We start from the raw sequence: 54810 nt of genomic DNA, 5'->3' as shown, positions 1-54810 counted from the left end.
CGGGAAAGTTCTTGTTCCCTACAACCTAGCCGAGTCTGATTAGAAAAACACCAATGCAATATTAATTTTTAGTAATGTTTGTATTAAGCACAGAAATGTTTGCAACGTTGACGGATGATCGGAACTACGATTCTCTAGGGCAACATGGCTGATTTGGAGATCTACCGGATTATCGGCGCGAGCCTGGCGGCGCGACGAAAGAAGCTGCGCCTTAAGCAGGCGGAGGTGGCCGACATGATCGGACTGACGAGGGCGTCGCTGGCCAACATCGAGAGCGGGCGACAGAAGCTGATGCTTCATCAGGTCTATAGGCTGGCGAAGGCGCTGCAGGTCGACTCGATCATTGACCTCGTTCCGAGCAGCTTTTCGTTCGAGCAGGCGAGCGGTCCGCTGTTGATCGAAGGCAGCGACGTGAACGCCACGCAGCGGGCGCAGATTGAGAACTACGTGAGACGGACGGGCGGGGGCTGACAATGAACGAACTGGAAGAAGCGAGAGAGCAAGCGGGTGCTCTGGTCAAACGCCTCGGTCTGAAGGCTCCGCCCGTCCCGGTGGACAGGCTCGCGAAGGTCTTGGGCGTCCGCATCGAATACACACCTTTCGACGACGAATTGTCCGGCATGGCGTTCATCCGGGACGGCAAGCCGGTGATAGGCGTTAACTCGAACCACCATCCGAACCGCCAGCGCTTCACCATCGCGCACGAATTGGCCCACGTGGTGCTGCATCGCGCAAAGCTGGAGGCGACGGTGTTGATCGACAAGGGCAGGAATTTCATTCCGCGCGATTCCATTTCGGCGGAGGGCATCGATCCCCTCGAAAAGCAGGCCAATGCGTTCGCATCGGAGCTGCTGATGCCGGAACGGCTCGTGCGGCAGGTGCTGGCGGAGTCATCCCGCGACATCCAGGACGACGACTACCTGATCGGCATGGCCAATCGATTCCGCGTCAGTCTCGCCGCCCTGCAGTTCAGGCTCGGAAGATTGTAAGGCGATCGCGGTCGTGGCATTCGTCCTGTACGATCTCGAAACGTCGGGGTTGAACAAGCGCTTCGACCAGATACTTCAGTTCGCCGCCGTCAGGACCGACTCAGACCTCAACGAGACGCACCGGTTCGAGACGAAATCGCGTCTCTTGCCCCACGTCGTTCCGTCGCCGCAGGCATTGCTGGTCACCGGGCATACGCTGGCCGAAGCCAACAGCCCTTTCAGACAGTCGCACTATTCGATGGTGTGCGAGATCGCGAACGTGCTGGCTTCGTGGTGCCCTGCGACTTTTCTCGGTTACAATTCTATCCGCTTCGACGAGGAGTTTCTTCGGCAGGCGTTCTATCAATGCCTGCATCCGATTTTTTTGACCAACATGAACGGCAATGCTCGCGCCGACGTTCTCAACCTGATGCGCGCCGCGACGACCCTGCATCCCTCGGTCATGCACGCGGGACTGGAGCCGGACGGTCGTCCCACCCATCGGCTCGGTGCGATGGCCGCGGCAAACGGCGTCCCTTCACGCGCGCTCCATGACGCCGCCGCCGACGTCGACGCAATGCTCGGTCTATGCCGACTGGTGCGCGCCGGCGCGCCAGACCTCTGGTCGACGTTTCTCCGCTTCTCGGCCAAGGCAGCGGTCGTCGATTTCGTCCGGGACGAGGACGCTTTCGCCTACTTCGACTATTTCGGCCGCCCGCAGGTCATGCACTTCCTGACGAGGGTCGGAATTAGCCCGAACGACGGAAATGCCCACTACTGCCTCGACCTCGCATCCGACATTGACGCGTTGCGGAAGCTCAATGTCGGCGACCTATCCCAGCGCCTGACGCAGGAACCGCGTCCGATCCGTCGCCTGAAGGTCAACGCGTCGCCGCTGCTCTATCCGCTCTGGGACATCGAACCCGATCGGTTCGTGGATTTGACCGAAGACGAACTCGTACGGCGCGCGTCTTCGGTTCGCGCCGACCCTGAATTCATGGCGACTCTGACCAGCGCGGCCGCGTCGATCGAGCCGATCTATCCGCCGTCCGAACACGTCGAGCAACAGATCTATGGCGGAAAGTTCATCTCCGATGCTGATTCCGCGTTGTCCCGGCAATTCCACAGCTTGCCGTGGCAAGCTAGAGCGGAACTTGCGGACCGCTTCCAAGACAGTCGATTAAGACGGCTTGCACGTCGCCTGATCTTTTTCGAGAGTCCTCACGTCTTGGAGGAGCCTGAGCGCCACCTGATAGTCGATGATATAGCGGCGCGCCGTCGTGGCGAGGGACGATACACAGCGCCGCCTTGGACGACTATTCCTCAAGCTCTGTCCGAGCTTGAAGCCATGAACGGACAATTATCGGAGGCTCTCAAAATCGAATTCCGCTCTCTCTGACAGCGATAGGTTAATCATGGATCACGGCCGCGATTTCAAGTCGAACTCGGTGGAGGAAGCCGCGAGGGCCCTGCGCTTCGGATTGCGCTATATGAAGCCCAAAAAAACCCTTGGCTATAGGCTTTCAAATACGGGTTACGGCATGGCTATCCGTAGTAGCCGCTCTCTCCACTAGCGTTCCAGCCGAGGCGCAGACGGTTTCGGATGCTCTGTTTTGTGAGCCCTACGTAGATCGGCTTTCGGTCGATGGAGCCGATATAGAGCTTAGGCAGATCGTTCGTGGCGATCCCGGAAAATTTGTTGGTCCCTCTGGAGCAGAGCACGTTGGAACTCAGTCGACGTGAACGAAAGCTCATAAGTATCAGGCCCTTCAACTCTCACGTTTCCCCCTAATCGTTGTCCGGAAACCAGCCTTTATTTTTGTATTTGAGACCCAGGCTGGCGCGCACCCAATACTGCGTCATCCAGATGGTCCCAGCATCGAGTGTGCTTGTTGGGAGCCAGGCGAAGTATGGCCCAAGCCAGCGCGGGTTCGCCTTCTCGAATTGCTCCTTCAGGGAAAGCTGACTGTGTGGAATAAGCCCGGACTCGATGTTGCACCTGCGCTCTTTGTCGGCAGCCTCACGTTCCTTCCGGCCTGGGTCCTTTGCATCCCACCAAAGCTCGTTCTTCGATATTAGTGCGTCATGGCTCGAGTGCCATTCGCGCCAGACTGACTGACCGTTCTCGAAGACTTCGATGTTGTTGACTGGTGTGGGAAGATTAGTCAGCGCTTCACCGAGCAACCATTGCTTGGCGGTGGTAATGTTGTCGAATTCCCGCATCTCGACCGGCGGAGCCGGCAGATTCATGCCCTGAGGAATCACACCTGTGATTTTTGCCAGGAACACGCTTGCCTTTGTCTTTAGCACGGCGACTTGCGCCTGATGCAGCTGGGCAAATTCGGAATCATTATAAAATGGCATATCTACTAGCTGCTCAGGGCCTTGGAAAATGCCGAACTTGAGCTGTCTCCCACTGAGTAGGTGAGAAAGCAGCAGCCGCAGACCCTGCGGGGTGCGCGGTGACATTAGCGCGCCTTGGCCGTCCTCGACCGATGTGACGTTCACTCCCACAGGCGCGTGCCGGCCGCCGTCGAGGGGCGCAAGCGACAGGCCCAGATCGAGGCCGTCAACGACCCGAAACGGTGAAAACGTGAAAGCAAGGAAGGTGAGTGGTTCCGAAGTGCCGCGTTCTATCTTACAGACGAGATGAATTGTGGCGATATATCTTTTGGTCTTCGAATCTTGATAGTCAAACCGGCGTCGTAGCTCGCCGTTCTGAACGTCCCACGCGCTGTAATCGACACCTACCATGATGCCCTCCTGGGTTGCGTATGTTCGCACCGCGGATGCCTTCAAGGCAAGCATCTGCGAGACGCTACCTGTCCGGCTTAGGTAGAATCGGGGATGTGCCTGACCCACCGCTATGGTCGAGGGCTGTGCCCGCAGATGAGATTTCCGGGAAATACTTCAAGGATTAGGTATCCGATGCGGGGTCTTCCTTTGTGCCCCTTTCCACGATCTTTAGAGATCCATCCGGAAGGGGACGTTGGAGTGCCATGGCTTTCTCCCAGGGTGCACCGAGCCAAGCATTGACTTCCGCCGGTGTCGTCAAGATCACCGGCATCGCCTTCGGATGAAACGCGCCGACTTCGGCGTTGGGCGCCGTCGTCAGGAATGCGTAGAGGTCATTGGTCGTTTCGCCTTCCTTGACCTTCCTGACCGATGTCCAATTGGTCCAGATGCCGGCGAAGCATGCGAGGGGTCTGGTTTCGTCGAGCGCGAACCAGATGTCACCACCTTCGGCCTTGTTGAACTCGCTGAAGGAGTTGAACGGCACCACACAGCGATTCTCCGGACCCAGCCATCTAGTCCAGTGTTTGCTCTTCACATTGCGGATGTTGGTCGTGCCGCCGTCGGGCTCCATCCGCAACAGTTCCTTGAAGTCGACGGTCTTTCCCTTCGCTTGCAGTTTTTCGGCGCGCTTCTTCGTCGCATCCATCAGCGCCTTCGACGACGACGGCATGCCCCAACGCGCGGTGACGAGTTCGCGGCCGTCGGCGCCGGAGCGAATAATCGGCGCTTTGTAGTCTGGAAAGACGCCGGGCATCGGCGCCAAGTTACCGACGTACCGGTTCATGACGCGGAACAGCGCGCTGATCGCGGCCTGGTTGGTTGTAATCGAATAGAGATTGCACACGATCAGGTCTCCGTTACGGCCTGGCGGGAGCGCGATGCCAGTTGCAGAAGGTTAACTGACGGCCGACGGCCAGCATTAGTACATTTGCTGCAGCGGAGGCGGCTCGCCAAGTCGTGGACAAACGTTGTCGGCGGATGGCGGAGCGCCGCCAGGTCGACGTCTCGCCTGGTCTTGCATCGCGAGCATTCGATCTCGAGCCAAGCGTAAGCGGCGTTGATTGCCTGGTCGACGGTCGGCGATGGGTCAATCGGTCCACCGTCGGCCCACATCCTCTCGTTCCAGGATTCACAGAGTAGCTTGTCTGCCTGTCGTATGAGAGCCTCGCCCTTGGCACGGGCTTCGGCAGACTGTTCAATGAGAATCGTCGTCATCGCGCGGGCTCTCCCCAATTCCTTGGAGAGCGCCTTGCGGTCGCCGCCGCTGAGCGGCGTCGGGTGGTGCTTCGGTGCCATGGCAGCATCCAGTTCCGGCCGAGCCGGCGACTAGTCGAGCGCAGGCCAGCAGCCGTCTTCCTCATGCCGACCGGTCCGCTGCGTGCAGGTATTGTCCAAGAGCCGGCGCCCAACGTCTTTCCAGAGTGCCTCCCGGCCGTAGAGGCGGATGGCATCAACCTTCTGAATTTCGACGATCCGAGCACAGCGCCGGCATCCCAGCCTCAGAATGTGCTGAGGAATTTGGCTTAACGGTAGTGCCCCTCCGGAAAGGACTGACCGTGCCTCGGCGCGAGGGTCGTCTAGAAGGGCCTGCCAATACTCCGCGGGCAAATCAGCCTCAGGAGCCAATCCGGGCTTCTGCGGCGCGCTTCTGCCCGCGAGTGCTGCCATTTTCTCCATCTGTTTGGGTATCGGCATGCGCCAGCTCGCGGGTCGGTCCGTCATGCCGCCATAGAACATAACAAGAACATTGGAGTCGAGAGCCGGCGTGAAAAATATCTTCTTATGGGCCACATCTACTGTCGGAACCACGCTCCGCCGTTCGTCTTGAATCCGTCCGAACTGGAGTTCTGCGTACCATGGCCCCGAGAGCCAACTGGAAAGGCTTCTTGCGTCTGTCGCTCGTCACTTGTCCGGTGGCCCTCTACCCAGCGACGTCGGAGAGCGAAAAGATCTCCTTCAATCAACTCAATCGAGCGACCGGCCACCGGATCAAGTACCTGAAGGTCGATGCCGATACCGGTGACGAGGTCGCGAACGAGGACATCGTCAAGGGGTACGAGCTCGACAAAGGACAGTACATCGAGGTCACCAAGGAGGAGCTCGAGGAGCTGGCCCTGGAGTCGACCCGCACCATTGAGATCGATGAGTTCGTCGACAAGTCCGAGATCGACCCGCGCTACCTGATCCGACCGTACTATCTCACGCCGGACGGCAAGATCGGTCACGACGCCTTCGCAGTGATCCGCGAGACCATCCGCGAAATGGATAAGGTCGCGATTGGGCGGGTCGTGCTGACCAACCGCGAGCACATCATCGCTCTCGAACCTATGGACAAGGGGCTCGTCGGCACCCTGCTTCGCTATCCGTACGAGGTACGCAACGAGCAGGAGTATTTTGACGAGATCCAGAACGTCAAAGTCACCAAGGATATGCTCGATCTCGCAAGGCACATCGTCAACCAGAAGACAGGCACGTTCGCTCCCGAGAAATTCGAGGACCACTACGAAACCGCGCTGGTCGACCTGATCAACCAGAAGCGCGCGGGCAAGACCATTCGCCCGAAGGAGCGGCCCAAAGGCGAAAACGTGGTCGATCTGATGGAGGCGCTGCGGCAGAGCGTCGGTCGGGACGCTGCACCGGCCAAGACGGCAAAGCCCGTCAAGAAGCCGCGCAAAGTTTCGGCAGGTCAGAAAGAGATGCTGATGCCGATCGCCGGCAAGAAACAGGCGAAGGAAGCGGCGGCGAAGAAACCCGCGACGGGCCAGCGGCGAAAGTCGGCTTAGACGATGGATGTCCGGGGCGCCGGTGGCCCTGCAGAAAGAGCGCACAACTTCTCGATCGACTGTTGCGGCCCAACACGCGATAATCGGCGCTCGCTCGGACAGTTCGATGACATTCACGATCGGCATCATCTCGGATACGCACGGCCTGCTCAGGCCAGAGGCTCTTCGCGCGTTGGCCCATGTCGACCACATTATTCACGGCGGCGACATCGGCGATCCCAAGATCATCACCGCGCTGCGGAGAATAGGCCCCGTCACGGCGATCAGGGGGAACGTGGACACTGGCGAGTGGGCTACCGAATTTGCAGAAACCGAGTTCGTGCGGCTCGCTGGACAGCTGTTCTATGTTCTGCATGACCTCGGCGCTTTGCAAATCGACCCCGTAGCTAAGGGCATCGATGTCATCGTTTCCGGCCACTCCCACGTGCCCAAGATCAACACCGTAGATGGCTTGCTCTACTTGAATCCCGGCAGTGCCGGGCGCCCGCGCTTCAGGCTACCGATCACGCTCGCGAGCATTGAAGTCACCCCTGACGGACTGAAACCGACCATCCACGATCTTGAGGTCGAGTAGGCTTTAGCGGGGCGCAGAGCCTAGCGCTTAGAGCCTTCCCATGGGTGCTCGACCCGACGTATACTCATTAAGCGGCTGGCCACCTGATGTCCGCTCAAACCCCACCAGCAGCGGAAAAGCAGCAATCTTCCGAGGTCGGCCAGGGGCCCATCAGCAGACATCCGCGCCTTCGCCGGCTCTAGGTCTGCAGGCTGCTCCGGCGTTGAATTCACCTACGGTCGACCTCTTGCCGCTCGCAACGCGTGCGGGTCACCTCAGGTTTGACGCGCTGTTTGCCGTCATGCCGGTTCGCGCGGGCGCGACCACGGGGGTGAAATCCGGCGTTTGGTCGCTGCCGAGTCGTATGCCGCTATAGGCGACGAGCCCGTCGGTGGTGGCCACCGCGTCGCCACGGCGCAGCGAGCCGTCCAGCGCGAGATCAATTGGCGCTAGGCCGCCGGGATTGCGGCCGTTGCAGGTGCAGTCGGCGCGCAGCGCCTTCCGATAGGCAAAGGCGTTCTCGCTGTCCGCATAGCGTTCGCCAGTTGCGGCATAAGCACTATCGATGTTGGAGCCGAAGAAGACCTTGGTCGGGCTTGTCGGACAGAAGGCTTGGCACATCTGCGCCGGCGAGGCCGCGCCGCGCATCAGCGGAAAGTATTTGCCGTCGCAGCTGCGCACGCAGAAGGCAGGTCCCGCGCCTGCGACGACCGGCCGCGGCGTCGGCAATTGCGGATTATTGTCATTGCCGGAAGACGAGGTTTGCTGCTGCTTCCGGCCGCCACCGAAAAGAAAATCAAGCAGCCCCTCAGCCGAACTCATCTCCGGCGTCAGCGCGACGGGGCCAACGATGACGGCAGCAGCAAGCAGGCGGCGAAGCTTGCGCTGAAAGGACCACCGGGTACCTTGCTCCACCCTACGCAAAGGACCTCCCTGCAGCGCGGCGCGCTGCGCTTCCTCAACTCGTATCGTGTGTTAAGCTCGCTCTATGGCGGACAATGGGAAAGAAAAGGGCCAGCAGGAATTGAGCGCGCCACATTCTCCAACCGTCATTCTCGGACGCCGGTGCGTGTCGAGCAAGATTGAGACAGCAAACAGCTAGGGGTCAAAGGCGGGACGTTGCGTCCACTCACCATCCGTGTGAGCCTTCGCGGCATGGGCAGGCGCAAATATTTTGATTTACCGAAGTTTCGCTTGTGCCGTCGGGCAAAACAGTGGTTCATAGGGTGCTGGTCCAACGCGGAAGCCAGCCCATGTCGAATGAAGTCGAAACCTCTGAGCTATCGAAGATCGCCCGCTTGAATGGCGATTTTAGACTAAACTACGGCAAGCTGCTTGGCGCTTACCTATACCTGCGCTCAATCAGTGCCGCCCGCGGCCGCTCCTGGCTTTGGGGCGGCCTCGTTCCGCTTGCTTGTTCGACGGGGCTGACATGGTTGGCGCGGCATGGTTGGACGCCGCCAATCTGGCCTTGATCGCCTTAATCAAATCACTCATCTCCGGGCAGAGAACTCCGCGATGCCGGGCGAGGGAGCCGGATGAAAGCCAGACGTATCGGCCTGCCCGCAATTTGGGCGGCAACAGCACATAGTCCTCGACCACCTTGTTCGTTGCATCCAGCCTCATCACTGCGAGCAATCCAGAGGAAATTTGTCTGCGGTAGGCTTTCCACTGCGGCGCGTGATCCGGTCCGCGAGTGGCGAGTTGTCGTGCGATGAGAAATGAAACCAAGCGCGCGCCGCCAACATCAAGAGCTATGTTACCCTGAGCAAGCTCGGGCTCAAGACCAAGATCAGCTCTCAGCACTTCGGCGAGTTCGTTCGCGTGCCTCGTCTGCTCGTGGGCCCAGTGATCCCAGGTGTCCAACCAGTCGCAGTCTCGTGGCGATACGTATCCGATCAGCGAATAGGCCCCACGCAACGACCCAAAATGCTTGACGTAGGACGAGACGTGGTTGAGCCCGAGCGTCGTGTTGATGATGTTAGAGTTGAGTTTTCCTCGTCGGCGAAGCACGACGCGGAGACGCATCAGCATCTCGTCTTCCGAATCTCGACGCGCCGCTCGGCGAGCAGTTTTTGAGCGCGCGCGAAGATATCCGGATCAACGATGGGTTCAATCGCAGCGGCGCCGTGAACCCAGGCATGGGCAGGGTTTTTGACGAGTCTCTCGCCCAGGCGTCGCGAGGTTCGATTATAGACGGTCTTTCCGATGTAGTTTTCGTTGCCCAGGATTGTCGGGATCATCCCATCCGTCCACGGTCGGCCGTTATGATTGGCGATGTTGGCGTCGTTGAGCGCGCGCCGTATCTCGCTATACGATTGTCTTGCGTTGACGAATTGATCGAAGATACACCGAATTACGGCGGCCTCTTCGGCTGAGCCGTGCCGCAGTCGAACGCGATCTGATTGCAGAGCCTTGTACTGGCCCCTCTCGAGCTGTCCCTTCGGATGCTCGCCTTCATCGACCATCATCCGGCGTAGGCCGTAGCCGACGGGGGCACCAACGCGGTAACCGAGGCTTGCGATCCGACAATGTCCGGTGTGCACCTTGACCCCGAGTTCTCGACTCCATTCAGCTGCCATGCCTCGCTTCATGTACTTGGCCATGCCGGAAAGAAAGCTGCCATCGTTCTTGAAGATCTCGGCGCAATACACGACGCGAACGCCGTTCATCTTGCACAGGAACTCGTAGTAGGCGCTCTCGTCGGTGTCCTGGAAGCGTCCCCACCGGCTGACGTCGTAGACGAGGATCTGATCGAAGTCGGCCTGGCCCGATTGGACATCTTCGATAAGTTCGATAAGACCCGGCCGGCCTTTGATCCGCAGGCCGCTCCGGCCTTGATCCTCATAGGTCCGGACGACCGTGAGGCCGTTAGTTGCCGCATAAGCGGCAATCGCCGCGCGCTGGTTCTCGATCGAATAGCGCTGAAGCTCTCTCGACATCCGGACATATTGCGCGGCACGCTGCGTCCGCAGGCGCCTTGCCAGGTTCGTTCCCTTGCGCACGACCAATGCGTTGGCCATGACCCGCCCGCCTCAGAGCAGTACAGCGCTGGGAATTACACAGCTAAACTAGCAGCATTGCAAGCTATGGTGTACTCCAGCCTACCGACTTGCCGCCGCCACTGCGTCTTGTAAGTGCATCACGCATTTCTTCGTCAGGCGTCGTACGGCGAACGCGGACAGAGACCCTAAACACCAGATCGTCTTCTGAGAGTTTGTCCGTTTTGTTCCCTATCATATCCAATTCCACGATCGGCGCATAAGTACCCTGATTTCTCTCACCGTTGCGCAGCATCTCGAAAGAATGAAGCGCGCGAGGACGAGAGAAGAGCACAGTCGTGGACCAGGGTCCGCAGCCTCAGCGCAAATCGATCCTGCTCTGATCAAGCTTGTTGAAGCACTTGCAATTGCCGACGCAAGACGCGATCATCTCTTCGATAGCGAGCGCCTGATGAAGAATCATCTCGATGCCGCTGGCGACAATCGCATGAGCAGTGGTATTCGAGATGAAACCCGCAGCGATCTATGCTCGGTTCTCGACCGAGCTTCAAAACGAAAAATCGACTGAAGACCAGATTGCCCTTTGCCGCGCTTATGCGGTTCGTCATCAACTCGATGTCGTTGGTACCTTTGAGGACAAGGCGCGTTCTGGAGCCTCGGTATTCGGCCGCGATGGTTTGATGCAGCTTATGGACGCTGCGCGTCAGCATCGTTTCGCAGTTGTGGTCGTAGAGGCATTGGACCGACTCTCACGCGACATGGAGGATCTGGCCGGCATCCACAAACGGTTGTCTTTCCAGGGGATCGAGATCCAGGCCGTCCACGATGGTACTGCGGACTCAATTTTGATTGGGATCCGCGGCCTCGTCGGACAGATGCAGCGCGAGGACGGTGCGAAGAAGGTCCGCCGCGGCATGGCAGGCGTGATACGTGATGGCCGACATGCGGGAGGACGAGCCTACGGATATCGAGCCGTACCCGGCAAAGCCGGCGAGCTCGAAATCGTCGAAGATCAAGCTACGATCGTCCGACGGATTTTTGCGGCATACGCGTCGGGACGGGCTCCCCGGGAGATCGCGCAGGATCTCAATCGGCAAAATATACATCCACCACGAGGTCGGCGATGGAATGCTTCGACGATCAACGGCAACGCCAAGCGCGGGACGGGGCTCATCTTCAATGAGCTCTATGCTGGCCGTATTGTCTGGAACAAGGTCAGGATGGTGAAGGATCCCGATACAGGTAAACGATTGTCTCGCCCGAACCCTCGTGAGGAGTGGCAGAGCATAAATGTGCCCCGACTGCGGATCGTCGAACAATCTGTGTGGGAGCAGGCGCACGCTTTGAAGACCGAGAAGGGGCATTTGGCCAGTCACATGAAGCGACGGGCGCCGCATCTCTTGTCTGGTCTCCTTCGGTGCGGTTGTTGCGGATCTGGCATGTCAGTTCACGACCGCGACAAGACCGGAAAGACCAGGATTCGTTGCTCAGCTGTGCGCGAGAGTGGCAGTTGTTCGAATCGCAGGATCATGTACCTGCGCGACGTCGAAAAACTTGTGCTCAGCGGGATGGTCGAGGAGTTGAAAGACCCACGGCTGATCGAGACCTATGTTCGCACCTACAACAGTGAGCGAGACCGGCTTGCGGGGAACGCCTCTGCGGAGCGCCTGCGGCTAGAGGCCAAACGCGATCGGATCGAGGGCGAGCGTCAGCGCAACATTGATCTCGTGATCAAGTACGTGATTTCCGAGGAGGATGCTAAGCAACGGATAGCCGAGCTGAAGCAAGAGCGGTTGCGCGTCGAGGCGGAACTGGCTTCCCTCGAGGAGGCCCCTACTCCCATCTCACTCCATCCGGCAACGCTGGACCGCTACATCGAAACCGTCAATGGACTAGCCGACACGATGGCAAGCCATGCAAGCGCGGAAGACGATCGCGGCCCGCTGGTCGCCGACTTCAGGTCGCTTGTGCACAGCGTCATTGTCCACCCGAAAGGCCCTCGGGAAGGCTTCGAGATCGAGGTCAAGGGAAAGATGGCCGCATTGGTCGGCGGAGGGGTCTTTCCGGAGGCCCACCATAGTAGTGGGGGATACATGGTAGCGGGAGAGGGACTCGAACCCCCGACCCCAGGATTATGATTCCCGTGCTCTAACCAGCTGAGCTACCCCGCCACAGGGCCCGCGAACGGCTGCTATGGCCGATCTCGCGAACGCGCGGCATATAAAGAAGGGGGCGGGCGTAAGTCAATCCGCCTTCGCTAAAAGCTTCTGCCTTCGCCAAGGCTTCGGCGGGACAAGATGGCGAGAAACGGCCGATTTGGGCGCCGGATTTGCCCATTTGAAGACCGGACTCGTGGAAAATCCCCCTCACCCGGATCGCATCTCCGACGCGCTCCGGCCTCTCCCCGCAGGCGGGGAGAGGTGAAGGGCGCGAAGGCGTGAAATCGCTTATTTCGGCCGCACGTTGGGGTCGCCGCCGGGGCTGCCCGGGGGCGGGATCACCGGGGTGTTGCCGCCGGTTTCGGGGGCCGGGGCGTGCATCTCGGGGTCGACGCCCGCGGGCGGGCACAGCACGCCGTCGGACTTTGCCAATCTGTCGCCGAGCGGTTCCCGGGACTGGCCGGTGGTGGTGCCATCGGCCTGGCGGTTCGGGCGGTCCTGCGGGGCGCAATTGGCCGCATGTTGCGGGGATGGCGGCGCGGTCGCTTGCGGCGGCGTCGCCGGGGCGGGCGGCGCCTGCGCGATCGCGCTGCCGGAGGCGGCGATCAGCAGGCTGGCCAGGATGATGTTTGATGTCGTGCGCATGGGAGGGAAACGCGCAGGAAGCGCGGCCTGTTCCCGGTGGGAATGCGATGTGATCGGGCTATTCGCCGCGTTCTCGGTGCACCTCTCCCGCTTGCGGGGAAGGAAGCGCACTGCCGGCTTGGCAGGACGCCGGGCAAACCGCGATCAGGCTTTGTGGTAGCGGATCAGCGAAAAGTGCCCCATCGGCGGCATCGGCCTCCGCTCGGCCAGCGTGACGCCGCCGTGCCTGGCGGCCCAGCCCTCGAGGCGGGCCCACGGGAATTCCGGGCGCCAGCCGAGGCGGCGGGCGACGGGGGCGAAGGCGAGCTCGAACAGCTTGCGCGGGCCGGTCTCGGCGCCGATGTGGTTGACCAGGATCAGCTCGCCGCCGGGCTTGAGCACGCGCACGAACTCGTCGAGCGTGCCTTCGGGATCGGGCACGGCGGTGATGACATATTGCGCCACCACCGCGTCGAAGAAGTTTTCGGGGAAGGCGAGGTTTTTCGCATCCATCACCGAGAGCACTTCGACATTGGAGAGCCGAAGCGCACGCACGCGCGCCTGCGCCTTGCGCAGCATCGGCTCGGAGATGTCGACGCCGCAGATTTTCGTGGTGCGCGAATAGTCGGAGAGCGAAAGCCCGGTGCCGACGCCGACGTCGAGGATGCGGCCGCCGATGCGGTCCGCCTCTGCGATGGTCGACTGCCGTCCGGCGTCGAACACCTTGCCGAACACGAGATCATAGACCGGCGCCCAGCGGCCATAGGCCTTCTCGACCCCGGCCCGCGAGATGTCTGCTGCCATGCCCCTGCCCCGGTATTTTTTTAGCCGCGCACCGCTTCAGCGAGCGGCCTCGCTGCGTTGCTTGCGACCTTCGCGGCGGCGCTCTGAATAAAGCCGCCGCCGAGCACGCGCGCCTGCCCTGAGGGCGCGTCGTAGAACACGCAGGCCTGGCCGGGCGAGACGCCCTCCTCGCCGGCGACGAGCTCGACCTCGTAATGACCATCGCTGCCGCGCAGCCATGCCGGCTGGGGGCTGCGGGTCGAGCGCACGCGCACGAACAATTCGAGGCCGGCGCCGATGGCGCGGTCGATGTCGCCGCCGCCGATCCAGTTGACGTCGCGAAGTGCGATGCGGTGCATCTTCAGCGCATCGCGCGGGCCGACGACGACGCGGCGGGTGGCGGCCTCCAGCCGCACCACGAACAGCGGCGCGTGGGCGGCGATGCCGAGGCCGCGGCGCTGGCCGACGGTGAAATTGGCGATGCCGTTGTGCCGGCCGAGCACGCGTCCATCGAGATCGACGATATCGCCGGGGTCCATCGCGTTGGGGCGCAGCCGCGTGATGATGTCGGTGTAGCGGCCCGTCGGAACGAAGCAGATGTCCTGGCTGTCGTGCTTGTCGGCGACGGACAGGCCAAAGCGGCGCGCGAGCTCGCGCGTCTCGGGCTTGGTCATGTCGCCGAGCGGGAAGCGCAGGAAGTCGAGCTGTTCTTGCGTGGTCGCAAACAGGAAATAGCTCTGGTCGCGGTCGGCGTCGGCCGCGCAGACCAGCGCGCGCGAGCCGTCTTCGCGGCGGCGCGAGGCGACGTAATGGCCGGTGGCGAGCGCCTGCGCGCCGAGCTCGCGCGCGGTCTTCAGGAGGTCGCGGAATTTGACGCTGCGGTTGCACTCGATGCACGGCACCGGCGTCTCGCCGAGCGCGTAGCTGTCGGCGAAATTGTCGATGACGGACTCGCGGAAGCGATCCTCGTAGTCGAGCACGTAATGGGGAATGCCGAGTTTTGCCGCGACGTCGCGGGCGTCGTGGATATCCTGGCCGGCGCAGCAGGCGCCCTTGCGGTGGGTCGCCGCGCCATGGTCGTAGAGCTGCAGCGTGATGCCGACGACGTCGTAGCCTTCCGCCTTCAGAAGCGCAGCCGTCGTCGAGGAATCGACGCCGCCCGACATGGCGACAACGACCCTGGTGTCCTCAGGACGGCCTTCGAGATCCAGACTGTTGAGCATGGGCCTTAAGGGTTGTGACGGCGTGCGGCGATCCGCGATTTCATGCTTCTCGCGGGACGTCGGCGATCCCCGGGAACTATAGTTCCCGCAAGGCACGACTGCCCGGTCGAAAGCGGCTGAGAGTAACCTCTTTAATATAGGCGGCATTCCGGTGAAGCAATCACGGGGGCGGCCAGCTTAGGGCAATTCTTGCCGGGGAGGCAGAAATGGCGGGGTCGCAGCGGGCCCTGCGGCGACGGGCCTAAATCTTCAAGACATTGATTTTGCTACATAAATATACTTGGAAGGGCACTGGCCCGCTCCTTGCTCCCCTGACGCCGAAGATGTTTCCAAGGGGTCGCCTGTGGTCAGTCGTACGTCAGATGTCGTGGCCAGCGTGCAAGTGTCGAGCGCGCAGCAAAAGCCTGCGCGGTCGCAGAGCACCAGGGAGCCGTCCGCGAACGACTCCTTCGGGTCGCTGGTCGACAGCAACACCCAGGCGATCAACACCAATGCGGCCTCGCAGGCCCAGGATAGCGCGCCGCGGCGGAACGATTCGTCCTCCGCGGACAAGGGCCCGCGCGACACCTCCTCCACCGATCAATCCTCGCAGAGCAGGGCGAGCGACGACACCGACACCTCCGCGCCCACCAGGAACGACAAGACGAACGACAAGGCGAACGACACGACCACCGATGCGGCCAAGGACGCCGGCACGGTCAAGGACAAGTCCGAGGCGTCAGACGCCAAATCGGCTGATGCATCCGAGAAAACCAAGGACGACCAGACCGAGGGCACCGACACGCTCACCGCCGCAATCGATGCCGCGACAACGGCACCGGCCGACGCGGCGCAGGCCGTGCCCGATCCGAACGCGATCGTGGTTGCCGCGCCGGTCGTCCCGGCCGATCCCAACGCGGCGGCGAACCAGGCCGCCACCGCCTCGCCGCTGACAATCGCCGCCGCCGGCATCGCCGCCAGCGCTTCGACCGCGGCGCAGATCGCGGGCGCCAAGACCGACACCGCCACGCCCGCCGACAAGAGCGCCAAGACCGCCGGCGCCAAGGTCGATGCCGACACCACCGCGACGCTGGCCGATGCCGCGACCGGAGCAACCGACGCGGCCACGACCGACGCCAAGGCGACCGGCGGGCTGATCCCCGTCAACCAGGGCACGCCGAAGACCTCGTTCCAGGCCGCCGTCGCCACCGCGCAAGGACAGTCCGACGTCTCCAATATCGGCCAGGACGCCGGCGCGGCGAACCCCGCCCCGACGCAAGCGCCGGGCACCGCGACCGCCAATGCCGACGCGCATGCGCAAAGCGCCAAGCCGCAGGCAGATGGCGCAGCGACCGAAGCGAAGCCCGGCGCAGCGGACCGGACGCCCGACGCGATTCCGGCTGCACCCGCCGCCCAGGCCCATGCCAATGCGCACGCCGCCTTCAACACCGCCGACACCAGCGCGCAGGCCGCCTCCGCGATGCAGGCGCCGCTGACCAACACGACCTCGACCGCGTCCGCTTCGACCGCGACGCTGACCGCGACCGCGGCCAGCGCGACGGCGGTGCCGATCAACGGCGTGCCGATCGAGATCGCGGCCGCCATCCGCTCCGGCAAGTCCCGCTTCGACATCAGCCTCGACCCGGCCGAGCTCGGCCGCATCGACGTCCGCATCAATGTCGACCGCAACGGCAATGTCACCTCGCATCTCACGGTGGAGAAGCCGGAGACGCTGCAGATGCTGCGCCAGGACGCGCCGCAATTGCAGCGCGCGCTCGACGATGCCGGCCTCAAGTCCGGCAGCAACGGGCTGTCCTTCAGCCTGCGCGACCAGAATTCATCGGGCCAGAACTCCGGCCAGAACAACGACAATGGCGGCAATGCCCGCCGGCTGATCATCAGCGAGGACGACACTGTTGCCGCCGCACCCGTCGGGCGGGGCTATGGCCGCATGTACGGGCCGAGCAGCGGCGTCGACATCAGAGTGTAAAGGAGTATCCGACATGACCACTACGACTGGCGCTACCGCTCCTGCTGTCGTCTCCGGGACGACCGACCTGCCGAAATCCTCCTCGTCGAACTCGCTGAGCTCGACCACGGGATCGACGCTCGCCGGCAATTTCCAGACCTTCCTGACGCTGCTGACGACGCAGCTGCAGAACCAGAACCCGCTGGATCCGCTCGACACCAACCAGTTCACCCAGCAGCTGGTGCAGTTCGCCGGCGTCGAGCAGCAGCTCAAGACCAACGATGCGCTGTCGCAGCTCGTCACCCTGCAGCAGACCACGCAGGCGACCCAGGCGCTGGGCTTCGTCGGCAAGACCGCCCTGGTCGACGGCTCGACCGCGAGCATGACCAAGTCGACAGCCACCTGGCATCTCAACGTGCCGACCGACTCCACCGTCGACATCACCGTCGCCAATGCCAGCGGCCAGACCGTGTTCACCGGCAAATATACCGCCGCCGCCGGCACCGACATTCCCTTCACCTGGAACGGCATGGGCAATGACGGCACGCAATGGCCCGACGGCAAGTACACGATCACGGCGACGGGCAAGGACGTCGCCAACAACACTGTCGGCATCGCCGCCCAGGTGCAAGGCGTCGTGTCGTCGGTCGACCTGACCCAGTCGCCGCCCCTGCTCACCATCGACGGCGCCAGCTACACCCTGAGCCAGGTGAAGAGCATCATCGCCACCAGCAGCAATTAAGGTGCGCGCCGCGCGCCAAACGTCATCCCCGCGAACGCGGGGATCCATGGCCCCAGGGAGAAGTTTGGCGAAGACCAGGGGTTAGGAAGTCATTCTTGGTACTGCTGCCCGCGTCTCATCGATGAATCACGCGGTATGGGTCCCTGCTTTGGCAGGGACGACATTGAGGGCCTTGCGGCGACGCGCCCCGGCTCCATTCGTTAGTAAAGTATTTACGAAGACCCCCTCGACCGGCCCGGATTCCACCGTTCCGCCGGCCGACACGGCGCCGTTCCAGCCATTTTCAACGAGAATTGTATTGAAGCCTTAGGCTTAGCGGATTTTTAAGCCGCCGGGCGTAGGGTTACGGGCGTGAGTTCAGTGGTTGAGAGTTTGTGAGTACGCCATGACAGAACCCCATCGCCCGAGGGTAAAATACGTCATCGGGCCGGACGGCAGTCCGTTGACGATCGCGGATCTGCCTGCACCCGGCACCAAACGCTGGGTCATCCGCCGCAAGGCCGAAGTCGTCGCCGCCGTCCGTGGTGGACTTCTCTCGCTCGAGGAGGCCTGTAGCCGTTATACCCTGACGGTCGACGAATTCCTCTCCTGGCAGTTTTCCATCGACCAGCATGGTCTGGCGGGTCTTCGCACCACCCGCATCCAGCAATATCGCCAGTAGGCGATCCGGAAATCTGCGGCTTTTGACGAAAATCGGCCTCGCCCTGCGAGGCCGATTTTTTTCATATCCGCCCTTTGCGCGACTTTTGTCCGACCTCTTAACCTTCGTTAACCATATCGAAACCATCACCTAGGCAATAATTGCCCAGTCGGCCTTTCCGGTGAAAGCGGCCGAATCTGTTGGGGCGGTTGCTTGCAAGGTCTTGCGGACTTTTTGAAGAGTATCGGCGCCGCCCGGTTCGGGGCGATGATCGCGGTCACCGCCGCGCTCATCGGCTTTTTCGCGTTCGTCATCATGCGCGTCACCACGCCGCAGATGACGACGCTGTTCACCGACCTCAGCGTCGAGGATTCCTCCGGCATTATCAAGGACCTGGAGCGCCAGGGCATCCAGTTCGAGATCCGCAACGAGGGCAGCATCATCATGGTGCCCAAGGACAAGGTCACCCGCCTGCGGATGAAGCTCGCCGAGGGCGGCCTGCCCAAGGGCGGCGGCGTCGGCTACGAGGTGTTCGACAAGTCGGACGCGCTCGGCACCACCTCCTTCGTCCAGAACATCAATCACCTCCGCGCGCTGGAAGGCGAGCTCGCCCGCACCATCCGCGCCATCGACCGCATCCAGGCCGCCCGCGTCCATCTGGTGCTACCCGAGCGCCCGCTGTTTGCGCGCGAGGCGCCGGAGCCGTCGGCCTCGATCGTGGTCCGCGTCCGCGGCTCGCTGGAAGCCCAGCAGATCCGCGCCATCCGCCACCTCGTCGCTTCCGCCGTCAACGGGCTGAAGCCGCAGCGCGTCTCGATCGTCGACGAGGCCGGCCAGCTGCTTGCCGACGGCGCCGCCACCGATCCTGAGCAGGCGGTCGGCGACGAGCGCCGCATCTCCTTCGAGAAGCGGATGCGCAAGCAGGTCGAGGACATCGTCTCCTCTGTGGTCGGCTCGGGCCGCGCCCGCGTCCAGCTCTCCGCCGATTTCGACTTCAACAAGATCACCCAGACCTCGGACAAGTTCGACCCCGAGGGCCGCGTGCTGCGCTCGAGCCAGACCCGCGAAGAGCAGAGCATGACCGCCGACAACAACGGCCAGGTCACCGTCAACAACGAGCTGCCCGGCAACCAGCAGAACAACGGCGTCGCGGCCAAGGACCAGAGCAAGAAGTCCGAAGAGACCAACAATTACGAGATCTCCCGCACCACCAAGACCGAAGTGACCGAGGCCGGCCGGGTCAACCGCATCTCGGTCGCGGTGCTGGTCGACGGCATCTATTCCAAGAACGACAAGGGCGAGCTGGCTTACCAGGACCGTACCAAGGAGCAGCTCGACCGCATCGCCACGCTGGTGCGCTCGGCGATCGGCTTCGACCAAAAGCGCGGCGACCAGGTCGAGGTCGTCAATCTGCGCTTTGCGGATGCGCCCTCCACTGCCCCGATCGGCGAGCCCGGCGGCTTCCTCGGCATGCTCCAGTTCACCAAGGACGACGTCATGTACTTCGTCGAGCTCGGCGTGATGATGCTGCTCGGCCTGATCGTGCTGTTCCTGGTGATCCGCCCGCTGGTCAAGCGCATCCTGGCCTCCGACGAAGTCGCCGCCGCCATCTCCGGCGTTCTTGCCGGCCCGGCGGCCTCGGAAGAGAGCGCGCCGGCCGGCCAGGCACTGCTGCCGAGCGGTACCGCCAGCGCGATCGACGTCGCCACCATCCAGGGCCAGGTCCACGCCCAGTCCGTTCATCGCGTCGGCGAGCTCGCCGAGCGCAACCCCAACGAAACCGTCGCCATCATCCGCCAGTGGCTGACCGAACCAGCCAAGTGATCCCAGTCAAGTAATCCCAGCCAAGTAGTCCTAGCCAAGTAGTCCTAGCAAGTGAATCAAGAAGTGATCTGACATGGCCGCCAGTCTGCAAAACGCCAACTCGAACGACATCACCAGCGTGATCTCCACGCTCGGCCAGCGTGCCGGCAACCGCGCCGGCGCCCAGACCGAGGCGGTGACGGGACCCAAGCGCGCCGCGATCCTGATGCTCGCGCTGGGCGAGCAGTATGGCGGCAAGATCTGGTCGATGCTCGACGACGACGAAGTGCGCCAGCTTTCGCTGGAGATGTCGACGCTCGGCACCGTCGAGGTTGACACGGTCGAGGACATGTTGCTGGAATTCGTCTCGCGCATGTCGGCATCGGGCGCGCTGATGGGCAATTTCGACGCCACCGAACGGCTGCTGCAGCAATACCTGCCGCCGGAGCGCGTCAACGGCATCATGGACGAGATCCGCGGCCCCGCGGGGCGCAACATGTGGGAGAAGCTCTCCAACGTGCAGGAAGAGGTGCTCGCCAACTATCTCAAGAACGAATATCCGCAGACCATCGCGGTGGTGCTGTCGAAGCTGAAGCCGGAGCACGCCGCCCGCGTGCTCGGCATCTTCCCCGAGGAGCTTGCGCTCGACGTCGTCAATCGCATGCTGAAGATGGAAGCGGTGCAGAAGGAGGTGATCGAGAGCGTGGAGAAGACCCTGCGCACCGAATTCATGTCCAACCTGTCGCAGACCCGCCGCCGCGACGCCCACGAGGTGATGGCGGAAATCTTCAACAATTTCGACCGGCAGACCGAGACCCGCTTCATCACCTCGCTGGAAGAGGACAACCGCGAATCGGCCGAGCGCATCAAGGCGCTGATGTTCACCTTCGACGACCTCGTGAAGCTGGATTCCGGTTCGGCCCAGACGCTGATGCGCAACGTCGACAAGGACAAGCTCGGCGTCGCACTCAAGAGCGCCAACGAGGACGTCCGCAACTTCTTCTTCGGCAACATGTCATCGCGCGCGGCCAAGATGCTCCAGGACGACATGGCGGCAATGGGCCCGGTCCGGCTGCGCGACGTCGACGAGGCCCAGGCGCTGCTGGTCAACCTCGCCAAGGACCTCGCTGCCAAGGGCGAGATCATGCTGACCAAGAACCGCGCCGACGACGAGCTGGTGTATTGATGGCCGCTCCGGCAAAATTCCTGTTCGATACCGACTTCGCGGCGCCCGAGCGGACGACGCGCGAGAAGGCCGCGACCGCCGCGGAGATCGCCCAGAAGGTAGCGGAAGCCGAGGCGCGCGCCTATCAGGACGGCTTTGCCGCCGGCCAGCAGGAGGCCAAGGCCGAGAGCGACCGCCGCGTCGCGCTTGCCATGGAAGAGATCAATATCGGCATCCGCGGCATCGCATCCGGCATCGGCAACATCGAATCCAAGATGGAAACCGAGGCGGTCGACGTCGCGGTGGCGGTCGCGCGCAAGCTGTGCGCCGACCTGGTCGCCGCCGAGCCGCTCGGCGAGATCGTCGCACTGGTCAAGGACTGCTTCTCGCATCTGGTCGCGACGCCGCATCTGGTGGTCCGCATCAACGACGCGCTCTACGACAGCGCACGCGATAAGATCGAGCGGCTCGCCAAGCAAAGCGGCTTCGAAGGACGGCTGGTGATCCTGGCCGAGCCGGAGATTGCGACCGGCGACTGCCGGATCGAATGGGCCGATGGCGGCGTCGTGCTGGAGCGCGGCGCCATCGCGGCCAAGATCGACGAAATGGTTGGACGCTATGTCGCGTCCCGCAGGGGGAGCTAAGCCATGAGCGACACCGACGGACAGGTCCCGCTGCCCGATCTCAACGGCCCGATGCCGCCCACCGGCACGGACGTCGGCTACAACGAGGACGAATATGCGGCGCGCGCCGCCGCCGACCTCGAGGCGGTGTTCGACGTTCCCGTGCAGGTCTCGGCCGTGCTCGGCCGCTCGAAGATGGACGTCAGCGAGCTGTTGAAGCTCGGACCCGGCACCGTGCTCGAGCTCGACCGCCGCGTCGGCGAGGCCATCGACATCTACGTCAACAACAAGCTGGTCGCCCGCGGCGAAGTCGTCCTGGTCGAGGACAAGCTCGGCGTGACCATGACCGAAATCATCAAGACCGAACGCAGCTGATAGCGCGCGCGACCAGACGGACAGGAGACTGACATGCGGCTTCTCATCGTTGGCACATTGAAGGGCCAGCTCACCACCGCCACCAAGATCGCGATGGACAACGGCGCCACCGTGACCCATGCCGAGGACCACGAGCAGGCCATGCGCGTGCTGCGCGGCGGCAAGGGCGCCGACCTCCTGCTGGTCGACGTCGCCCTCGACATCCGCGACCTCGTGATGCGGCTCGAGGCCGAGCACATCCACGCCCCGATCGTCGCCTGCGGCATCACCAACGACGCCCGCGCCGCGGTCGCCGCGATCCACGCCGGCGCCAAGGAATACATCCCGCTGCCGCCGGAGCCGGAGCTGATCGCCGCGGTGCTGGCCGCGGTCGCCAACGATTCCCGCGAGCTGGTCTATCGCGACGAGGCGATGGCGAAGGTGATCAAGCTGGCGCAGCAGATCGCCGGCTCGGACGCTTCGGTGATGGTCACCGGCGAGTCCGGAACGGGCAAGGAAGTGCTGGCCCGCTACGTCCACACCCGCTCGGCCCGCGCCAAGCGCCCCTTCATCTCGATCAACTGCGCCGCGATCCCCGAGCATCTCCTGGAATCCGAGCTGTTCGGCCACGAAAAGGGCGCCTTCACCGGCGCGGTCGCGCGCCGCATCGGCAAGTTCGAGGAGGCAACCGGCGGCACGCTGCTGCTCGACGAAATCTCCGAGATGGACGTCCGCCTGCAATCCAAGCTCTTGCGCGCCATCCAGGAGCGCGTGATCGACCGCGTCGGCGGCACCAAGCCCGTGCCGGTCGACATCCGCATCATCGCGACCTCGAACCGCAACCTCGCGGAAGCGGTGCGTGAAGGCACGTTCCGCGAGGACCTCCTGTTCCGCCTCAACGTCGTAAACCTGAAGATCCCGCCGCTGCGCGAGCGCCCCGCCGACATTCTGGAGCTCGCCCAGCATTTCGTGAAGAAATATGCCGAGGCCAACGGCGTGCCGATGCGCCCGATTTCGGCGGAGGCGCGCCGCGTGCTCTCGGCCAACCGCTGGCAGGGCAACGTCCGCGAGCTCGAGAACACCATGCACCGCGCGGTGCTGATGGCGCAGGGCAACGAGATCGGCCCCGACGCCATCATCACCCCGGACGGCGACCGCCTCGACCTCGCCAAGACCGCGCCGGCCGTGGCGCACGCCACGATGGCCGCCGAGCAGGTGACGCGGGCGCTGGTCGGCCGCACGGTTGCGGATGTCGAGCGCGACCTGATCCTGGAGACGCTGAAGCATTGCCTCGGCAACCGGACCCATGCCGCCAACATCCTGGGCATCTCGATCCGCACGCTGCGCAACAAGCTCAACGAATATTCCGACGGCGGCATCCCGATCACCCCTGCGGGAACGCCGGGCGAGTATCCGCGGATGCCGATGATAGGGGCGTAGGGCGGCGCCCACTCTGGTTGAGATAATCGCGAATGCCCGGGCTGGTCCCGGGCATTCTTGTTTGTGCACCGAACCCACCGCGCTCCCGCTATCGTCCCTGCGTTCGCAGGGACGACGGCGGTGGACATGGCGGCATCGCATTCTCCGACTAGGTCGCGCCGGCGCAACGCCCTATAACCCGCATGAAAACCAACGCGGAGAACTCCATGTCTCAAGCTCAAATCACGGACTGGCTGGCATCGCAGCGGCAGGCGATGATCGATCTGCTGCGCGATGTCGTGAACATCGATTCCGGGTCCTATGACAAGGAAGGCGTCGATGCGGTCGGTGCGCGGTTCGAGCGGCATTTTGCCGAGCACGGCATTCCGTTCCGGCGCGAGGCCAATGCCAGCTTCGGCGACGCCATCCATGCCGACGTCTCAAAACCCGGCAGCAACGAGAAGCCAGTGCTGTTGATGGGCCATCGCGACACCGTGTTCGGCAAGGGCGAAGCTGAGCGGCGCCCGTTCACGATCAGGGACGGCCGCGCCTATGGGCCCGGCGTCGCCGACATGAAGTCCGGCGTCGTGATGAACATCTTCGTCGCCACCGCCTTCCACAAATTCGGCGGCAACCCGCATCCGATCAAGCTGCTGATCACCTCGGACGAGGAGATCGGCTCGCCCTCCTCCCGGCCCGTGATCGAGCGCGAAGGCCGCTCCGCCCGTGCCGTGTTCAATTCCGAGCCGGGCCGCCCCACCGGCAACGTCGTGACGGGGCGCAAGGGCGGCATCTTCATGCATCTCGGCATCACCGGCAAAGCCGCGCATTCCGGCGCCAATTTCGCCGCCGGCGTCAGCGCGATCGGCGAGCTCGCGCACAAGATCGTGCAGATTCACGCGCTGACCGATCTCGACAAGGGCATCACGCTCAATGTCGGCCTGGTCTCGGGTGGACAGTCCGTCAACACCACGGCGCCTTACGCCGAGGGCCAGATCGACCTGCGCTATGTCGATCCGGCCGATCGTGCCCGGGTGATGGACGCGATCCAGACCATCGTCGCGAAATCTTACGTGCCGGGCACGCGTGCGACGCTGACCATCAAGGGCGAGTTCGTGCCGGTGGTGCAGAGCGCGGATTCAAGGGCGCTGTTCGAAAACTATCAGGCCGCAGCAAGAGAGGTCGGCCTCACCACGCTGCAGGGCGAGTTCTCCGGAGGCTGCGCCGATTCCGGTTTCACCGCCGCGGTCGGTACGCCGACGATCTGCGGCCTGGGCCCGGTCGGCGGGCTCGCGCACACGCCGGAGGAATATCTCGATATCGACAGCATCGTGCCGCGCGCGCAGGCGCTGGCGCTGGCGATTTTGCGGGGGTGAAGGCAGGTGCCGTAGGGTGGGCAAAGGCGCACGTGCGCCGTGCCCACGATTTGCCTGCGCTGGATGGAAGTCGTGGGCACGCTACCCTACGGGACCGCGCGCGTTCGCCTACGAATAACTCGGCGCGTCCGGCTTGCGGAAGATGTGGATGGGATCGCCGGGGATGATCACGGGCTGGCCCGAGAACATCGCGTAGGCGTAGAGCGCGAGATAGGCAATCGCCAGCGCACCGATGGCATAGAACGCCCAGGTCGCGACGCGCTTCATCGATCCGCTCCATTGCCGTCCCGGCGGGAGGCTCAGGCGCTTCTAGAGCGATGACGGGGAAAAGGCCAGCTTTCCGGCCCCCCGGCCCGCGCGATCAAAGGCCGCGCCGGCCGTGCGCGGGAACGCTCACTTCCGCGAGCCTCGCGGCGTCCTCGTCCTGGTCGACCGCCACGTACTGGCCGTGCCAATAGGCAAGCGCCGCAGTCCGCGCCGAGCTCCTGATGTCCCTGACACGGCCGATGACGATGCCGTGCGAATGGCGTTCCACGATCTCCTCAACCTCGCAATCGAAGGCCGACAGCGCGCCGACGAGCAGCGGAACGCCCGAGACCGCCGTCACCCATTTGGCACCTTTGAAACGATCGGCGCCCTTCAGCCCGCCCTTGCCGGCAAAGCGTTCGGCGACATCGAGCTGGTCGGCATTGAGGATATTCACCCCGAAGGCGCTGTGCCGCCGGATCAAGGGGAAGGAGGAGGCATCGCGGTTGATGCTGACCAGCAGCGTCGGCGGCTCGACCGACAGCGAGGTGACCGAGGTCACCGTCATGCCGGTGACGTCCTTGCCCCGCCCGGCCGTGATGACGCTGACGCCACCGGTGAGATGGCGCATGGCGCCGCGGAAATCGGCGGACGAGACGGGGATTTCAGTCATGAGATCGCGGGGTACTACATTCATGGCATGGTCCCCGAGGTGGGGTTCCCTTGTATTTAGGTACGATCGTCCGCCGACAACAGGTGGCTCAGGATCGAGCCTTCCAGACCCGCAAGCTCGGCCGAGCCGCGCTGGCGCGGCCGGCCCGCGTGAACCACGACATCATGAGCGATGCGCCCTCTTCGATCACCAGCACCCGGTCCGCCAGCGCCACGGCTTCGGCGACGTCATGGGTCACCAAAATCGCGGTAAAGCCCTGATCGCGCCAGACGCGCTCCAAAAGGCGCTGCATCGAGATCCGGGTCAGAGCATCCAGCGCGCCGAGCGGCTCGTCGAAGGCCAGCACGCGGGGACTCGAGACCAGCGCGCGGCCGAGCGCGACGCGCTGCTTCTGTCCGCCCGACAGCACCGAGGGCCACTGGTCGCGCTTGTCGGCGAGACCAACCTCGGCCAGCGCCTTCTCGGCGCGCGCGTGCGCATCGGCGGAAGTGCGATCGCGGCCGAGACCGACCTCGACATTGCCCAGCACGCGGGCCCAGGGCAACAGCCGCGGCTCCTGGAACATCACGCGGATGTCCTCAGGCTGAATGTCTTTTGGTTGAGTGTCCTGGCCGAAGCTGATGCTGCCGGCATCGATCTTGTCGAGGCCCGCGATCAAGCGCAGCAGCGTGCTCTTGCCGCAACCGCTTTTTCCCACGATGGCGACGAACTGGCCGGCGGGGATGTGCAAATCGATACCGCGCAGCACCTCGTTGCTGCCGAAGGATTTGCGCAAGCCCCGGATGCTGAGCGGCAGGCCGCTGGTCTGCACCTCGCGCACTATGCGGGCGTGAGGCGCAAAATTGACGCGGCTGGCGAGCTCGGTTTCGGGAAGGGACGTACGAACGGCTGTCTGCATGTGATTCCCAGTATGTCTCAACGTTTCTGGAAGGCGGGGTGCCAGGAGAGCGTCAAACGCTCCAGCACGCGGGATGCGCTGTCGGCGAGCTTGCCGAGCAGGGCGTAGATCAGGATCGAGAGCACGACGACGTCGATCAGCATGAACTCGCGCGCCTGCATCGCCATGTAGCCGAGGCCCGACGAGGCCGCGATGGTCTCGGCGACGATCAGCGTCAGCCACATGATGCCGAGCGCGAAGCGGATGCCGACGAAGATCGACGGCAGCGCACCCGGGAAGATCACGCGACGGAACAGTTCGCCGTCGGTCATGCCGTAGATGCGGCCCATCTCGATCAGCTGCGGATCGACGGTGCGGATGCCGTGCAGCGTGTTGAGGTAGATCGGGAAGAACACGCCCAGCGCCACCAGGAACAGTTTTGCGCTCTCGTCGATGCCGAACCAGAGGATGACGAGCGGGATCAGCGCCAGATGCGGCACGTTGCGCACCATCTGCAACGTGGTGTCGGTGAGCTTTGCCGAGAGCTGCGACAGGCCGTTGGCGAGTCCGAAGGCGAAGCCGATGCTGCCGCCGATCAAAAAGCCGATCGAAGCGCGCCAGAACGAAACCCAGATGTTGCGGACGAGCTCGCCGGAGAGCAGCAGCTTCCAGCCGGCCATCAGGACGTCGCTCGGGGCCGGCAGCACCCGCGTCGGCACGAAGCCGGTGACGCTGGCGACCTGCCAGATCGCGATGATCGCGAGCGGCACGATCCACTGGATCAGGCCGTCGATCCGCGGCAAACGAAGGCTGCGCGGGAGCGAAACGCTGTCGATCACGCTCATGACTGCGACACCCGATGTTGCGGACGGAAGTCGCTGCCGACCGTCTCGCCGAACGGACCGCCGTTGAAATGCAGCCTGGTCACGTTGGAGGGCTGCTCGAGCGAGAGCAGCGGGAATACCAGCTCGGCAAAGCGATAGGCCTCCTCCAGATGCGGGTAGCCCGACATGATGAAGGTATCGATGCCGATGTCCTGATACTCCCTGATGCGGGCCGCGACGGTCTCGGCATCGCCGACCAGCGCCGTCCCGGCACCGCCGCGCACGAGGCCGACGCCGGCCCAGAGGTTCGGTGCGATCTCGAGCTTGTCGCGCTTGCCGCCGTGAAGCTGCGCCATGCGCTGCTGGCCGACGGAGTCCATGCGGGCAAAATTCTTCTGCGCCAGCGCGATGGTGTCGTCGCTGACATGCTTGATCAGCTCGTTCGCGGCACGCCAGGCTTCCTCGTTGGTCTCGCGAACAATGACATGAAGGCGGATGCCGAAGGACAGCTTGCGGCCGCGCGCGCTTGCGACCTCCCGCACCTTCGCGATCTTCTCGGCCACCAGCGCCGGCGGCTCGCCCCAGGTGAGATATTTGTCGACGGTATCGACGGCGACGTCGATGCCGGCATCGGACGAGCCGCCGAAATAGAGCGGCGGGCGCGGCGACTGCACCGGCGGAAACAGCAGCTTGCCGCCCTCGACATGGATGTGCTTGCCCTCGACATTGACGGTCTTGCCGGCGAGCAGATCGCTATAGACGTTGAGGAACTCGCGGGTGAACTCGTAGCGCTCGTCATGGCCGAGGAAGATGCCGTCGCCCTTGTTCTCGACGGGATCGCCGCCGGTGACGACGTTGACGAGCAGCCGGCCGCCCGTGACGCGATCGAGCGTCGCCGTCATGCGCGCGGCGACACCAGGCGATTGCAGGCCGGGCCGGACGGCGACGAGATAGCGCAGCCGTTCGGTGAACGGCGCAACTGACGAGGCGACGATCCAGGAATCCTCGCAAGAGCGCCCGGTCGGCAGCAGCACGCCGAAATAGCCGAGCTGGTCGGCGGCCTGCGCGATCTGGCGCAGATAGTTGAAATTGACCTCGCGGCCGCCGATGCCTGTGCCGAGATAGCGGCCGTCACCGTGGGTCGGCAGGAACCAGAGGATGTTGGCGTTGGGTTGCTTTGTCATGACTTGCGCTCACGAACCGGATTTCCGCGCGACGTCAGAAATCTTGATGGATTTGGGGATCAGGCCCAGCGCGAAGAACGCGTCGGCCACCTGCTGCTGGTCGGCGATGACGGCATCCGTGATCGGTTTGATGCCGTAGGACTGCCGCTTCAATGCCACCTCGACGACCGGCACGGACAGACCGATTGCCGGAGCAAGCTGCTCCGCCACCGCATGGATGTCGCCCCTGGCCCAATCATCGACCGTGCTGAGCTCGGCGAGCACGGCGTCGACGATCTCAGGATTGGCATCGAGGAATTTCTTCGAAGAGAAATAGAATTGGTAGTTGGCGACGATGCCGGAGCCGTCTGCGAGCGTGCGCGCGCCTGTGGCCGCTTCCGCGGCGGCCTGGAACGGATCCCAGATCACCCAGGCATCGACCGCGCCGCGCTCGAAGGCGGCGCGCGCATCGGCCGGCGCCAGGAACACCGGCTCAACTTCAGAATATTTCACGCCGGCCTTCTCCAGCGCCTTGACCAGGAGGTAGTGGACGTTGGAGCCCTTGTTGAGCGCGACCTTCTTGCCCTTGAGGTCAGCGACCGATTTCAGCGGGCTGTCCTTCGGCACTAGGATCGCCTCGCCCTTCGGCGCCGGCGGCTCATAGGCGACGTACTGGATCGGCGCGCCGGCGGCCTGCGCAAAGATCGGCGGGGCTTCGCCGGTGTTGCCGAAATCGATCGCGCCGACATTGAGTGCTTCGAGCAGCGGCGGTCCGGAGGGAAATTCGGTCCACACCACCTTGTAGCCGTCGGCGGCGAGCTTCGGCTCCAGCGTGCCCCTGCTCTTGAGCAGCACCAGCTTGCCGTATTTCTGGTAGCCGATGCGGACCACCTTGTCCTGACCATAGGACGTGCCGACCGCGGCGGCGACGATGCCGATCGACAGCACCACGGCCGCGATCAGACGCTGGATGATACGCCTCATGTTCAAACCCCTGTGTGTGGGAAGGCTGGTCGGCACGATCAGGCTGCCGGATTGCGCCAGACGATGTCGCGGATCGCGATCGGCCTCGGAATCAAGCCGAGCTTGTAGAAGCGATCGGCGACGCCCTGCTGCGTCGTGACGATATCGTCGGTGACGGGGCCGACGACGAAGGACGAGCGGTTCGCCGCGATGGTCTGGATCTCCAGCGGAATGCCGGTCACCGCGGCGAGAGACTTCGCGACCTCGTCGCGGTGCTGCTCGGCCCATCTGGCGGTCGCGGTGGTGACGTCGACGATCTGCTGCAGGATCGCGCCGTGGTTCTTCGCGAAGTCGCGGTTGGCGATGTAGAAGGAATTGGTCTTGGTGACCTCGCGCGCATTGATCAGGATGCGGCCGTTCTGCCTGGTCTCGCCGATCGCGAAATACGGATCCCAGATCGCCCAGGCCTCGATGCTGCCGTTGGCAAAGGCGGGGCCGGCGTCCGGTGGCGTCAGATAGACCGGTGTGATGTCGGCATAGGTCAGGCCCGCCTTCTCCAGCGTCTGCACCACGATATTGTGCGCGCTGGAGCCCTTGGTGAAGCCGATGCGCTTGCCATTCAGCTCGGTGATGGCGCGGATCGGCGAATCCTTCGGCACCAGAATGCCCTGGCCGTTGGTGATCGGCTGGCCCGCGGCATAGACGATCGCGGCACCAGCTGCCTGCGCGAACACCGGCGGGGAATCGCCAACTGCGCCGTAATCGACACTGCCGACATTCATCGCTTCCATCATCGGCGGGCCCGAGGAGAACTCGACCCATTTCACCTCGATGCCCAGGGGCACGAAATGTTTTTCCAGCGCGGCCTGCTGGCGCGCGATGACCAGCACGCCGTTCTTCTGATAGCCGATACGAATTTCCTTCACCGCGCCTTGCGCGATTACAGGCGAGGCGAACGCAGCGGCCGCCGCAGTTCCAACGGAGAGCTTGAGAAAGTCACGACGCTGCATTCCACGCTCCCGGCCGCACGCGGCCGTCATTCATCCAGTTCGGGAATGATGGTGCGGGTTGTCGGAGGTGTCGAGACGTGCGGAAAAATAGCGATGCGAGCACTGCGCGTGCGGCAGCGCGCATGATTAATCTTTCAAGCGGCCGCGATGATGCAGAGGGATTTTTTTCGCACGCGAATGTGAGACGCGCAGGGAGCGAGACGGCAAAACGCCTCCACCACCTCCGCTGTCATTCCCCGCGAAGGCGGGGAATCCAGTATTCCAGAGGCGTTCAGTGCTTCACACGACGGCCGCGGCGTACTGGATCGCCCGGTCAAGCCGGGCGATGACACTGAAACCGTGGTGTGCGCGTGCCTCGCGCAGGACCGCTTGCAAGCTAATGCCACCGCACCGGCAAATTCTGCAGCCCGCGAAACGCCCAGCCGCCGATCCGCACCGGCTCGTCGTCGGCGATCTCGAGCTGCCTCGCCCGCGCGAACACGGTCGGCAGCGCGACGTCGGCGATCATGGCGCGGGAGGCCCACGCGCCGGCGCAGAAATGCGGGCCGGCGCCGAACGCGACACTCTTGGTCGTATCACGCCGCACGTCGAACTGATCGGCGCGCTCGAAATGCGTCTCGTCGCGATTGGCGGAGCCGAACATCAGGAACACGCGCTCGTCCGTCTCGAAGGCGACGTCGCGGATGCTCCACGGCTTGGCGATGCGGCGCGGCGACATGCCGATGGGCGAGATCCAGCGGGCATATTCCTCGAACGCCTCGAGCCAGGTCACCTCGCCCCTGCGCACCAGATCGAGCTGCTCGGGATGAGTCAGCAGCGCCCACACCGTGCCGGCGATCGCCTTGCGCGGCTCGTTCTGACCGCCCGAGATCGCGAGCTTGACGTTCGCGCGCACGCTCTCCATCGGCATGCCGGAGGCGAGCAGCACGCCCAAAATGCTCTGGTCGGGATGCTTGCGCATAACCGGCAGGATGTCGTCGATCGCAGCATCGATGCCCGACGTCGCGGCATGGCAGCGCGCCTCGACCTCAGGGTCGCCGGCATAGTTGGCGATGCCCTCGATCATGCCCTGCGACCACGCGTCCATGTCGCCAAAGCCGATATTGGTGAGGCCGGTGATCGACTTCAGGCATTCGCCGGAGAACGGCAGCGCGAAATCGCGCATGAAGTCGATCCGCCCCGGCGCGATCGCATCGAGGATGCGGTCGGCATGCGCCTGGAACAGCGCGGTCCAATGCGCCTTCACCGTCTTCGGCGACACCGTCGGGAACATCGCGCGGCGCTCGACCTGGTGCGCCTCGCCGTCCTTGCGCATCATGTTGTGGCCCATCAGCCGGTTCATCAGGCCCGCAGGCTGGTGCGAGGAGAACACGTCGATCTGCTTCTCGGAGATCGAGATGTCGTCGCGGCTGGTCAGCAGCGTCGAGCCGAGCTGCGGCACGAACGCGATCGGCGCTTCTTTCCGCATTTTCGCAAGCATCGGATAGGGATCGGCCCAGAATGCGGCCGGGTCGATGTCGATGCGCGGCGCGGTGCTCAAAGCGGCCTCTCCGGATGTCGTATCCTAGAGGCCAGACTAGCGAACTCCGCGGCCGGCGTCTGTCCCTAGCGATGGGGACACACGGCAGGAGAGCATTTACGTGTAAGTCCGGTTGGCGGGACAAAACGGCAAGGAATTCCCCGTGGCTCACAACTTCGATATGTGCCGGACTTGGAGATTGTCGCGACGCAGGCATCGAATTTGCCGTGGCGACCGGTTCCTGTACACTTGGCCTGCAAAGCCGAAACGGGATAGTCATGACCACATTGCTCATCGTAGGCGCGACGGGGCTGGTTGGCGGCCGCGCGATGACGCTTGCTCTTGCGGACCCACGCATCACGCGCATCATCGCGCCGACGCGGCGTGCGCTGCGGCCCGAGGAGCGGGTCGCGAATCCTCGGCTCGATGATCTGATTGCTGGTGCCGGCGGTGAGGAATGGCGAGCCGACGGCGCAATCTGCACGCTCGGAACGACGCGGGCGGCGGCAGGGTCGGCAGCAGCTTTTCGAGCGGTCGATTACGAACTTGTGCTGCTGATCGCGCGGCGGCTGCGCGACGCTGGAGTCGGCCGATTCGCGCTGGTATCGTCCTTGGGCGCCGACCCACGATCCCTGTTTCTCTACACGCGGACGAAGGGCGAGGTGGAAGAGGCGATCGGGGCGCTCGCTTTCCCGTCCCTGACGATCCTGCGGCCAGGCTTCCTGGATGGCGAGCGTGCCGAAAGCAGGCCGGTACAGCGAGCAGTGCGGAACGTCCTAAACTTCGCGTCCCCCCTGTTGCCGCGGGTTGCGCGTGTAAGCCCGGTGACCAACGTGGCCCGGCAGCTCATCGAGGCGGCTGTTGCCGGCGAACCAGGAAAGCACGTCATTGGAGCGGGGCAACTGGCAGAAGGCGGCAGCTGACACCGCGGGTCCAGCAGCGCGTGCCGGACGATGCTGCGCGGCGCTCTGCTCACCCTTGGAGCCCAGACCTTTGGAGCTAGATCCTTGGAGCTAGATCCTTGGAGTTACCGGGCCTCGGCGATCGTCGCTCCGGATGGCAGCATCTGCGCGTTGGCTGCCAAGGGCCGCTTCGATGGCGATGCAGGGTCCGGCAACCGGAACGCGGCGTCGGCCGGCGTGCCCTGGGATGGTCTGCGGGCAACGCTTGCCGGAAGCACGATCACTTTCGCGCCGACCTTCACCCGCTCATAGAGGTCCATGACGTCCTCATTGGTCAGGCGGATACAGCCGGACGACACCCGCTTGCCGATCGTATCGGGCTTGTTGGTGCCGTGAATCCTATATTCCGTCTCGCCGAGATACATCGCCCGCGCGCCCAGCGGATTGCCGGGGCCACCTGCCATGAACCGCGGCAGATAAGGCTGACGCGAGACCATCTCCGCAGGCGGATGCCAATCCGGCCATTCCGCCTTGCGGGCCACAGTCTGCTCACCGGACCATGTGAACCCCTCGCGGCCGACACCGATGCCGTAGCGCAACGCCTGGGTGTCGTTCAGAACCAAATAGAGGAATGTGTTCTTGGTATCGATGATCACGGTGCCCGGCGTCTGGCGGCTGGCGTAGTCAACCACCTGCCGGACCAATGCTCCGGGACCATCAGCGTCGGCTTTTGGTGGTTCGACCAAAGGCGCGGGGGCCGGAATCGGAGCCGGAGCTACCGCCGGCGCGGATGCATGAACCGGGGGCGCCACGTAAACCGGACTTGACGATGCCTTGGCTTCCTGTGGGGACGGCTTGCGTACCGGCTGCACGCTCGCCGGGCCTGACAGCAAACCGTAACCCAATGCGGCGACGGCCACGGCGCCAATTGCAACTCTCGCGGCCATGGGTATTGCGAGGGCCTCTGCCTTTCCACGTTTCGCCCGCTTACCCATACTGTTTCCCCAGGTCACTGTGCCCTGAAGAGGTACCCAGCAAAATTTAAGAAACTTCGAAGCGATGCCGCCTAGGCGGGAACCGTCAGCGATGGTTAACGACGGGCTCTTGTTCGGCGGCATCAAAATTGGGAGCACCGCTTGATAGTGAGCTAGCACTGCGGACAACGCGCTTCTCTGAATAGGCCGACGGAGCGGACACGCTGCGACCTTGACTGCTCCCAGCCCGACAGCCGACATTCTGAGGCCAGAAACAGAAGGCAGCTAAGGCGCCAGAAACGGAAGCCGAGAACTCACTCGACCGTCCTGTCGGCACGAGAGAGTAGCATCGGCGGCATTTCGACACCTAGCATTTTGGCTGTCTTGAGATTGATGACCAGTTCGAACTTTGTCGGCTGCTCAACAGGCACCTCGGCTACCTTTGCGCCTCGCAATAGTCTTGCGACCTGACGCGCGCATTGGTGGAAAACCGCGCTGAGGCGGGGACCGTATCCCATCAGTCCGCCTTCTTCCGCCTGCTCGGGCCACTGCAGAATGGCGGGCAGGCGGCGGAGGGCCAGCCGATCGCGGATCAGGTACTGGAATTTCGATGCCAAGATCGGCGAGGCCAGCAGGTTGACGGCCCCGATCTCTTCGACCTTCAAAGCGTCAATCACACGGATGAGATCTTCCTCGGATCGTGCGGCAAACGGAACGATCTCGACGCCGAGCCTCTTGGCGGCGCTTTCGAGAGTACTCATGTTTGGTATCGGCAGGCGGTCCGCGAGAGCGGCTATTCGCCGGATAGCTGGCAGTGCTTCATGCAGCAGCTCCAATCGCTTGGCGTCGAGCTGAAACGCAAAGATGGCAACACCAGTGGTGTTACCTTCGGGATGCGGCATCGAGGCGACAAGCTTGCTGCCAAGCAAGTCGTCCGCGATCACCACGATTGGAATACGCTGCGTTACTTTCTGTGCTGCGCGCCCTGCTTCGGCCCCGACTGCCATCAGCACATGTGGACTTGCCTCGACCAGTTCAATGGCCACACTGGCATAAGACGCGGCAGCCGCCCTTTCGCCACGGCTGTCGATCTCAAGGTTTTTACCTCTGACAAAGCCGGCTCTGCCCAGTTCATCGAAGAAGCTGAGCGGTACCGGCCCCAATGCCGCAACGCGGTACCGCTGGCCAGCCCGCTGTGCGCGGGCTTTGAGCGGCAATGCCGCAGCGCCAGCAATCAGCGTGACGAACTCGCGCCGCTTCATGTGGATCCCGGGAGCATTTGACCGAGTCTCAGTCTAGCACATTGGAGGCGAGGAGTGGCGTCGGCTTCGGGTCAAAAGGCGACGATCCCCGTAGGTGGACCGCGTGTCCGCTTTGCTTTCGGAAGCAGGTATCGCGGACTCCCGGTCCCCTCAGTTCAGGCCGTGTGGCCCTGCCAGCAGGCCCAGCACGATTCCGAACAGTTCGTTCTGCGAGGAGATGCCGAGCCGCTGATAGGCGCGCTTGCGGTAGGTCAGGGTCGAATGCAGGCTGATGCCGAGTCCTTGCGAGATTGCTTCGGAGCTGAAACCGAGCAGGATGCGGCGGCAGACCTCCTGCTCGCGCGGTGTCAGGTTCGAGAGTGGCGCGCGCGTCGCGAACAATGTGGCGAGGTTCTGATCGGGCGTCGCGGTCGCGGCCTGCTGAAAATGACGCGCGACGCTGGCGCCGATCGCGGGCGCGATCGTCTGCAGCCGTTCGCGTTGCGCGGCGCTGAAGCGGCCCTGGGACGTGATGCGGTAGAAGTTGACGTAGAAGCAGGTGTCGCCGGTCCAGATCGCGGTCGCGCATTTGTCGACGATGCCGGAATCGTGGAAGAAGATCTTGCGGTATCGCGCGCCGTACATGCGGGGTGCGAAGCTCGGCAGCATGATCGGCCCAGTGCCCTCGCCTTCGAACAGCGCATCGCGGTTGGGATCGGATTCGTGGAACTGGCCGGCATAGGCGGCGCCGAGATCGCCGCCGATCGGGATATTGCCGGCATCGAGCAGGCAGGTCGCGGCACCGGCACGGCTCAGCGCGAACACCATGCAATGGCCGACATCGGCGTGGCGGCGCAGCGTGTCGATGAGGACTTTGGGGAAATCGGAGCGGCCGATGGCGAGCACCGCGGGCGTGATGTCACTAGCCGCTGGAGTTGTGGCCGTTCCGTCGGGCCGCATTGGTTTCCTCCGTCTGACGCTGTTTTGCGGAAGGATAGCAGCAACGATCGGGCGCCGAAAGCCGGCAACGCCTCCGTATGCCGCTTCTGGGTCTCGGCTCTGCGCCGCGACGCTGGCGCGTTGCGGCTTGTCCGGGACACGAGAGCGGCTGCGTCGATTGACAGTCTCGTGCCCCGGACGCAGCGCAGCACTTTAGTGATGCGCTGCAGAGCCGGGGCCCATGCCGGATGCAGATCCCCTACCCGGCCGCCTTCGCTGGCGCCACGTTGACCGCGAGCTTGCCGTAGCGGTCCGTGAACGCCTCGGTGTCGATCTCCTCCAGCTTGATCTCGCCGCTCATGACGCCCTGCTTCCATTCGACCTGCGCCGGGTCGTTCTGGAACTCCGGCATCACCTCGCGGCCGAACAGCTCCAGCGATTCGCAGATGTGCTCGTGGCTGTTCTTGCCGGCCTGGTTGAGCAGGATGACCTGGTCGATATGCGAGGACTGAAAGCGCTTCAGCTTCCTGCGGATCGTCTCGGGCGAGCCGATCAGGCCGCCGCGCAAGGCCGCCTCCTGCGCCTCCGGATTGTCGCGCTTCCACTTGTTGTACTCGTCCCACATGTTGACGGTGTAGGGCGCGGGCCGCTGGCGGTTCTGCGAGGCACCGTAGAAGCGCAGCGCGAACTGGAAGAAGGTGGCGCCGTCGGCGCGGGCGCGCGCCTCCTCATCCGTTTTGGCGCACATGAAGAACGAGACCAGCGCCATGTTCGGGTTGATCTGGTAGTCCGCCAGTTTATGCAGCCGCTTGGTCATCGCGTTGTAATAGGCGTGCACCCAGGCATGCGCGGCATCCGCACTGACGAACTGAAAACCGAGCGCGCCAAAACCGTGACGGCCGGCACGCTCGATGGTCGGCAGCTGCGAGCACGCCATCCACAGCGGCGGATGCGGCTTCTGCACCGGTTTTGGCACGACATTGCGCAGGGGAATGTCGAAATACTTGCCGTGATGTTCGCTGCCCGCGTCCTTGAACATCGGGAAGATCGCCTGCACGGCTTCTTCAAAGATCTCCTTCTTGGTCTCCATGTCGCGGCCGAACGGCGTGAGCTCGGTGATGGACGCGCTCTCGCCCATGCCGAACTCGCAGCGCCCGTTCGAGAGCAGATCGAGCACCGCGACACGCTCGGCAACGCGCGCCGGGTGATTGGTGGTGAGCTGCAGGATGCCGTGGCCAAGCCGGATGTTTTTCGTGCGCTGGCTGGCCGCGGCGAGAAAGGATTCCGGCGAGGGCGAGTGCGAATATTCCTCGAGGAAGTGATGCTCGACCACCCAGGCATGGTCGTAACCGAGCTTGTCGGCGAGCTCCATCTGCGAGAGGGCATTCTGGTAGAGCCGGAGCTCGTCGCCGGCCACCCAGGGCCGCGGCAGTTGCAGCTCGTAGAAGATGCCGAACTTCATGGCGTCGCTCTCCCGCTTTATTGTTGTTAAGCTCATCTTAAGGTGTGAGGCGGAGCTGTCTACGGAGCAGCAATTCCGCCGCGCGGGAGACTGATCCCGAGCCTGGCATGGCGACCTATACCCGCCTCGGCGCCGCCGCTGCGACATCCGCGCAAGTCGACAGGTTGATCCAGATCAACGCCACCACGGCCCGATTGCAGCAAAAGGGCTGCAAGGCAACGGCCCGGATGCCGTCCCGCTTCCCATACCATCCCGAAGAGACCGAATATGTCGGCCCCTGACGACACGACTTCGCGCGTGCGCCGCAAGCGCATGGAGATTTTCGCTTTCCTATTCCTGACCGCGATCGTGATGCCCGTCCTCGCGGTCGGAACAGTCGGCTCCTATGGGCTCGGCGTCTGGATCTACCAGATGTTTGCTGGCCCTCCCGGCCCGCCGCCCTCCCCGCATTGATCTCCTCCAAGCGAAAGACCGGCATCATGGCCCAAGCTTCACTCAACCGCCGCGCATTGATCACCGGCCGCGTGCTCAGCACCGACCGCATCGTGCCGCCACCGGGCGCCGAAATCGCCAGCATCATCGTGCAGGCGCGCCCCGAGCGCCTCGCCGAACTCGAAGCTGAGATCACCGCCCTGCCCGGCTGCGAGATCCATGGCCGCGACCCACGCGGCAAACTCGTCGTCGTGACCGAAGCGCCCGATGCCGGCAGCCTCGGCACCCTGCTCAACACCATCCAGTCGCTGCAACACGTCTATTCCGCGGCGCTGGTCTTCCACGCCATCGAAACCGCCTGAGTTCAGGAAGAGCCATCATGACATCGCCAAAGCTCGACCGCCGCCAGATGCTGAAGCTCGAGGCCGCCGCGATTGCGGCCGCCGCAGCAGGCATGCCGGCTCCGGCGCTCGCCGCCAATCTCATCACCGAGCGCGACAACAGCGAAATGAAATGGGACAAGGCCGCCTGCCGCTTCTGCGGCACCGGCTGCTCGGTGATGGTCGCGACCAAGGACAATCGCGTCGTCGCCACCCATGGCGACATCAAGGCCGAGGTCAACCGCGGCCTCAACTGCGTCAAGGGCTACTTCCTCTCCAAGATCATGTACGGCCATGACCGGCTCACGCAGCCGATGCTGCGCAAGACGGGCGGCAAATACGACAAGAACGGCGAGTTCACGCCCGTATCCTGGACCGAAGCCTTCGACATCATGGAGGTGAAGTGGAAGGAGGCGATCAAGAAGCGCGGCCCCAACGGCGTCGCCATGTTCGGCTCCGGCCAGTGGACGATCTGGGAAGGCTATGCAGCCTCGAAGCTGTTCAAGGCCGGCTTCCGCACCAACAACATCGATCCCAATGCGCGGCACTGCATGGCTTCCGCCGTCGCCGGCATGATGCGCACTTTCGGCATCGACGAGCCGCCCGGCTGCTACGACGACATCGAGGCGACCGACGCCTTCGTGCTGTGGGGCTCCAACATGGCGGAGATGCACCCCATCCTGTGGACGCGCCTCGCCGACCGCCGGCTGTCCGCGCCGCATGTCCGCGTCGCCGTGCTCTCGACCTTCGAGCACCGCTCGTTCGACCTCGCCGACATCGGCATGGTGTTCAAGCCGCAGACCGACCTCTACATCCTCAACGCCATCGCCAACCACATCATCAAGACCGGCCGGGTCAACAAGGACTTCGTCGCCGCGCATACGATTTTCAGGCGGGGGCAGACCGATATCGGCTACGGTTTGAGGCCGGAGCATCCGCTTCAGAAAAAGGCAACGGGTGCAGCGAAGGCCAACGACTCCACCGACATGAGCTATGACGAGTACGTCAAGTTCGTGTCGGAATACACGCTGGAAAAGGCAGCCGAGATGTCCGGCGTGCCGCTGAACCGGCTGGAGGCGCTCGCCGAGCTCTACGCCGATCCCAAGACCAAAGTGGTCTCGTTCTGGACCATGGGCTTCAACCAGCACACCCGCGGCGTCTGGTGCAACAACCTCGTCTACAACATCCATCTCCTGACCGGAAAGATCTCCTCGCCCGGCAACAGCCCGTTCTCGCTGACCGGCCAGCCCTCGGCCTGCGGCACCGCGCGCGAGGTCGGCACCTTCTCGCACCGGCTGCCGGCCGACATGGTCGTGACCAACAAGGCGCATCGCGACCACGCCGAGCACATCTGGCAGCTGCCCGAAGGCACCATTCCCGACAAGAACGGCGCGCACGCCGTGCTGCAAAGCCGGATGCTGAAGGACGGCCTGATCAACGCCTATTGGGTGCAGGTCAACAACAACCTCCAGGCCGGCCCCAATGCCAACGAGGAGACCTATCCCGGCTTCCGCAACCCCGACAATTTCATCGTGGTCTCGGATGCCTATCCGTCGGTGACGGCACTGGCCGCCGATCTGATCCTGCCGACCGCGATGTGGGTGGAGAAGGAAGGCGCCTACGGCAATGCCGAGCGGCGCACCCAGTTCTGGCACCAGCTCGTCCCCGCGCCCGGCGAGTCGAAATCCGATCTCTGGCAGCTCATGGAGTTCTCCAAGCGCTTCAAGATCGAGGAGGTCTGGCCCGAGGAGCTGATCGCCAAGAAGCCCGAGGTTCGCGGCAAGACGCTGTTCGACGTGCTCTACAAGAACGGCCAGGTCGACAAATTCCCCGTGACCGACATCGAGCCGGGCTATCTCAACGACGAGTCCAAGGCCTTCGGCTTCTATGTGCACAAGGGCCTGTTCGAGGAATACGCCCAGTTCGGCCGCGGACATGGCCATGACCTCGCGCCGTTCGACATCTATCACCGCGAGCGCGGCCTGCGCTGGCCCGTCGTCAACGGCCAGGAGACGAAGTGGCGTTTCCGCGAGGGCAGTGATCCCTACGTCAAGCAGGGCACCGACGTGCAGTTCTACGGCTATCCCGACGGCAAGGCGCGCATCTTCGCGCTGCCCTACGAGCCGCCGGCGGAATCGCCCGACAACGAATATCCCTACTGGCTCTCGACCGGCCGCGTGCTGGAGCACTGGCATTCCGGCACCATGACGCGCCGCGTGCCCGAGCTGTACAAGGCCTTCCCCGAAGCCGTGTGCTTCATGCATCCGGACGACGCGGCGGATGCCAAGCTCCGTCGCGGGGACGAGGTGAAGGTGGTCTCCCGCCGCGGCTTCATCCGCGCCCGGGTCGAAACGCGCGGTCGCGACCGGCCGCCGAAGGGCCTCGTCTTCGTGCCGTGGTTCGACGAGTCCAAGCTGATCAACAAGGTGACTCTGGACGCGACCGATCCGATTTCGCTGCAGACCGACTTCAAGAAATGTGCCGTGCGCATCGAGCGGGTGAGCCTGTCATGATGAAACGATCTGCAATCGCCTTGCTCGCCTTCGCGATCGCCGCGGCCTCGAGCTCGCTGACCGCACAGACCGTCACCTCGGGCCTGCGCGGTCCGGCTCCACTCAATGACGAGGGCCCGGCGCCGCCGATGCTGCCGAACCGCAACACGTCCGAGAAGGAGGTGCGCAATTATCCGGAGCAGCCGCCGGTCATCCCGCACACGATCGACGGCTATCAGATCGACCTCAACGGCAACAAATGCCTGTCCTGCCATGCGCGGGCACGCACGGCGGAATCGCAGGCGCCGATGGTCTCGATCACGCATTTCATGGACCGCGACGGCCAGTTCCTCGCCTCGATCTCGCCGCGGCGCTTCTTCTGCACGGAATGCCACGTGCCGCAGAACACCGCCAATCCGCCCGTGAGCAACGACTTCGTCGACATCGACACGCTGCTCTCGCGTGCAAGCCCGGGTGGCCGCCGATGACGACGACTGCTGACGAGCCCAATGCAGAGCTGAAAACCAAGCGCGGCTTCATCGCGCGAAGCTGGGACTTTGCGCTGGAGCTCTGGCGTGTGCTGACCCGGCCGAGCTCGGTGTTCGCGCTCGGCACGCTGGTGCTCGCGGGCTTCGTCGCCGGCGTTATCTTCTGGGGCGGCTTCAACACCGCGCTGGAATTGACCAACACCGAAAAATTCTGCACCGGCTGCCACGAGATGAAGGACAACGTCTACGCCGAGCTGAAATCCACCATCCACTTCAGCAATCGCTCCGGCGTGCGCGCGACCTGCCCGGATTGCCACGTCCCGCACAACTGGACCGACAAGATCGCGCGCAAGATGCAGGCCTCCAAGGAGGTCTGGGGCAAGATTTTCGGCACGATCGACACCCGCGAGAAATTCCAGGATCATCGCCTCGAGCTCGCCGCGCACGAATGGGCGCGCTTCAAGGCCAACGATTCCCTGGAATGCCGCAACTGCCACAGTGCCGATTCCATGGACATCACCAAGCAGTCGCCGCGGGCCTCGGTGGCGCACCAGCGCTTCCTGTTCACGAAGGAAAAGACCTGCATCGACTGCCACAAGGGCATCGCCCACCAGCTGCCCGACATGCGCGGCGTTCCCGGCTGGCAGTAGGACCAAAAGGCAACCGGGTTCGCCCCGCTTGAACCGGCGGGGCGAATGGTTAGTTTTGGGGGATGGCGAATCGCCTCGTTTCGCCCTTCCTCAAGACAGATATGGCCAGTTTCACACCGCATCAGGATGCCGCTCTCAAGGCCGTCGGCGACTGGCTGAAGGCCAGGCCGGGCCGCAATGGCACGCCGCCGATCTTCCGCCTGTTCGGCTTTGCCGGCACCGGCAAGACGACCCTGGCCCGGCACATCGCCGAAGGCGTCGACGGCGAGGTGAAATTCGCGGCCTTCACCGGCAAGGCCGCCCTCGTCATGCGCAACAAGGGTTGCGACGACGCCTCCACCATCCACTCCCTGATCTACCGCGCCCGCGAATCCGGCGAGGAGCAGCCGAGCTTCGAATTGTGGGACGACGCGCCGGCCTCGAAGGCGAAGTTGATCGTGATCGACGAATGCTCGATGGTCGACGCCGAATTGGGCCGCGACCTGATGTCGTTCGACTGCCCGCTGCTCGTGCTCGGGGATCCCGCGCAGCTGCCGCCGATCCAGGGCGGCGGCTTCTTCACCAACACCGAGCCCGACGCGATGCTGACCGAGGTGCACCGCCAGGCGCAGGACGATCCGATCGTGCGGATGTCGATGGACGTGCGCGAGGGACGCGAGCTCGACATCGGCCGCTACGGCGAGAGCGAGGTGGTGTCGCGCAAGGAGCTCGATCCCGACCGCGTCATGGGCGCCGACCAGGTGCTGGTCGGCCGCAACAACACGCGGCGCGCCTACAACATGCGGGTGCGGCAGCGCCAGAACATCGAGGACGTCTTCCCGGTCGCGGGCGACAAGCTGGTATGCCTGCGCAACAACCGCAAGAAGGGCCTGTTCAACGGCGGACTGTGGCGCGTGAAGTCGCGCAACACCTCGCGCTCGAAATCGCGCATTCTCTCGATGCGGCTGTCGCCGGACGAGGATTTCGGCCACAAGGTGACCAAGGTCTCGGTGCGCGCCGATTGCTTCGAAGGCGGCGTCGAGCAGATCGCCTGGGAGCAGCGCAAGCCCTATGACGAGTTCGATTACGGCTACGTGCTCACCGTGCACAAGTCGCAGGGCTCGCAATGGGACGACGTCGTGCTGTTCGACGAGAGCTTTGCGTTTCAGGACTCGCGGGCGCGGTGGCTGTATACGGGGATTACGCGCGCAGCGAAACGGCTGAGCATCGTGGTGTGACCCTGCCGTAGGGTGGGCAAAGGCGCATAGCGCCGTGCCCACGATCTCTCTCCATAAGCAAATAAACGCGTGGGCACGCTTCCGCCTTCGCTCTTCGAGCTACGGCGGACAAGTCGCTTTGCCCACCCTACGGCACCGTGAACGAGGCACGGATATCGCGCCCCTTACTTCCCCGCCACAAAGTAAAAATCCTCCCGTCCCGGCGGTGACCCATACGTGAATGGCTGCTGCTCGTGCTTCGTCGCAGCCCAGACGTCGTCGCGGATGATGTCGAACAGTTTTCGGATCTCGATGCGCGGCTGCTTGATCTCGCGGGCCAGCGCGGTGGCAAACGGGCTGTTGGCGCTGCCGTCGCCGTCCATCGCGGTCTCGCCGTGCTTGGCGGCGTAGACCACCATGAAGCCGGCGCCGGGCTCGATGTTGGAAAAGCCCTTGTCGACCAGCTTCAGCGACAGCGTGCGCTGCATGCTCGGCGCGAACGGATTGTCGCGGCAGGCATCCAGAACCACGAGGCGCATTTTCCGCGCGGCACCGACCGCGGCGATCACCTGCTCGAGGGCGACCGCCTGGGTCTCGGCGTCCTTGTCGGCGGCGAGCTTTGCGTCGACGGGAACGAGATAGTTCACCCCGCCGATCTCGAAGCCGTGGCCGGCGTAATAGACCACGGCCCAGTCGGCCTTCTCCGCTTCCTCCGCAAAGGCCTTCAGCGCGTCAAAGAACTTGTCGCGGGTGAGGTCGTTGACGGAAATCACGCTCTGGAAGCCGACGTCGCGCAGCACGCTCGCGATCAGTTTGGAATCGCGCGGCGGATTGGGCAACGCATGGACGTTCTTGTAGGCGCCGTTGCCGATCACCAGCGCCACGCGGCGCCCGGTTGCTCCGGCCGGCGCCTGCAGCGTCAGCGCGGCGAGCCGCTCCTGCGCGACGGCACGGGCGCGGGCGACGTCGGGCTCGTCGAACTTCGTCAGCGAATAGGCGGCCGCGCGGTAATCGGCGCGCGCCTGCGCGAGATCTTTCTTCCGCTCGTAGATCTGGCCGCGACCGGAATGCGCGCGGATGTTGTTCGGATTGATCTGGATGGCCGTGTTGTAATCCTTCAGCGCGGCGTCGAGGTCGCCCTTCATCATGCTGACGTCGGCGCGGTTGTTGATCGCGAACACGTTTTTCGGCTGCCGCTCGATCAGGCCGTTGCAGTCGGCAAGGGCCTGCGCGTACCTGCCCATCATGCCGTAAGTGATGCAGCGGTTGCTGGCGATCTGCGGCGCGGCCGGGTCGATCTTCTCGGCCTCCGCGAAATCGGCGATCGCGCCGTCGAAATCCTTCATCAGCGTCCGCGCGCGGGCGCGATTGGTCCAGCCGAGCAGGAATTTCGGCGTGTATTTGATCGACAGGCTGAAATCGTCGAGCGCGCTCTGCAACGCGCCGCGGCGCGCGTGGATGACGCCCCGATTGTTGTAGGGGACACCGTAGGTGGGGCGCTTCTGGAGGGCGAGGTTGTAGTCCGCCATGGCGAGGTCATCCTGGCCCTTGCGCTCATAGGCGAGGCCGCGCAGGTTGAGAGCAATGACGTAATCAGGATCGAGATCGATCGCGATGGACAGGGTCTCGATCGCGCGGTCGTAGTCGCGCTTGCTGATCAGCGTGTTGCCGCGCACGGAGAGCGCGATGGCCTTGTCCTTGCCGGTGAGCTTGTCGGCCTTCAGCAGATTGTCGCAGGCGCTCGCGCGGGCCTGGGCCTCCGCCTGGCGGTCACGGCAGAGGGTGAGATCGTCGGCCTGCGGGTCGGCCGCCGCGCTGAACAGGCCGGCGGTCAGGATGACAAGGCTCAGGGAAACGACGCGCAGCATGGGTCAGGCCTGCTCCAGCCGGATTCTTCTTAAGTCGATCATCGATCGCACCGGTTCATCTAGCGCGGAGTTCCCGGTCTCGCCAAGCCGCCGGCGCCCTTCTATCCCGCGCGGCTCATTTCACAGACTCGTGTCCGTCCCGTCGTAACAACCGGCGGCCGCGTCCGTACCTCGGATGGTGCGAAAACGCAGCCGGGCAACTGTTCGTCCGGCCCCGACCGCCCTAGACTGTCAGACCTTTCGAAAGAGGATCCGCCATGCGCCGACCTGCCCTCGCCTCCCTGCTCGCCGCAACCACCGCCCTTTCGCTAACCTTCGCGCTGGCCTTTGCCGCGCCGTCTCAGGCCGCGGAGGACGCGGTCGTGATCCCCGCCCCGGCCATGGATGCGGCACCTGCGAGCGGGATCCAGACCGCCGTGATCGCCGGCGGCTGCTTCTGGGGCGTCCAAGGCGTCTTCCAGCACACCGCGGGCGTCGTCAACGCGGTCTCCGGCTATGCCGGCGGCACCAAGGCGACCGCCGACTACCAGACGGTCTCGAGCGGCCGGACTGGCCATGCCGAGGCGGTCGAGATCAAATACGACCCGAAGAAGATCTCTTACGGAAAGATCCTCCAGATCTATTTCTCGGTGGCGCACGACCCGACCCAGCTCAACCGCCAGGGCCCCGACGTCGGCACGCAATATCGCTCGGCCGTCTTCACCACCTCCGACGAGCAGAAGAAGGTGGTGGAGGCCTATATCGCCCAGCTCAACGGCGCCAAGGTCTTCAGCAAGCCGATCGTGACCAAGGTCGGCGCGCTGGAGGCGTTCTACCCGGCGGAGGCCTACCACCAGGACTATCTGACGCTGCACCCGAACCAGCCCTACATCGCCTATAACGACCTGCCCAAGGTCGAGAACCTGAAAAAGCTGTTCGCGGATAACTACATTGAAAAGCCGACGCTGGTGAGCGCCAGCAAGGCCACCAACTGATCGCGAGATCATCTCAAGAACGGGAGACCCATGCCCGACACCAAAATGAAAACCACGGACGACAAGGTCATCAAGAGCGAAGAGCAGTGGCGGCGCGAATTGTCGCCGATGCAGTACGCGGTGCTGCGCGAGAAGGCGACCGAGCGTCCCTTCTCGGGCGAGTATGAGCACGACCACCGCGCCGGCACCTATGTCTGCGCCGGCTGCGGCAATGTGCTGTTCGAATCCGACGCCAAGTTCGATTCGGGCTGCGGCTGGCCGAGCTTCACCCAGCCGGCCGTCGAGAGCCATGTCGACGAGGAGCGGGACGTCAGCCACGGCATGATCCGCACCGAGGTGCTCTGCTCCAAATGCAGCGGCCATCTCGGCCACGTCTTCCCCGACGGCCCCGGGCCGACCGGCCTGCGCTACTGCATCAACTCGGCCGCGCTGAAGCTGGAGCCCAAATAAACGTTGCCCGCGGTCGGGTTCCTTCATGGAACCCGACCGCGCGATGTGCTTTTCTTGTCTGGCGGTGCGGCCGATCATCGCATTTGGCGGCCGCCAGGGGAGGATGCCATGTCAGTCGGGACCGTCCTGATCATCCTGGTGATCATCTATCTGCTCGGCGGCCTGTCCGGCCGCGTCGGCGGCTACGGCTATGGCATGGGCCATTCCGGCATGGGCATCGGAGGCGTCGTCTTGGTCGTGCTGGTCGTCCTGCTGCTTCTTGGCAAATTGTAATCCATATAAGCCATTGAAATAATTCAGTTAATTTCATCCGCGGAGCTGCCATGCGCGGATTCATCATCTCCCATCGCAGGGGTCGCATTTTTGTCAAAACGGCCTATATTAGTGGGCGAAAATGGCATGTGCGGCGGGCCCGCTCGATTGCGGCCCCTGCCCTCCCAAACCCCACGCGCTTAAAGCCCCAGAGAGATCACGAGGTCTTTGACCATGCGTCCACTGCGTCCGTTCAACTTCAACACGTCTGCCGAACTCTTCCCCGCCGCGATCCGCAAGAAGAAGCGCGCAGGCTTCACCTATCGCCGGTTCGGCACCGCGGCCGAAGCCGTGCAGTTCGCGATGGAGCAATTGCCGACGGATTCGCTGAACGGCGCCTATCTCCAGGTCGAGGAAGCGCGTTTCGACCAGAACGGCATCCGCTCGCTCTATGAGAGCGAAGCCTTCCCGTTGCCCCGCCGTCCCAAGCCGGCGCCGGCCGAGACCGACGCCGCCGACGCGGCATAAGTTTTTTCGCTGAGCCTTACGATGTGCGCAGAAAGCGCGATGGCCAAAAGGCTGTCGCGCTTTTTGCGTTTCTACTCCCTCTCCCCGTTCTTACGGGGAGAGGCGAAGAGGGGAAGCTTCAGATCCGTGGCTGCTTGTCGAGCCAGCGGCGCAAGAGGCGCACGTTGCGCATGTTGGCGCGGAACATGACGTCGAAAGCGTCGCCCGCGAACGGGACCAGGCCGACTACGCCGTCGAGCGCGACATTGCCGAGCATGCGGGTGGTGATGTACCAGGGCGCCCCCAGCGCCCGGGCCTCGCGCACCAGCCACAGCGAGATCGCCGTGGTGATGATGTCGCCGACGACGGGAATCAGGCCGATCAACCCGTCGATGCCGTAGCGTATGTTGGTGCCGGGCAGGATGAAGGCGACGTCGAGCAGCTTTGCGATCGCCTCGATCCGCGCGATCCGCTGCTCACGCGTCAGATTGCCGAACGGGCTCCCGGCGAACGGATGATCCTTGCCCAGCTCGAAACCGAACTCGCGAAAGCCCTGCTCCAGCGTTTCAGGGCGGATTTCCCGACCATCCTGGTCGATGATCGGCCCGCGTGCCTCCGGGCCGGAAGCGGTCGCGCGCGAGCTCCCCGTACGGGATCTGCGTGGAGCAAGGATATCGTCGTCGGACATGGTCATGGCCTTCAGGGAACGCGCTGGGGCGGCAGAGGTTGCTGCGCCGCGCCCGAACGTCGCGCGCTCAGGTCGGCGCCGCCACTGCTTGCGGCTCCTTGATGTATTTATGCACGAGCCAGGACGAAATCACCGCCGGCACGAACCCGACGAGGCCATACAGGATGAACTGCACCGCGCCCGAATCCGGCCCGCGCGAGCTGTAGGTGAGCGAGGCCAGCACGAAGGCGAACAGGCCGACCAGGAGCATCCGCAAGCCCGGGCCGATCCGCCTGACATGGGTCAGGATGTCATCGACCGCGCCGATCATCAGCGAGGGCAGGAAGCCGAACAGGTAGCTGTATTGCAGGGTCTTGAAGAACACCGCGAACAGCTTGCCGACCTCGCCGAGACTGGTCTGGGCCCAATAGCCGGACTGATAGGTCGTCGTCAGCAGCAGCAGGAACCCGCCGACGAACGGGCCAACCAGGGCAAACACCAGATAGCGTTTCATCAAACACCCTTTCACTTCGCCGACGTTTATAGCAGCGCCGCGGGAACCTTGAATAGCGGGGCGGGCTCTGCCATTGGGGGAACAAGTGGCAAGGCGACGAGTTCAGACAGGACCTGAATTATCCCTGTCAGATTGGAGCCGCCGATGGCCCGCAAATTTCTCATGGCGACGATCACGCTGGCAGCCCTGAGTGGCCTGTCGAACGCACCCGCTCTTGCGCAAGGCCACATGGGCTCGCCGCAGGAACAGCAGGCGTGCTCACGCGACGCCTCGCGCTTCTGTCGCAAGGACCTCGGCAATGACGGCGCCGTGCAGGGTTGCCTGCAGGCCAACCGGGCCAAGCTGTCGCGCTCTTGCAGCAAGGTGTTTCAGAGCCACGGCATGTGAGGACCGACCATCCCCAGCGAACGGAGAGTGAAGCCATGTTGCGCGACGAACAGCTCTCGATCCTGCGGGACATCAGCCAGTCCGTTGCCTTCGCCGACGACCGCCACGGCAAGATCGGCGAGCTCATCGCCGACGGCTACGTGATGAAGGACGGCGATCTGTTCGAGCTGACCGCCAAAGGCGTCACCGCCGTCGAGGAACACGCCGCCGCGCTCGGCGCGAGCGACGTGGAACAAGCGAGCGCATCCTTCGATCGGATGATCTGATCGCGCGCGCAAGCTTTGTGCGTGACGTCCACGCAACAATTGCAAATTCCTTTGCGCCTGCCATTGCAGCCGCGTGACAATGGCGCATACTTCGCTCGGGCGGCGCAGCACCTTTCGATTCGAACTTCAAGAAATCGAGCGACCACATGCGGGACCAAAGTTCCCGACGTGAAGGCTGTGACATGCGGCAGATCAAGCCACGTGCGGCGCCCCAAAAACCAAGTGGCTCAAGCCCACGGAACTCGGGGACGCATTCTGCATGACACGCTATCAAACCATCGCTTCGCTGCTTAAGACCACCGCTTCGCTCTTCGCCGTCGCAACCACGGCCATCGCACTCCAGACTTCACCCGGCCTCGCCTTCTCATCCGAAGCGCAGCAGATGTGCACGGGTGACGCGATGCGTCTGTGCTCCAGTGAGATCCCCGACATTCCCAGGGTCAGGGCCTGCATGGTGCGGAACAAGGCCCAGGTCAGCCCCGGCTGCCGCGCCGTGATGGACCGCGAAGCCGCGGCATCAGCATCGCGCAAGCGGGAAGCGGCGGCGCAGTAGTCGGGTCGAGTTCGGCTGGATCGTTGAGGCTCGGTCCGCCTCTTCCCGCCGGACAAGGTTCTCGCATGTGACTCTTGGCGGCGGCCGGCGCGCGCGCCTCGTCCTTCGAGACGGCGCTTACGCACCCCCTCAGGATGAGGCTAATTGGCGTCAGTGCCCTTGAAACTGCTGCCTCACACTCCGCCCTCATCCTGAGGAGCCCGCCTAAGCGGGCGTCTCGAAGGATGGCTGCAGGGAAAAGCTCTCAAACGCGATAGCCCTTCCGCAAGCGGGGGAGGTATCCCCTCGGCTCGCATCGACTCAGTCGCAGCTTGAGCCCCTAATCGCCCCACTGGGCGAAGGCGTCGTTGAAGGCGCGTTCGCCGGGGGCGCCCTTCTCGATGGCGATGATGGCGCGGCGCTGGTTGGCATAGACCAGCGGCACGTCGAACCACGAGCGCTCCTTCAGGAGCTGGACGTTGCGGGAGCGGTCGGCGTCGACATTGGACAGGCCGACCAGGAAGAAGCCGTCGGTGACCTTGACCGCGAGGCCGGCGAGCGGCGTGCCGCGCGCCTGCTCATTCGACTTCATCAGGATGCCCGGCACGTTGGAGACGCTGCCGCCCGGAAAATCCGGCGGCAGGATGAAGGTCAGCTCCGCCGTGTGGCTCGCCGGCAGCGAGGAATCGGTGTTGCGGCGGAACGACATCGTCATCTTGAACTTGCGGTCGGGGATCTCGATGTCGGCGCGCACGGCGACGTCGGCCTTCTGGTTGCCGGACGCCTTGATCGGCTCGAGCCGCCACACCACCGAGCCGACATATTGCTTGCCCTTCGGATCGGACGGATCCTCGTCATAGAGCACGACCTTCTGCGCCACCGGCGCGACCGGCTGATCGCTGGCCGAGGGCTGCCCGACGCGATCCGGAATCTTCGGCTTGCTCTGCGGCTGGGACGGATCCTTCGGCGCCTCCACCACCTGGGTCGGCGAGGACTTCAGCAAATTGGTCGCGATCTGGACCAGCTGCTTGCCCCAGAGGATGCCGGCACCGACCAGGATCAGCACGATGCCGACGGCGATCGCACTCTTGAACGGGAAGGTGGAGCGCGCGCGGGCGCGTTTCTTGGCGTCGCGCTCGGGCGCGATGCGCGGACGCGGCGACGGCGGCTGCGGCGCGTAGCGCTCGGCCTCCTCGACCGACTCGTCGTAGGAATAAGGCGCGTCCTGCTCGCCGGCGCGGTTTTCCAGGCTCGGCTCGAGCCGGTCGAATTCCGGCGAGGGCGAGGGCACATTGGCATAGGTGCGGCGCGCGGCGCGGCTGGCCTGCGCGGCAGCGCCGCCGAGATCGTTGGCGTCGGCGGTGATGTCGCGGAAGCCGCGCACGCCCGGTGCCGGCGGCAGCGGCGGCGGAGGTCCGACATCGGGAGGACGGCGCGCACCGGCGCGATCGCGTCCGGCCGCCGGCTCCGGCATCGGTGGCGGGGCGGACGGCCCCGGTTGGCGCGGGGCGTCGAAACGGGGCGCGCGCGGCGGACGCGGGGCCTCGCCTTGGTCATCGACGTTGATGGATGGACGGTCGGCGCGCGGCGGCGGCGGGGCCGGACGCGTCCGCGGCGGGGCCGGCGCAGCCGGGCTGCCTTCGGCGGCTCGGGTGCTGGCGCGGCGAAAGGCGTCGCCGCTGCTGCCACCGCGGGCGCCGCCACCGGGGCGCGAGGCCTCGCGGGCGCGCTGGGCAGCCTCCGATTCGACCTTGCGGACCGCCTCCTCCAGCGACAACCTTTCGCGGGTGATCTCGGATTCGGAGAGCGGCGGCTGCACGCTGCGCAGCTGTGCGATCAACGCCGTGCGCGCCCGCTCATAGAGCGCGCGACGGCTTTCGCCGGGAGCGTTCGGGTCCAGGGCGGCAATAGCGCGGGCGATCAGCGGATAGTAATCAGCCATTTCAACTCAACTATACGCGCGTCCCGGTAAGATATCGTTAAGCCTCAAACGGATTTTGCACCAGGATAGTATCTTCGCGTTCGGGGCTGGTGGAAAGCAGCGCAACCGGGCACCCCACCAATTCCTCGATCCGCCGGACATATTTGATGGCCTGGGCCGGCAGGTCGGCCCAGGACCGCGCATTGGCGGTCGGCTCCTTCCAGCCCTCGATGGTCTCGTAGATCGGCTCGACCCGGGCCTGGGCACCCTCGCCGGCCGGGAAGTGGTCGATCTCCTTGCCGTCGAGCTTGTAGCCGGTGCAGACCTCGATCGTGTCGAAGCCGTCGAGGATGTCGAGCTTGGTCAGCGCCAGGCCGTTGATGCCGCAGGTCCGGACCGCCTGGCGGACCAGCACGGCGTCGAACCAGCCGCAGCGGCGCGGACGGCCGGTGTTGGTGCCGAACTCGCGGCCGCGCTCGCCGATCCGGCGGCCGGTCTCGTTGTCCTGCTCGGTCGGGAACGGGCCCTGGCCGACGCGGGTGGTGTAGGCCTTGCACAGGCCGAGCACATAGCCGACCGCACCCGGTCCGAGGCCGGCGCCGGTCGCGGCCTGCGCCGCCACCGTGTTGGACGAGGTGACGTAGGGATAGGTGCCGTGGTCGACGTCGAGCAGCGCGCCCTGCGCGCCTTCGAAGAGCATGCGCTTGCCTTCGCGCCGCTTGATGTCCAGCAGCCGCCACACCGTCTCGGCGTAGGGCAGCAGCTCCGGCGCCAGCGCGCTCAACTCCTTCAGGATCACCTTGCCGTCGAATTCGGGCAGGCCGAGGCCGCGGCGCAGCGCGTTGTGGTGGGCAAGCAGCCGGTCGATCTTGTGCGGGAGCGTGTCGAGGTCGGCGAGGTCCATCAGGCGGATGGCGCGGCGGCCGACCTTGTCCTCATAGGCCGGGCCGATGCCGCGGCGGGTGGTGCCGATCGCGGTCGCGGCGCTGGCCGATTCGCGGTGCGCATCGAGCTCGCGGTGCAGCGGCAGGATCAGCGTGACGTTCTCGGCGATACGCAGGTTCTCCGGCGAGACCGCAACGCCCTGCGCCCGCAGCTTGGAGACCTCGTCGAGGAAGGCGGCGGGATCGAACACCACGCCGTTGCCGATCACCGACAGCTTCTGCTCGCGCAGCACGCCCGAGGGCAGCAGCGCGAGCTTGTAGGTCTTGCCGTTGATCACCAGCGTGTGGCCGGCGTTATGACCGCCCTGGAAGCGGACAACGATGTCCGCCTGCTCCGACAACCAGTCGACGATCTTGCCCTTTCCTTCGTCGCCCCACTGGGCGCCGACGACGACAACATTGGCCATTCGCGGGTAATCCTTCGAAGATTTCTCTGTAGGTGGCATGATCCGAACGGAAAATTGGTACCCACTTTTCCGGAATCATGCCTGCGCCCAGCCCAATTCCCGGCCAGAGGCCGTTCGCACGCGAGGCAGCCCAACCGGATAAAGGAAGCAGCCTCTCTAGGCAAGCAAGAACGGGGCATTTTCAGGGCTTCGAGGCTACTCCAAGCCTTTGATATCCCCGGAAAATCCAGAAACCTTCGCGGCGGCGCGCGGGGCTTCGACCAAAGCGTGAGAGGCGCAATCCGCCGCTGCATGGTCGCGATGCGTCCGCCCCCCGTTGATGCAGCCCCGATTTCCGTGTCTTTGGACAGCGCCGGGCGATCAGCCGGCCCGGACCCCGCCGGGCTGGAAGCCTCGGCGCATGCGGGGCACGCCAATCCCAATGTCCGCCACCGGCCAGACCACCAGCGCGGAGACATCCGGCCACAGCTGGATCGCCAACCAGCCCTACCTGCTGCTCAGCATCACCGCGCTGTGCTGGGCCGGCAACGCCATCGTCGGGCGGCTCGCCGCCGGCCACATCCCGCCGGTCACGCTATCGTTCCTGCGCTGGTTCTTCGCCTTCCTGCTGGTGCTGCCGTTCGCCTGGAAACATCTTGCCCAGGACTGGCCGGCGATCCGCGGCAGGCTTGGCCTGATGATCACGCTCTCGGTCACCGGCATCGGCGCCTTCAACACGCTGCAATACTGGGCGCTGGAGCATACCCAGGCACTCAATACGCTGCTGCTGCAGTCGGCCGCGCCGCTGATCGTGGCGCTGTGGTCGCTGGCCATCCTCGGCATCCGCCTCACCGCCGCGCAGGCGTTCGGCGTGCTGCTGTCGATGTGCGGCGTGCTGACCATTCTGCTGCACGGCGATTTCACCACCCTGTCGAACATCGAGTTCAACAAGGGCGACCTCATCTTCATCGTCGCGCTCGTCATCTTCGCGCTGTATTCGGTGCTGACCTTGAAACGGCCGCCGATGCACGGCCTGTCGTTCCTCGCCTTCACCTTCGGGGCCGGCGCGGCCTGCCTCATTCCGCTGGAGATCTGGGAATTGTCCGCGCGGCCCGTGATGAAGCTCGACGGGCCGAACCTCTTGACGCTGTTCTACGTCGCGGTGTTTCCCTCGACGCTGGCCTATCTCTGCTTCAATCGCGGCGTCCGCCTGATCGGCGCCAACCGTGCCGCGCCGTTCTTCCACGTCGTGCCGGTGTTCGGTTCGATCATGGCGATGGCGTTCCTGGGCGAACACCCGCAGGCATTCCACTTCATCGGCTTCGCGCTGGTGCTGTCGGGCGTGTTCGTGGCGTCACGGAAGCAAGCGACGTAATTTCTTCCTTCTCCCCTTGCGGGCCTGTTGCGTTATCGGTCTTGGAGGCTGAGGACATGAGGAGAGAGGGGCGCGGTCACGGCAATTGCCAGCGAGGTCTCTAGTGTTCGCCCTCGGCGGGCGGTTCAGGCCGCGATCGTGGCCCACCGCCTCATGTTGAAGGCGATCGAGGCGAGCAGGACCTGCCCGCTTGCCTTCATCAGACCGACGTAGCGGATGCAAGTCAGTCGCATGCGGCGTTTGAGAGTGGCGAAGGTGGTCTCGACCTGGGCTCGCCGGCGTGCGATGAGGCGGTTGTAGCGTTTGAGCCTTGGCGGCAGTTCCGGATGATGTCTGTTGGGACGGAACGCGATGCGGGGCTTTTTGCCTTCCGCT

General features: G+C 64.0%; 59 protein-coding genes, 1 tRNA gene and 1 pseudogene. 32 read left to right on the top strand and 29 right to left on the bottom strand.

The window, feature by feature from the left end:
* Nucleotides 1-144 precede the first annotated feature (144 nt).
* From BM190_RS26850 to BM190_RS26840, 3 genes are read left to right on the top strand one after another with little or no spacing between them, the layout of a single operon-like run.
* A complete protein-coding gene (locus BM190_RS26850; RefSeq protein WP_092260492.1) occupies nt 145-471 on the top strand; it encodes a helix-turn-helix transcriptional regulator in 327 nt (108 codons plus the stop codon).
* Between the two features lie 2 nt (nt 472-473).
* On the top strand, nt 474-989 hold the full coding sequence (locus BM190_RS26845) for an ImmA/IrrE family metallo-endopeptidase (protein ID WP_177237305.1): 516 nt from the start codon (nt 474-476) through the stop codon (nt 987-989).
* Between the two features lie 13 nt (nt 990-1002).
* On the top strand, nt 1003-2367 hold the full coding sequence (locus tag BM190_RS26840; RefSeq protein WP_092260488.1) for an exonuclease domain-containing protein: 1365 nt from the start codon (nt 1003-1005) through the stop codon (nt 2365-2367).
* Between the two features lie 389 nt (nt 2368-2756).
* On the opposite strand, the gene BM190_RS26835 is transcribed toward BM190_RS26840, so the two are convergent.
* The 4 genes from BM190_RS26835 to BM190_RS41935 all read right to left on the bottom strand — a co-directional run bounded on the left by BM190_RS26835 (nt 2757) and on the right by BM190_RS41935 (nt 5486).
* Nucleotides 2757-3722, bottom strand: coding sequence for a hypothetical protein (locus BM190_RS26835; protein ID WP_143109086.1), 966 nt, complete (start codon nt 3720-3722; stop codon nt 2757-2759).
* Between the two features lie 163 nt (nt 3723-3885).
* Nucleotides 3886-4608 carry an SOS response-associated peptidase gene (locus BM190_RS26830; RefSeq protein WP_092260484.1) on the bottom strand — a complete coding sequence of 241 codons (723 nt, stop codon included), beginning with the start codon at nt 4606-4608 and terminating at the stop codon, nt 3886-3888.
* 2 nt (nt 4609-4610) lie between these two features.
* The gene (locus BM190_RS41225) at nt 4611-5060 is read right to left on the bottom strand and encodes a hypothetical protein (RefSeq protein ID WP_092260482.1); all 450 of its coding nucleotides are present in this window, start codon (nt 5058-5060) and stop codon (nt 4611-4613) included.
* A gap of 30 nt (nt 5061-5090) precedes the next feature.
* Nucleotides 5091-5486, bottom strand: a complete 396-nt coding sequence (locus BM190_RS41935; protein WP_092260802.1) for a hypothetical protein — start codon at nt 5484-5486, stop codon at nt 5091-5093.
* A gap of 134 nt (nt 5487-5620) precedes the next feature.
* Here BM190_RS41935 and ku point away from each other — a divergent pair, with 134 nt between their 5' ends.
* Both ku and BM190_RS26810 read left to right on the top strand, forming a co-directional pair.
* On the top strand, nt 5621-6547 hold the full coding sequence (ku, locus tag BM190_RS26815; RefSeq protein ID WP_092260480.1) for a non-homologous end joining protein Ku: 927 nt from the start codon (nt 5621-5623) through the stop codon (nt 6545-6547).
* A 106-nt stretch (nt 6548-6653) separates the two neighbouring features.
* Nucleotides 6654-7121 (top strand): metallophosphoesterase family protein, encoded by a 468-nt coding sequence (locus tag BM190_RS26810; protein ID WP_092260478.1) that lies wholly within the window; start codon nt 6654-6656, stop codon nt 7119-7121.
* Between the two features lie 249 nt (nt 7122-7370).
* Here BM190_RS26810 and BM190_RS26805 read toward each other — a convergent pair whose 3' ends face one another.
* The 3 genes from BM190_RS26805 to BM190_RS40670 all read right to left on the bottom strand — a co-directional run bounded on the left by BM190_RS26805 (nt 7371) and on the right by BM190_RS40670 (nt 10123).
* A complete protein-coding gene (locus BM190_RS26805; protein ID WP_502687009.1) occupies nt 7371-7970 on the bottom strand; it encodes a DUF2865 domain-containing protein in 600 nt (199 codons plus the stop codon).
* Nucleotides 7971-8462: 492 nt separating this feature from the next.
* The gene (locus BM190_RS40675; RefSeq protein WP_177237304.1) at nt 8463-9134 is read right to left on the bottom strand and encodes a hypothetical protein; all 672 of its coding nucleotides are present in this window, start codon (nt 9132-9134) and stop codon (nt 8463-8465) included.
* Complete coding sequence (locus BM190_RS40670) at nt 9128-10123, bottom strand: recombinase family protein (protein WP_177237303.1); 996 nt, start codon at nt 10121-10123, stop codon at nt 9128-9130. Before BM190_RS40670 ends, BM190_RS40675 begins: the two co-directional genes overlap by 7 nt.
* 283 nt (nt 10124-10406) lie before the next feature.
* Between BM190_RS40670 and BM190_RS39760 the strand changes: the two genes are divergently transcribed.
* Nucleotides 10407-10670 (top strand): hypothetical protein, encoded by a 264-nt coding sequence (locus tag BM190_RS39760; protein WP_143109084.1) that lies wholly within the window; start codon nt 10407-10409, stop codon nt 10668-10670.
* Nucleotides 10609-12240: a recombinase family protein gene (locus tag BM190_RS26785; RefSeq protein WP_092260800.1), complete on the top strand. Its 1632-nt coding sequence runs from the start codon at nt 10609-10611 to the stop codon at nt 12238-12240. The genes BM190_RS39760 and BM190_RS26785 overlap by 62 nt, the downstream gene beginning before the upstream one ends.
* On the opposite strand, the gene BM190_RS26780 is transcribed toward BM190_RS26785, so the two are convergent.
* The 4 genes from BM190_RS26780 to mnmA form a co-directional block, all read right to left on the bottom strand.
* Nucleotides 12197-12273, bottom strand: a tRNA-Met gene (locus BM190_RS26780). The two genes, BM190_RS26785 and BM190_RS26780, sit on opposite strands and share 44 nt — an antisense overlap.
* 276 nt (nt 12274-12549) lie before the next feature.
* Nucleotides 12550-12906 (bottom strand): hypothetical protein, encoded by a 357-nt coding sequence (locus BM190_RS26775; protein WP_092260472.1) that lies wholly within the window; start codon nt 12904-12906, stop codon nt 12550-12552.
* Nucleotides 12907-13050: 144 nt separating this feature from the next.
* Nucleotides 13051-13689, bottom strand: a complete 639-nt coding sequence (locus tag BM190_RS26770; RefSeq protein ID WP_018318408.1) for a class I SAM-dependent methyltransferase — start codon at nt 13687-13689, stop codon at nt 13051-13053.
* Between the two features lie 20 nt (nt 13690-13709).
* Nucleotides 13710-14891, bottom strand: a complete 1182-nt coding sequence (mnmA, locus tag BM190_RS26765) for a tRNA 2-thiouridine(34) synthase MnmA (protein ID WP_092260470.1) — start codon at nt 14889-14891, stop codon at nt 13710-13712.
* Between the two features lie 343 nt (nt 14892-15234).
* On the opposite strand from mnmA, the gene BM190_RS26760 reads away from it, so the two are divergent.
* The 9 genes from BM190_RS26760 (at nt 15235) to BM190_RS26720 (ending at nt 24961) form a co-directional block, all read left to right on the top strand.
* A complete protein-coding gene (locus BM190_RS26760) occupies nt 15235-16860 on the top strand; it encodes a flagellar hook-length control protein FliK (RefSeq protein WP_092260468.1) in 1626 nt (541 codons plus the stop codon).
* Between the two features lie 13 nt (nt 16861-16873).
* Entirely contained in the window at nt 16874-17581 is a 708-nt protein-coding gene (locus BM190_RS26755) for a flagellar hook assembly protein FlgD (RefSeq protein ID WP_092260466.1), read from the top strand.
* 385 nt (nt 17582-17966) lie between these two features.
* Nucleotides 17967-18242 carry a CtrA inhibitor SciP gene (gene sciP, locus BM190_RS26750; protein WP_002714638.1) on the top strand — a complete coding sequence of 92 codons (276 nt, stop codon included), beginning with the start codon at nt 17967-17969 and terminating at the stop codon, nt 18240-18242.
* 192 nt (nt 18243-18434) lie between these two features.
* Nucleotides 18435-20045: a flagellar basal-body MS-ring/collar protein FliF gene (fliF, locus tag BM190_RS26745; RefSeq protein ID WP_092260464.1), complete on the top strand. Its 1611-nt coding sequence runs from the start codon at nt 18435-18437 to the stop codon at nt 20043-20045.
* A gap of 73 nt (nt 20046-20118) precedes the next feature.
* On the top strand, nt 20119-21210 hold the full coding sequence (gene fliG / locus BM190_RS26740; RefSeq protein WP_018318403.1) for a flagellar motor switch protein FliG: 1092 nt from the start codon (nt 20119-20121) through the stop codon (nt 21208-21210).
* Complete coding sequence (locus tag BM190_RS26735) at nt 21210-21833, top strand: FliH/SctL family protein (RefSeq protein WP_092260462.1); 624 nt, start codon at nt 21210-21212, stop codon at nt 21831-21833. Before fliG ends, BM190_RS26735 begins: the two co-directional genes overlap by 1 nt.
* Before the next feature lie 3 nt (nt 21834-21836).
* Nucleotides 21837-22187: a flagellar motor switch protein FliN gene (fliN, locus tag BM190_RS26730; RefSeq protein WP_018318401.1), complete on the top strand. Its 351-nt coding sequence runs from the start codon at nt 21837-21839 to the stop codon at nt 22185-22187.
* A 33-nt stretch (nt 22188-22220) separates the two neighbouring features.
* Complete coding sequence (gene flbD / locus BM190_RS26725; RefSeq protein ID WP_092260460.1) at nt 22221-23606, top strand: sigma-54-dependent transcriptional regulator FlbD; 1386 nt, start codon at nt 22221-22223, stop codon at nt 23604-23606.
* A 206-nt stretch (nt 23607-23812) separates the two neighbouring features.
* A complete protein-coding gene (locus BM190_RS26720) occupies nt 23813-24961 on the top strand; it encodes a M20 family metallopeptidase (RefSeq protein WP_092260798.1) in 1149 nt (382 codons plus the stop codon).
* A 108-nt stretch (nt 24962-25069) separates the two neighbouring features.
* Here the strand turns inward: BM190_RS26720 and BM190_RS40665 are convergent, their stop codons facing one another.
* The 8 genes and pseudogenes from BM190_RS40665 to BM190_RS26685 all read right to left on the bottom strand — a co-directional run bounded on the left by BM190_RS40665 (nt 25070) and on the right by BM190_RS26685 (nt 32257).
* Nucleotides 25070-25228 (bottom strand): hypothetical protein, encoded by a 159-nt coding sequence (locus BM190_RS40665; protein WP_018318398.1) that lies wholly within the window; start codon nt 25226-25228, stop codon nt 25070-25072.
* A gap of 94 nt (nt 25229-25322) precedes the next feature.
* Nucleotides 25323-25904, bottom strand: coding sequence for a flavin reductase family protein (locus BM190_RS26715; RefSeq protein WP_092260458.1), 582 nt, complete (start codon nt 25902-25904; stop codon nt 25323-25325).
* A 32-nt stretch (nt 25905-25936) separates the two neighbouring features.
* Nucleotides 25937-26778: pseudogene (locus BM190_RS26710) on the bottom strand (ATP-binding cassette domain-containing protein).
* Nucleotides 26779-26795: 17 nt separating this feature from the next.
* The gene (gene ssuC / locus BM190_RS26705) at nt 26796-27602 is read right to left on the bottom strand and encodes an aliphatic sulfonate ABC transporter permease SsuC (RefSeq protein ID WP_092260456.1); all 807 of its coding nucleotides are present in this window, start codon (nt 27600-27602) and stop codon (nt 26796-26798) included.
* Nucleotides 27599-28765, bottom strand: a complete 1167-nt coding sequence (gene ssuD, locus BM190_RS26700) for an FMNH2-dependent alkanesulfonate monooxygenase (RefSeq protein WP_092260454.1) — start codon at nt 28763-28765, stop codon at nt 27599-27601. The genes ssuC and ssuD overlap by 4 nt, the downstream gene beginning before the upstream one ends.
* Nucleotides 28766-28774: 9 nt before the next feature.
* The gene (locus BM190_RS26695) at nt 28775-29728 is read right to left on the bottom strand and encodes a sulfonate ABC transporter substrate-binding protein (RefSeq protein WP_092260452.1); all 954 of its coding nucleotides are present in this window, start codon (nt 29726-29728) and stop codon (nt 28775-28777) included.
* A 38-nt stretch (nt 29729-29766) separates the two neighbouring features.
* Nucleotides 29767-30717, bottom strand: a complete 951-nt coding sequence (locus BM190_RS26690; RefSeq protein WP_092260450.1) for a sulfonate ABC transporter substrate-binding protein — start codon at nt 30715-30717, stop codon at nt 29767-29769.
* Nucleotides 30718-31093: 376 nt separating this feature from the next.
* Nucleotides 31094-32257 carry a cytochrome P450 gene (locus BM190_RS26685; RefSeq protein ID WP_092260448.1) on the bottom strand — a complete coding sequence of 388 codons (1164 nt, stop codon included), beginning with the start codon at nt 32255-32257 and terminating at the stop codon, nt 31094-31096.
* Between the two features lie 257 nt (nt 32258-32514).
* Here BM190_RS26685 and BM190_RS26680 point away from each other — a divergent pair, with 257 nt between their 5' ends.
* A complete protein-coding gene (locus tag BM190_RS26680) occupies nt 32515-33159 on the top strand; it encodes a Rossmann-fold NAD(P)-binding domain-containing protein (protein WP_210311303.1) in 645 nt (214 codons plus the stop codon).
* A gap of 104 nt (nt 33160-33263) precedes the next feature.
* On the opposite strand, the gene BM190_RS26675 is transcribed toward BM190_RS26680, so the two are convergent.
* The 4 genes from BM190_RS26675 to BM190_RS26660 all read right to left on the bottom strand — a co-directional run bounded on the left by BM190_RS26675 (nt 33264) and on the right by BM190_RS26660 (nt 37754).
* Nucleotides 33264-34133 (bottom strand): L,D-transpeptidase, encoded by an 870-nt coding sequence (locus tag BM190_RS26675; protein ID WP_092260446.1) that lies wholly within the window; start codon nt 34131-34133, stop codon nt 33264-33266.
* 293 nt (nt 34134-34426) lie between these two features.
* The gene (locus BM190_RS26670; RefSeq protein ID WP_092260443.1) at nt 34427-35374 is read right to left on the bottom strand and encodes an ABC transporter substrate-binding protein; all 948 of its coding nucleotides are present in this window, start codon (nt 35372-35374) and stop codon (nt 34427-34429) included.
* A gap of 150 nt (nt 35375-35524) precedes the next feature.
* A complete protein-coding gene (locus BM190_RS26665) occupies nt 35525-36313 on the bottom strand; it encodes a helix-turn-helix transcriptional regulator (RefSeq protein WP_092260441.1) in 789 nt (262 codons plus the stop codon).
* 238 nt (nt 36314-36551) lie between these two features.
* Nucleotides 36552-37754: an LLM class flavin-dependent oxidoreductase gene (locus BM190_RS26660; protein ID WP_092260439.1), complete on the bottom strand. Its 1203-nt coding sequence runs from the start codon at nt 37752-37754 to the stop codon at nt 36552-36554.
* A gap of 107 nt (nt 37755-37861) precedes the next feature.
* Between BM190_RS26660 and BM190_RS40660 the strand changes: the two genes are divergently transcribed.
* The 7 genes from BM190_RS40660 to BM190_RS26630 all read left to right on the top strand — a co-directional run bounded on the left by BM190_RS40660 (nt 37862) and on the right by BM190_RS26630 (nt 43413).
* Nucleotides 37862-38035, top strand: coding sequence for a hypothetical protein (locus BM190_RS40660; protein ID WP_177237302.1), 174 nt, complete (start codon nt 37862-37864; stop codon nt 38033-38035).
* The gene (gene napE, locus BM190_RS26655) at nt 38022-38207 is read left to right on the top strand and encodes a periplasmic nitrate reductase, NapE protein (RefSeq protein WP_018318384.1); all 186 of its coding nucleotides are present in this window, start codon (nt 38022-38024) and stop codon (nt 38205-38207) included. Before BM190_RS40660 ends, napE begins: the two co-directional genes overlap by 14 nt.
* Before the next feature lie 26 nt (nt 38208-38233).
* Entirely contained in the window at nt 38234-38548 is a 315-nt protein-coding gene (locus tag BM190_RS26650; RefSeq protein ID WP_026202011.1) for a chaperone NapD, read from the top strand.
* A gap of 17 nt (nt 38549-38565) precedes the next feature.
* The gene (napA, locus tag BM190_RS26645; protein WP_092260437.1) at nt 38566-41079 is read left to right on the top strand and encodes a nitrate reductase catalytic subunit NapA; all 2514 of its coding nucleotides are present in this window, start codon (nt 38566-38568) and stop codon (nt 41077-41079) included.
* Nucleotides 41076-41546 carry a nitrate reductase cytochrome c-type subunit gene (locus BM190_RS26640; RefSeq protein ID WP_026202010.1) on the top strand — a complete coding sequence of 157 codons (471 nt, stop codon included), beginning with the start codon at nt 41076-41078 and terminating at the stop codon, nt 41544-41546. The genes napA and BM190_RS26640 overlap by 4 nt, the downstream gene beginning before the upstream one ends.
* Nucleotides 41543-42196 (top strand): NapC/NirT family cytochrome c, encoded by a 654-nt coding sequence (locus BM190_RS26635; RefSeq protein WP_018318380.1) that lies wholly within the window; start codon nt 41543-41545, stop codon nt 42194-42196. Before BM190_RS26640 ends, BM190_RS26635 begins: the two co-directional genes overlap by 4 nt.
* 101 nt (nt 42197-42297) lie before the next feature.
* Nucleotides 42298-43413 (top strand): ATP-dependent DNA helicase, encoded by a 1116-nt coding sequence (locus BM190_RS26630; protein ID WP_026202009.1) that lies wholly within the window; start codon nt 42298-42300, stop codon nt 43411-43413.
* A gap of 164 nt (nt 43414-43577) precedes the next feature.
* Here the strand turns inward: BM190_RS26630 and BM190_RS26625 are convergent, their stop codons facing one another.
* Complete coding sequence (locus BM190_RS26625; RefSeq protein WP_092260432.1) at nt 43578-45260, bottom strand: caspase family protein; 1683 nt, start codon at nt 45258-45260, stop codon at nt 43578-43580.
* A gap of 257 nt (nt 45261-45517) precedes the next feature.
* Between BM190_RS26625 and msrA the strand changes: the two genes are divergently transcribed.
* The 4 genes from msrA (at nt 45518) to BM190_RS26605 (ending at nt 47464) form a co-directional block, all read left to right on the top strand.
* A complete protein-coding gene (msrA, locus tag BM190_RS26620) occupies nt 45518-46234 on the top strand; it encodes a peptide-methionine (S)-S-oxide reductase MsrA (RefSeq protein ID WP_018318377.1) in 717 nt (238 codons plus the stop codon).
* Between the two features lie 30 nt (nt 46235-46264).
* Entirely contained in the window at nt 46265-46684 is a 420-nt protein-coding gene (gene msrB, locus BM190_RS26615) for a peptide-methionine (R)-S-oxide reductase MsrB (RefSeq protein ID WP_092260430.1), read from the top strand.
* A gap of 108 nt (nt 46685-46792) precedes the next feature.
* Complete coding sequence (locus BM190_RS26610) at nt 46793-46957, top strand: DUF3309 family protein (RefSeq protein ID WP_084674830.1); 165 nt, start codon at nt 46793-46795, stop codon at nt 46955-46957.
* Between the two features lie 213 nt (nt 46958-47170).
* On the top strand, nt 47171-47464 hold the full coding sequence (locus tag BM190_RS26605) for a hypothetical protein (RefSeq protein ID WP_018318374.1): 294 nt from the start codon (nt 47171-47173) through the stop codon (nt 47462-47464).
* A 118-nt stretch (nt 47465-47582) separates the two neighbouring features.
* On the opposite strand, the gene BM190_RS26600 is transcribed toward BM190_RS26605, so the two are convergent.
* Together BM190_RS26600 and BM190_RS26595 are read right to left on the bottom strand one after the other, a co-directional pair.
* Complete coding sequence (locus BM190_RS26600) at nt 47583-48137, bottom strand: DUF4112 domain-containing protein (RefSeq protein ID WP_092260426.1); 555 nt, start codon at nt 48135-48137, stop codon at nt 47583-47585.
* 61 nt (nt 48138-48198) lie between these two features.
* The gene (locus tag BM190_RS26595; RefSeq protein ID WP_092260424.1) at nt 48199-48624 is read right to left on the bottom strand and encodes a DUF5413 family protein; all 426 of its coding nucleotides are present in this window, start codon (nt 48622-48624) and stop codon (nt 48199-48201) included.
* A gap of 144 nt (nt 48625-48768) precedes the next feature.
* On the opposite strand from BM190_RS26595, the gene BM190_RS26590 reads away from it, so the two are divergent.
* From BM190_RS26590 to BM190_RS26580, 3 genes are all read left to right on the top strand, one after another.
* Nucleotides 48769-49011, top strand: a complete 243-nt coding sequence (locus BM190_RS26590; RefSeq protein ID WP_177237301.1) for a hypothetical protein — start codon at nt 48769-48771, stop codon at nt 49009-49011.
* A 35-nt stretch (nt 49012-49046) separates the two neighbouring features.
* Nucleotides 49047-49277, top strand: a complete 231-nt coding sequence (locus BM190_RS26585) for a hypothetical protein (RefSeq protein ID WP_026202008.1) — start codon at nt 49047-49049, stop codon at nt 49275-49277.
* A 259-nt stretch (nt 49278-49536) separates the two neighbouring features.
* Nucleotides 49537-49830, top strand: coding sequence for a hypothetical protein (locus BM190_RS26580; protein WP_026202007.1), 294 nt, complete (start codon nt 49537-49539; stop codon nt 49828-49830).
* Nucleotides 49831-50149: 319 nt separating this feature from the next.
* Here BM190_RS26580 and BM190_RS26575 read toward each other — a convergent pair whose 3' ends face one another.
* A complete protein-coding gene (locus tag BM190_RS26575; protein WP_092260418.1) occupies nt 50150-51751 on the bottom strand; it encodes a hypothetical protein in 1602 nt (533 codons plus the stop codon).
* Between the two features lie 37 nt (nt 51752-51788).
* Entirely contained in the window at nt 51789-53081 is a 1293-nt protein-coding gene (locus tag BM190_RS26570) for an adenylosuccinate synthase (protein WP_018318369.1), read from the bottom strand.
* 421 nt (nt 53082-53502) lie between these two features.
* Here BM190_RS26570 and BM190_RS26565 point away from each other — a divergent pair, with 421 nt between their 5' ends.
* Nucleotides 53503-54435, top strand: coding sequence for a DMT family transporter (locus BM190_RS26565; protein WP_092260417.1), 933 nt, complete (start codon nt 53503-53505; stop codon nt 54433-54435).
* Nucleotides 54436-54560: 125 nt separating this feature from the next.
* Here the strand turns inward: BM190_RS26565 and BM190_RS26560 are convergent.
* A partial coding sequence (locus tag BM190_RS26560; protein WP_143109082.1) for a transposase occupies nt 54561-54810 on the bottom strand: 250 nt, incomplete at its 5' end.

Origin of the sequence: Bradyrhizobium sp. Rc3b (genome assembly GCF_900114915.1) — a bacterium.
Taxonomy (GTDB): Bacteria; Pseudomonadota; Alphaproteobacteria; order Rhizobiales; family Xanthobacteraceae; genus Bradyrhizobium.
The sequence above is the reverse complement of the archived record's forward strand: the minus strand, read 5'-3'. Positions and strand labels throughout refer to the sequence as shown.

What these genes read in the sequence shown, in the direction of transcription:
- BM190_RS26635 (WP_018318380.1), top strand. Translation starts at nt 41,543, where the DNA reads ATGACGACGACTGCTGACGAGCCCAATGCAGAGCTGAAAACCAAGCGC.
- BM190_RS26735 (WP_092260462.1), top strand. Translation starts at nt 21,210, where the DNA reads ATGGCCGCTCCGGCAAAATTCCTGTTCGATACCGACTTCGCGGCGCCC.
- BM190_RS39760 (WP_143109084.1), top strand. Translation starts at nt 10,407, where the DNA reads ATGAAGCGCGCGAGGACGAGAGAAGAGCACAGTCGTGGACCAGGGTCC.
- fliN (WP_018318401.1), top strand. Translation starts at nt 21,837, where the DNA reads ATGAGCGACACCGACGGACAGGTCCCGCTGCCCGATCTCAACGGCCCG.
- BM190_RS26600 (WP_092260426.1), bottom strand. Translation starts at nt 48,137, where the DNA reads ATGACCATGTCCGACGACGATATCCTTGCTCCACGCAGATCCCGTACG.
- BM190_RS26605 (WP_018318374.1), top strand. Translation starts at nt 47,171, where the DNA reads ATGCGTCCACTGCGTCCGTTCAACTTCAACACGTCTGCCGAACTCTTC.
- BM190_RS26670 (WP_092260443.1), bottom strand. Translation starts at nt 35,374, where the DNA reads ATGAAGCGGCGCGAGTTCGTCACGCTGATTGCTGGCGCTGCGGCATTG.
- BM190_RS26690 (WP_092260450.1), bottom strand. Translation starts at nt 30,717, where the DNA reads ATGCAGCGTCGTGACTTTCTCAAGCTCTCCGTTGGAACTGCGGCGGCC.
- BM190_RS41935 (WP_092260802.1), bottom strand. Translation starts at nt 5,486, where the DNA reads ATGACGGACCGACCCGCGAGCTGGCGCATGCCGATACCCAAACAGATG.
- BM190_RS26695 (WP_092260452.1), bottom strand. Translation starts at nt 29,728, where the DNA reads ATGAGGCGTATCATCCAGCGTCTGATCGCGGCCGTGGTGCTGTCGATC.
- BM190_RS26660 (WP_092260439.1), bottom strand. Translation starts at nt 37,754, where the DNA reads ATGAAGTTCGGCATCTTCTACGAGCTGCAACTGCCGCGGCCCTGGGTG.
- BM190_RS26850 (WP_092260492.1), top strand. Translation starts at nt 145, where the DNA reads ATGGCTGATTTGGAGATCTACCGGATTATCGGCGCGAGCCTGGCGGCG.
- mnmA (WP_092260470.1), bottom strand. Translation starts at nt 14,891, where the DNA reads ATGCTCAACAGTCTGGATCTCGAAGGCCGTCCTGAGGACACCAGGGTC.
- BM190_RS26570 (WP_018318369.1), bottom strand. Translation starts at nt 53,081, where the DNA reads ATGGCCAATGTTGTCGTCGTCGGCGCCCAGTGGGGCGACGAAGGAAAG.
- BM190_RS40675 (WP_177237304.1), bottom strand. Translation starts at nt 9,134, where the DNA reads ATGCTGATGCGTCTCCGCGTCGTGCTTCGCCGACGAGGAAAACTCAAC.
- BM190_RS26575 (WP_092260418.1), bottom strand. Translation starts at nt 51,751, where the DNA reads ATGGCTGATTACTATCCGCTGATCGCCCGCGCTATTGCCGCCCTGGAC.
- BM190_RS26565 (WP_092260417.1), top strand. Translation starts at nt 53,503, where the DNA reads ATGTCCGCCACCGGCCAGACCACCAGCGCGGAGACATCCGGCCACAGC.
- BM190_RS26650 (WP_026202011.1), top strand. Translation starts at nt 38,234, where the DNA reads ATGGCCCAAGCTTCACTCAACCGCCGCGCATTGATCACCGGCCGCGTG.
- BM190_RS26590 (WP_177237301.1), top strand. Translation starts at nt 48,769, where the DNA reads ATGGCCCGCAAATTTCTCATGGCGACGATCACGCTGGCAGCCCTGAGT.
- BM190_RS26775 (WP_092260472.1), bottom strand. Translation starts at nt 12,906, where the DNA reads ATGCGCACGACATCAAACATCATCCTGGCCAGCCTGCTGATCGCCGCC.
- BM190_RS26580 (WP_026202007.1), top strand. Translation starts at nt 49,537, where the DNA reads ATGACACGCTATCAAACCATCGCTTCGCTGCTTAAGACCACCGCTTCG.
- msrA (WP_018318377.1), top strand. Translation starts at nt 45,518, where the DNA reads ATGCGCCGACCTGCCCTCGCCTCCCTGCTCGCCGCAACCACCGCCCTT.
- msrB (WP_092260430.1), top strand. Translation starts at nt 46,265, where the DNA reads ATGCCCGACACCAAAATGAAAACCACGGACGACAAGGTCATCAAGAGC.
- sciP (WP_002714638.1), top strand. Translation starts at nt 17,967, where the DNA reads ATGACAGAACCCCATCGCCCGAGGGTAAAATACGTCATCGGGCCGGAC.
- BM190_RS26675 (WP_092260446.1), bottom strand. Translation starts at nt 34,133, where the DNA reads ATGGGTAAGCGGGCGAAACGTGGAAAGGCAGAGGCCCTCGCAATACCC.
- BM190_RS40670 (WP_177237303.1), bottom strand. Translation starts at nt 10,123, where the DNA reads ATGGCCAACGCATTGGTCGTGCGCAAGGGAACGAACCTGGCAAGGCGC.
- BM190_RS26640 (WP_026202010.1), top strand. Translation starts at nt 41,076, where the DNA reads ATGATGAAACGATCTGCAATCGCCTTGCTCGCCTTCGCGATCGCCGCG.
- ssuD (WP_092260454.1), bottom strand. Translation starts at nt 28,765, where the DNA reads ATGACAAAGCAACCCAACGCCAACATCCTCTGGTTCCTGCCGACCCAC.
- BM190_RS26720 (WP_092260798.1), top strand. Translation starts at nt 23,813, where the DNA reads ATGTCTCAAGCTCAAATCACGGACTGGCTGGCATCGCAGCGGCAGGCG.
- BM190_RS26595 (WP_092260424.1), bottom strand. Translation starts at nt 48,624, where the DNA reads ATGAAACGCTATCTGGTGTTTGCCCTGGTTGGCCCGTTCGTCGGCGGG.
- fliG (WP_018318403.1), top strand. Translation starts at nt 20,119, where the DNA reads ATGGCCGCCAGTCTGCAAAACGCCAACTCGAACGACATCACCAGCGTG.
- ku (WP_092260480.1), top strand. Translation starts at nt 5,621, where the DNA reads ATGGCCCCGAGAGCCAACTGGAAAGGCTTCTTGCGTCTGTCGCTCGTC.
- BM190_RS26770 (WP_018318408.1), bottom strand. Translation starts at nt 13,689, where the DNA reads ATGGCAGCAGACATCTCGCGGGCCGGGGTCGAGAAGGCCTATGGCCGC.
- BM190_RS26625 (WP_092260432.1), bottom strand. Translation starts at nt 45,260, where the DNA reads ATGCTGCGCGTCGTTTCCCTGAGCCTTGTCATCCTGACCGCCGGCCTG.
- BM190_RS26680 (WP_210311303.1), top strand. Translation starts at nt 32,515, where the DNA reads ATGACCACATTGCTCATCGTAGGCGCGACGGGGCTGGTTGGCGGCCGC.
- BM190_RS40665 (WP_018318398.1), bottom strand. Translation starts at nt 25,228, where the DNA reads ATGAAGCGCGTCGCGACCTGGGCGTTCTATGCCATCGGTGCGCTGGCG.
- napE (WP_018318384.1), top strand. Translation starts at nt 38,022, where the DNA reads ATGTCGGCCCCTGACGACACGACTTCGCGCGTGCGCCGCAAGCGCATG.
- BM190_RS26785 (WP_092260800.1), top strand. Translation starts at nt 10,609, where the DNA reads ATGAAACCCGCAGCGATCTATGCTCGGTTCTCGACCGAGCTTCAAAAC.
- BM190_RS41225 (WP_092260482.1), bottom strand. Translation starts at nt 5,060, where the DNA reads ATGGCACCGAAGCACCACCCGACGCCGCTCAGCGGCGGCGACCGCAAG.
- BM190_RS40660 (WP_177237302.1), top strand. Translation starts at nt 37,862, where the DNA reads ATGGCGACCTATACCCGCCTCGGCGCCGCCGCTGCGACATCCGCGCAA.
- BM190_RS26845 (WP_177237305.1), top strand. Translation starts at nt 474, where the DNA reads ATGAACGAACTGGAAGAAGCGAGAGAGCAAGCGGGTGCTCTGGTCAAA.
- ssuC (WP_092260456.1), bottom strand. Translation starts at nt 27,602, where the DNA reads ATGAGCGTGATCGACAGCGTTTCGCTCCCGCGCAGCCTTCGTTTGCCG.
- napA (WP_092260437.1), top strand. Translation starts at nt 38,566, where the DNA reads ATGACATCGCCAAAGCTCGACCGCCGCCAGATGCTGAAGCTCGAGGCC.
- BM190_RS26610 (WP_084674830.1), top strand. Translation starts at nt 46,793, where the DNA reads ATGTCAGTCGGGACCGTCCTGATCATCCTGGTGATCATCTATCTGCTC.
- BM190_RS26585 (WP_026202008.1), top strand. Translation starts at nt 49,047, where the DNA reads ATGTTGCGCGACGAACAGCTCTCGATCCTGCGGGACATCAGCCAGTCC.
- BM190_RS26835 (WP_143109086.1), bottom strand. Translation starts at nt 3,722, where the DNA reads ATGGTAGGTGTCGATTACAGCGCGTGGGACGTTCAGAACGGCGAGCTA.
- BM190_RS26755 (WP_092260466.1), top strand. Translation starts at nt 16,874, where the DNA reads ATGACCACTACGACTGGCGCTACCGCTCCTGCTGTCGTCTCCGGGACG.
- BM190_RS26630 (WP_026202009.1), top strand. Translation starts at nt 42,298, where the DNA reads ATGGCCAGTTTCACACCGCATCAGGATGCCGCTCTCAAGGCCGTCGGC.
- BM190_RS26715 (WP_092260458.1), bottom strand. Translation starts at nt 25,904, where the DNA reads ATGAATGTAGTACCCCGCGATCTCATGACTGAAATCCCCGTCTCGTCC.
- BM190_RS26665 (WP_092260441.1), bottom strand. Translation starts at nt 36,313, where the DNA reads ATGCGGCCCGACGGAACGGCCACAACTCCAGCGGCTAGTGACATCACG.
- flbD (WP_092260460.1), top strand. Translation starts at nt 22,221, where the DNA reads ATGCGGCTTCTCATCGTTGGCACATTGAAGGGCCAGCTCACCACCGCC.
- BM190_RS26810 (WP_092260478.1), top strand. Translation starts at nt 6,654, where the DNA reads ATGACATTCACGATCGGCATCATCTCGGATACGCACGGCCTGCTCAGG.